55 protein-coding genes and 1 tRNA gene (2 of these 56 only partly in view) are annotated in these 56298 nt (G+C 62.5%); 31 read left to right on the top strand and 25 right to left on the bottom strand.

All coding sequences use genetic code 11. The features are described from left to right. From ACWNZ3_RS09450 to ACWNZ3_RS09530, 17 genes are all read left to right on the top strand, one after another. Positions 1–171: the end of a DinB family protein gene (locus ACWNZ3_RS09450; RefSeq protein WP_496899797.1), read on the top strand. It extends 339 nt beyond the left edge of the window; the window shows 171 of its 510 coding nt (coding positions 340–510); its start codon lies off the left edge, out of view; its stop codon occupies positions 169–171. Then, entirely contained in the window at positions 171–611 is a 441-nt protein-coding gene (locus tag ACWNZ3_RS09455; RefSeq protein ID WP_496899798.1) for a hypothetical protein, read from the top strand. Before ACWNZ3_RS09450 ends, ACWNZ3_RS09455 begins: the two co-directional genes overlap by 1 nt. Next, entirely contained in the window at positions 611–1714 is a 1104-nt protein-coding gene (locus ACWNZ3_RS09460; protein ID WP_496899799.1) for a dimethylsulfoniopropionate demethylase, read from the top strand. The genes ACWNZ3_RS09455 and ACWNZ3_RS09460 overlap by 1 nt, the downstream gene beginning before the upstream one ends. A gap of 108 nt (positions 1715–1822) precedes the next feature. Beyond that, on the top strand, positions 1823–2806 hold the full coding sequence (acuI, locus tag ACWNZ3_RS09465; RefSeq protein WP_496899800.1) for an acryloyl-CoA reductase: 984 nt from the start codon (positions 1823–1825) through the stop codon (positions 2804–2806). Further along, the gene (locus tag ACWNZ3_RS09470) at positions 2803–3291 is read left to right on the top strand and encodes a hypothetical protein (RefSeq protein WP_496899801.1); all 489 of its coding nucleotides are present in this window, start codon (positions 2803–2805) and stop codon (positions 3289–3291) included. The genes acuI and ACWNZ3_RS09470 overlap by 4 nt, the downstream gene beginning before the upstream one ends. Positions 3292–3342: 51 nt before the next feature. Next, entirely contained in the window at positions 3343–3762 is a 420-nt protein-coding gene (locus ACWNZ3_RS09475; RefSeq protein WP_496899802.1) for an HIT family protein, read from the top strand. Between the two features lie 256 nt (positions 3763–4018). Beyond that, positions 4019–5683, top strand: coding sequence for a BCCT family transporter (locus ACWNZ3_RS09480; protein WP_269366252.1), 1665 nt, complete (start codon positions 4019–4021; stop codon positions 5681–5683). Positions 5684–5805: 122 nt separating this feature from the next. Continuing rightward, a complete protein-coding gene (locus ACWNZ3_RS09485; RefSeq protein WP_496899803.1) occupies positions 5806–7452 on the top strand; it encodes a BCCT family transporter in 1647 nt (548 codons plus the stop codon). Between the two features lie 94 nt (positions 7453–7546). Then, positions 7547–8773 (top strand): aminotransferase class V-fold PLP-dependent enzyme, encoded by a 1227-nt coding sequence (locus ACWNZ3_RS09490; protein WP_496899804.1) that lies wholly within the window; start codon positions 7547–7549, stop codon positions 8771–8773. A gap of 87 nt (positions 8774–8860) precedes the next feature. Continuing rightward, positions 8861–10285 (top strand): cryptochrome/photolyase family protein, encoded by a 1425-nt coding sequence (locus tag ACWNZ3_RS09495; protein WP_496899805.1) that lies wholly within the window; start codon positions 8861–8863, stop codon positions 10283–10285. Positions 10286–10342: 57 nt separating this feature from the next. Next, positions 10343–11554 (top strand): class I SAM-dependent methyltransferase, encoded by a 1212-nt coding sequence (locus tag ACWNZ3_RS09500; protein WP_496899806.1) that lies wholly within the window; start codon positions 10343–10345, stop codon positions 11552–11554. A 15-nt stretch (positions 11555–11569) separates the two neighbouring features. Next, positions 11570–12010 carry a TrgA family protein gene (locus tag ACWNZ3_RS09505; protein ID WP_114277088.1) on the top strand — a complete coding sequence of 147 codons (441 nt, stop codon included), beginning with the start codon at positions 11570–11572 and terminating at the stop codon, positions 12008–12010. A gap of 4 nt (positions 12011–12014) precedes the next feature. After that, the gene (locus ACWNZ3_RS09510; protein WP_274576579.1) at positions 12015–13148 is read left to right on the top strand and encodes an NUDIX domain-containing protein; all 1134 of its coding nucleotides are present in this window, start codon (positions 12015–12017) and stop codon (positions 13146–13148) included. A gap of 15 nt (positions 13149–13163) precedes the next feature. Further along, positions 13164–14198, top strand: a complete 1035-nt coding sequence (locus ACWNZ3_RS09515; protein ID WP_274576580.1) for a cysteine synthase A — start codon at positions 13164–13166, stop codon at positions 14196–14198. Continuing rightward, positions 14198–16648, top strand: a complete 2451-nt coding sequence (locus tag ACWNZ3_RS09520) for a DUF3772 domain-containing protein (protein WP_496899807.1) — start codon at positions 14198–14200, stop codon at positions 16646–16648. Before ACWNZ3_RS09515 ends, ACWNZ3_RS09520 begins: the two co-directional genes overlap by 1 nt. Then, complete coding sequence (locus ACWNZ3_RS09525) at positions 16645–17364, top strand: alanyl-tRNA editing protein (RefSeq protein ID WP_496899808.1); 720 nt, start codon at positions 16645–16647, stop codon at positions 17362–17364. The genes ACWNZ3_RS09520 and ACWNZ3_RS09525 overlap by 4 nt, the downstream gene beginning before the upstream one ends. 71 nt (positions 17365–17435) lie before the next feature. Further along, positions 17436–17525: transfer RNA gene (locus ACWNZ3_RS09530), tRNA-Ser, on the top strand. Between the two features lie 462 nt (positions 17526–17987). On the opposite strand, the gene ACWNZ3_RS09535 is transcribed toward ACWNZ3_RS09530, so the two are convergent. The 6 genes from ACWNZ3_RS09535 to ACWNZ3_RS09560 form a co-directional block, all read right to left on the bottom strand. Next, a complete protein-coding gene (locus ACWNZ3_RS09535) occupies positions 17988–18857 on the bottom strand; it encodes an alpha/beta fold hydrolase (protein WP_496899809.1) in 870 nt (289 codons plus the stop codon). Next, on the bottom strand, positions 18854–19921 hold the full coding sequence (locus tag ACWNZ3_RS09540) for a branched-chain amino acid ABC transporter permease (RefSeq protein ID WP_496899810.1): 1068 nt from the start codon (positions 19919–19921) through the stop codon (positions 18854–18856). The genes ACWNZ3_RS09535 and ACWNZ3_RS09540 overlap by 4 nt, the downstream gene beginning before the upstream one ends. A 10-nt stretch (positions 19922–19931) precedes the next feature. Continuing rightward, positions 19932–20921 (bottom strand): branched-chain amino acid ABC transporter permease, encoded by a 990-nt coding sequence (locus tag ACWNZ3_RS09545; RefSeq protein ID WP_496901896.1) that lies wholly within the window; start codon positions 20919–20921, stop codon positions 19932–19934. After that, a complete protein-coding gene (locus ACWNZ3_RS09550; RefSeq protein ID WP_274576587.1) occupies positions 20921–21625 on the bottom strand; it encodes an ABC transporter ATP-binding protein in 705 nt (234 codons plus the stop codon). Before ACWNZ3_RS09550 ends, ACWNZ3_RS09545 begins: the two co-directional genes overlap by 1 nt. Then, positions 21622–22389, bottom strand: a complete 768-nt coding sequence (locus ACWNZ3_RS09555) for an ABC transporter ATP-binding protein (RefSeq protein ID WP_496899811.1) — start codon at positions 22387–22389, stop codon at positions 21622–21624. The genes ACWNZ3_RS09550 and ACWNZ3_RS09555 overlap by 4 nt, the downstream gene beginning before the upstream one ends. Before the next feature lie 69 nt (positions 22390–22458). Further along, a complete protein-coding gene (locus ACWNZ3_RS09560; RefSeq protein WP_269366233.1) occupies positions 22459–23664 on the bottom strand; it encodes a substrate-binding domain-containing protein in 1206 nt (401 codons plus the stop codon). A 98-nt stretch (positions 23665–23762) separates the two neighbouring features. On the opposite strand from ACWNZ3_RS09560, the gene ACWNZ3_RS09565 reads away from it, so the two are divergent. Next, on the top strand, positions 23763–24365 hold the full coding sequence (locus tag ACWNZ3_RS09565) for a helix-turn-helix domain-containing protein (RefSeq protein ID WP_496899812.1): 603 nt from the start codon (positions 23763–23765) through the stop codon (positions 24363–24365). A gap of 469 nt (positions 24366–24834) precedes the next feature. On the opposite strand, the gene ACWNZ3_RS09570 is transcribed toward ACWNZ3_RS09565, so the two are convergent. The 7 genes from ACWNZ3_RS09570 to mepK all read right to left on the bottom strand — a co-directional run bounded on the left by ACWNZ3_RS09570 (position 24835) and on the right by mepK (position 31075). Beyond that, positions 24835–26184 (bottom strand): sensor histidine kinase, encoded by a 1350-nt coding sequence (locus ACWNZ3_RS09570; protein ID WP_496899813.1) that lies wholly within the window; start codon positions 26182–26184, stop codon positions 24835–24837. Beyond that, positions 26175–26831 (bottom strand): response regulator transcription factor, encoded by a 657-nt coding sequence (locus ACWNZ3_RS09575; protein ID WP_269366228.1) that lies wholly within the window; start codon positions 26829–26831, stop codon positions 26175–26177. Before ACWNZ3_RS09575 ends, ACWNZ3_RS09570 begins: the two co-directional genes overlap by 10 nt. Then, the gene (locus ACWNZ3_RS09580) at positions 26812–27576 is read right to left on the bottom strand and encodes a CDP-alcohol phosphatidyltransferase family protein (protein ID WP_496899814.1); all 765 of its coding nucleotides are present in this window, start codon (positions 27574–27576) and stop codon (positions 26812–26814) included. Before ACWNZ3_RS09580 ends, ACWNZ3_RS09575 begins: the two co-directional genes overlap by 20 nt. Beyond that, a complete protein-coding gene (locus tag ACWNZ3_RS09585) occupies positions 27573–28265 on the bottom strand; it encodes a phosphatidylserine decarboxylase (RefSeq protein WP_274576595.1) in 693 nt (230 codons plus the stop codon). Before ACWNZ3_RS09585 ends, ACWNZ3_RS09580 begins: the two co-directional genes overlap by 4 nt. A gap of 10 nt (positions 28266–28275) precedes the next feature. Then, positions 28276–28680, bottom strand: coding sequence for a diacylglycerol kinase (locus ACWNZ3_RS09590; protein ID WP_269366224.1), 405 nt, complete (start codon positions 28678–28680; stop codon positions 28276–28278). Then, positions 28677–30338, bottom strand: coding sequence for a phosphoethanolamine transferase (locus ACWNZ3_RS09595; protein WP_496899815.1), 1662 nt, complete (start codon positions 30336–30338; stop codon positions 28677–28679). The genes ACWNZ3_RS09590 and ACWNZ3_RS09595 overlap by 4 nt, the downstream gene beginning before the upstream one ends. 167 nt (positions 30339–30505) lie before the next feature. Beyond that, the gene (mepK, locus tag ACWNZ3_RS09600) at positions 30506–31075 is read right to left on the bottom strand and encodes a peptidoglycan L,D-endopeptidase MepK (RefSeq protein WP_269366325.1); all 570 of its coding nucleotides are present in this window, start codon (positions 31073–31075) and stop codon (positions 30506–30508) included. 315 nt (positions 31076–31390) lie between these two features. On the opposite strand from mepK, the gene ACWNZ3_RS09605 reads away from it, so the two are divergent. From ACWNZ3_RS09605 to ACWNZ3_RS09620, 4 genes are read left to right on the top strand one after another with little or no spacing between them, the layout of a single operon-like run. Further along, on the top strand, positions 31391–33004 hold the full coding sequence (locus ACWNZ3_RS09605; protein WP_496899816.1) for a L,D-transpeptidase family protein: 1614 nt from the start codon (positions 31391–31393) through the stop codon (positions 33002–33004). Between the two features lie 32 nt (positions 33005–33036). Next, complete coding sequence (gene lpxD, locus ACWNZ3_RS09610; protein ID WP_496899817.1) at positions 33037–34128, top strand: UDP-3-O-(3-hydroxymyristoyl)glucosamine N-acyltransferase; 1092 nt, start codon at positions 33037–33039, stop codon at positions 34126–34128. A gap of 32 nt (positions 34129–34160) precedes the next feature. Next, positions 34161–34418, top strand: a complete 258-nt coding sequence (locus tag ACWNZ3_RS09615; RefSeq protein ID WP_496899818.1) for an acyl carrier protein — start codon at positions 34161–34163, stop codon at positions 34416–34418. Between the two features lie 6 nt (positions 34419–34424). Beyond that, positions 34425–35633 (top strand): beta-ketoacyl-[acyl-carrier-protein] synthase family protein, encoded by a 1209-nt coding sequence (locus ACWNZ3_RS09620; RefSeq protein ID WP_269366216.1) that lies wholly within the window; start codon positions 34425–34427, stop codon positions 35631–35633. Between the two features lie 24 nt (positions 35634–35657). Here ACWNZ3_RS09620 and ACWNZ3_RS09625 read toward each other — a convergent pair whose 3' ends face one another. Continuing rightward, entirely contained in the window at positions 35658–36116 is a 459-nt protein-coding gene (locus ACWNZ3_RS09625; RefSeq protein ID WP_496899819.1) for a GNAT family N-acetyltransferase, read from the bottom strand. A 77-nt stretch (positions 36117–36193) separates the two neighbouring features. After that, on the bottom strand, positions 36194–36832 hold the full coding sequence (locus tag ACWNZ3_RS09630) for an invasion associated locus B family protein (protein WP_269366214.1): 639 nt from the start codon (positions 36830–36832) through the stop codon (positions 36194–36196). 456 nt (positions 36833–37288) lie between these two features. Between ACWNZ3_RS09630 and ACWNZ3_RS09635 the strand changes: the two genes are divergently transcribed. Then, positions 37289–38860 carry a helicase HerA-like domain-containing protein gene (locus tag ACWNZ3_RS09635; RefSeq protein ID WP_496899820.1) on the top strand — a complete coding sequence of 524 codons (1572 nt, stop codon included), beginning with the start codon at positions 37289–37291 and terminating at the stop codon, positions 38858–38860. Positions 38861–39863: 1003 nt separating this feature from the next. Here ACWNZ3_RS09635 and ACWNZ3_RS09640 read toward each other — a convergent pair. The 8 genes from ACWNZ3_RS09640 to ACWNZ3_RS09675 all read right to left on the bottom strand — a co-directional run bounded on the left by ACWNZ3_RS09640 (position 39864) and on the right by ACWNZ3_RS09675 (position 46783). Next, the gene (locus ACWNZ3_RS09640) at positions 39864–41168 is read right to left on the bottom strand and encodes a branched-chain amino acid ABC transporter permease (RefSeq protein ID WP_496899821.1); all 1305 of its coding nucleotides are present in this window, start codon (positions 41166–41168) and stop codon (positions 39864–39866) included. After that, on the bottom strand, positions 41165–42175 hold the full coding sequence (locus ACWNZ3_RS09645) for a branched-chain amino acid ABC transporter permease (RefSeq protein WP_269366208.1): 1011 nt from the start codon (positions 42173–42175) through the stop codon (positions 41165–41167). The genes ACWNZ3_RS09640 and ACWNZ3_RS09645 overlap by 4 nt, the downstream gene beginning before the upstream one ends. Then, entirely contained in the window at positions 42175–42639 is a 465-nt protein-coding gene (locus ACWNZ3_RS09650; protein WP_496899822.1) for a GNAT family N-acetyltransferase, read from the bottom strand. Before ACWNZ3_RS09650 ends, ACWNZ3_RS09645 begins: the two co-directional genes overlap by 1 nt. Position 42640: 1 nt before the next feature. Continuing rightward, positions 42641–43459, bottom strand: coding sequence for an ABC transporter ATP-binding protein (locus ACWNZ3_RS09655; protein WP_269366203.1), 819 nt, complete (start codon positions 43457–43459; stop codon positions 42641–42643). Positions 43460–43466: 7 nt separating this feature from the next. After that, positions 43467–44042, bottom strand: a complete 576-nt coding sequence (locus ACWNZ3_RS09660) for a hypothetical protein (protein ID WP_496899823.1) — start codon at positions 44040–44042, stop codon at positions 43467–43469. Then, positions 44039–44686: a hypothetical protein gene (locus tag ACWNZ3_RS09665; protein ID WP_496899824.1), complete on the bottom strand. Its 648-nt coding sequence runs from the start codon at positions 44684–44686 to the stop codon at positions 44039–44041. The genes ACWNZ3_RS09660 and ACWNZ3_RS09665 overlap by 4 nt, the downstream gene beginning before the upstream one ends. Then, positions 44683–45465: an ABC transporter ATP-binding protein gene (locus ACWNZ3_RS09670; protein ID WP_274576614.1), complete on the bottom strand. Its 783-nt coding sequence runs from the start codon at positions 45463–45465 to the stop codon at positions 44683–44685. The genes ACWNZ3_RS09665 and ACWNZ3_RS09670 overlap by 4 nt, the downstream gene beginning before the upstream one ends. A gap of 124 nt (positions 45466–45589) precedes the next feature. Further along, positions 45590–46783, bottom strand: a complete 1194-nt coding sequence (locus ACWNZ3_RS09675; protein ID WP_269366199.1) for an ABC transporter substrate-binding protein — start codon at positions 46781–46783, stop codon at positions 45590–45592. Between the two features lie 244 nt (positions 46784–47027). On the opposite strand from ACWNZ3_RS09675, the gene ACWNZ3_RS09680 reads away from it, so the two are divergent. Both ACWNZ3_RS09680 and ACWNZ3_RS09685 read left to right on the top strand, forming a co-directional pair. Continuing rightward, a complete protein-coding gene (locus ACWNZ3_RS09680) occupies positions 47028–48065 on the top strand; it encodes a PQQ-dependent sugar dehydrogenase (protein ID WP_496901897.1) in 1038 nt (345 codons plus the stop codon). Between the two features lie 8 nt (positions 48066–48073). Next, positions 48074–48493 carry a hypothetical protein gene (locus ACWNZ3_RS09685; RefSeq protein ID WP_269366197.1) on the top strand — a complete coding sequence of 140 codons (420 nt, stop codon included), beginning with the start codon at positions 48074–48076 and terminating at the stop codon, positions 48491–48493. 126 nt (positions 48494–48619) lie between these two features. Here ACWNZ3_RS09685 and ACWNZ3_RS09690 read toward each other — a convergent pair whose 3' ends face one another. Beyond that, a complete protein-coding gene (locus ACWNZ3_RS09690; protein ID WP_114277121.1) occupies positions 48620–49624 on the bottom strand; it encodes a GlxA family transcriptional regulator in 1005 nt (334 codons plus the stop codon). A 203-nt stretch (positions 49625–49827) separates the two neighbouring features. On the opposite strand from ACWNZ3_RS09690, the gene ACWNZ3_RS09695 reads away from it, so the two are divergent. Further along, a complete protein-coding gene (locus tag ACWNZ3_RS09695; protein ID WP_496899825.1) occupies positions 49828–51198 on the top strand; it encodes a class II 3-deoxy-7-phosphoheptulonate synthase in 1371 nt (456 codons plus the stop codon). A 527-nt stretch (positions 51199–51725) separates the two neighbouring features. On the opposite strand, the gene ACWNZ3_RS09700 is transcribed toward ACWNZ3_RS09695, so the two are convergent. Then, on the bottom strand, positions 51726–52442 hold the full coding sequence (locus ACWNZ3_RS09700; protein ID WP_496899826.1) for a PAS domain-containing protein: 717 nt from the start codon (positions 52440–52442) through the stop codon (positions 51726–51728). A gap of 234 nt (positions 52443–52676) precedes the next feature. Here ACWNZ3_RS09700 and ACWNZ3_RS09705 point away from each other — a divergent pair, with 234 nt between their 5' ends. The 5 genes from ACWNZ3_RS09705 to ACWNZ3_RS09725 form a co-directional block, all read left to right on the top strand. Continuing rightward, positions 52677–53567 carry a YicC/YloC family endoribonuclease gene (locus ACWNZ3_RS09705; protein ID WP_496899827.1) on the top strand — a complete coding sequence of 297 codons (891 nt, stop codon included), beginning with the start codon at positions 52677–52679 and terminating at the stop codon, positions 53565–53567. A gap of 3 nt (positions 53568–53570) precedes the next feature. Continuing rightward, entirely contained in the window at positions 53571–54221 is a 651-nt protein-coding gene (gene gmk / locus ACWNZ3_RS09710) for a guanylate kinase (RefSeq protein ID WP_269366190.1), read from the top strand. Then, positions 54218–54739: a gamma carbonic anhydrase family protein gene (locus tag ACWNZ3_RS09715; RefSeq protein WP_496899828.1), complete on the top strand. Its 522-nt coding sequence runs from the start codon at positions 54218–54220 to the stop codon at positions 54737–54739. Before gmk ends, ACWNZ3_RS09715 begins: the two co-directional genes overlap by 4 nt. A 4-nt stretch (positions 54740–54743) precedes the next feature. Next, positions 54744–55799 carry an ATP-binding protein gene (locus ACWNZ3_RS09720; protein WP_496899829.1) on the top strand — a complete coding sequence of 352 codons (1056 nt, stop codon included), beginning with the start codon at positions 54744–54746 and terminating at the stop codon, positions 55797–55799. Positions 55800–55946: 147 nt separating this feature from the next. After that, positions 55947–56298: the start of a substrate-binding domain-containing protein gene (locus ACWNZ3_RS09725; RefSeq protein ID WP_269366187.1), read on the top strand. It continues 689 nt past the right edge of the window; only the first 352 of its 1041 coding nucleotides appear in the window; the start codon lies at positions 55947–55949; its stop codon lies off the right edge, out of view.

A 56298-nucleotide genomic window follows, 5' to 3' on the forward strand; every position in this document is an offset into this window, starting at 1 on the left:
ACCTGGTATTCGGGCTTGACCAAATCCGAGATGTCAAAGCCCAGGGCGCTTTGCGTTGCACATATCTTCAACCACCAGACCCACCACCGGGGCCAGGTCCATGCCATGCTGACGGCAGGCGGCCATGCGGCACCGGTGAGCGATCTTGCCTTCATGCCAGAGGACGCCTGATGCCATCACCCCGGACGATGGACCAGTTGAACAGCGAGCGCGCCGCCTTCTGGGCCGCGCTGGCCGAAGAAATGGTCGAGGCCGACAGCGCAGAGCGGACCGGTCAGGAACAGCACTTTGCCCTGGGCGATGATTTGCTCGACGGGCGCCTGCGCATGGTCATGTCGGTGTCACAGGACAAGACCTCGGTATATCTCGTGGCACGATCCGACGCGGCAAAACGCTGGGTCAGCGCCCATGTTGCCGCGTTGCAAACCGAATTGCGGGCCGCCGGTCCGGGCGACAAAACCAATGTCGCCGCCGGGCGCTGGTTTCGCCGGGACGACAAGAAGAACGTCGTGACCCTGCGCAGCCGCTGGCCGGAGATGCGCCGCTGGCTGCGCGCACAACATGCAACATTTCAACAGGCGGCTTGCGCCGTGCAGAAGGACACTGACTGATGGCCCTGATTTCCCCGTCACGGCGGCTGCGCCGGACCCCGTTTTCCGATGGCGTGGAGGCGGCAGGGGTCTCTGCCTATACCGTCTATAACCGGATGCTGTTGCCCACGGTCTTTCGCAGCGTCGAGGAAGATTACCATCACCTGAAATCGGCGGTGCAGGTCTGGGATGTGGCCTGCGAACGGCAGGTGGAGCTGCGCGGGCCGGATGCGGCGCGGCTGATGCAGATGCTGACCCCGCGCGACCTGCGCGGCATGTTGCCGGGGCGCTGTTTCTATGTCCCCATCGTCGATGAGACAGGCGGCATGCTGAACGACCCGGTGGCGGTGAAACTTGCCGAGGACCGCTGGTGGATCTCGATCGCCGACAGTGACCTGATGCTTTGGGTCAAGGGCATCGCCAACGGCTACCGGCTGGATGTGCTGGTGGATGAGCCCGATGTGAGCCCGCTGGCGGTCCAGGGGCCGAAAGCGGATGAGCTGATGGCGCGGGTCTTCGGCGATGCGGTGTGCGATGTGCGGTTCTTCCGCTTCGGGCATTTCGAATTCCAGGGCCGGGACTTGGTTGTCGCGCGCTCGGGCTATTCCAAGCAGGGCGGCTTTGAGATCTACGTCGAGGGCAGCGACATCGGGATGCCGCTGTGGCATGCGCTGATGGAGGCCGGGCGCGATCTGGACGTGCGTGCGGGCTGCCCCAATGGCATCGAGCGGGTGGAGGCCGGCTTGCTGAGCTATGGCAACGACATGACCGACGACAACACGCCGCATGAATGCGGGCTGGGCCGGTTCTGTGACACCCAGACGGCCATCGGCTGTATCGGGCGGGATGCGCTCTTGCGGGTGGCCAAGGAAGGGCCGGTGCAGCAGATCCGCGCCATCGAGATTGCCGGCGACCCGGTGCCGCGCTGCGACCGGGTCTGGCCCCTGATGGCCGGGGCGCGGCAGGTGGGGCAGGTCACCTCTGCCGTCTGGTCACCCGATTTCGGGGTGAATGTGGCCATCGGCATGGTGCGCATGACTCATTGGGATCCGGGCACGCCCTTGCAGTTGCGCGGGCCGGATGGAATGCAGGAGGCGATCGTGCGCGAGGGTTTCTGGCTTTAGCGCGGAGGTATCGGTGGCACCGGGGCGCTGCCCCGGACCCCGGGAATATTTGAAGGCCAAAAAGAAATGGGCCGGGAAAAAGGGCGGAGCGCCCGGAAAGGATGAGAGATGTTCAATGCGTTGATCGTGAACAAGGACGACGAGGGCAAGACATCCGCACAGGTGGCGCAGATTGGCCTGGACGATCTGCCGACGGGCGACGTGACCGTGGCGGTGGAATATTCGACCGTGAACTACAAGGACGGCTTGTGCATCGGGCCGGGCGGCGGGCTGGTGCGGAACTATCCGCATGTGCCGGGCATCGACTTTGCCGGGACGGTGGAAGCCTCGGACGACGACCGCTACAGGCCCGGCGACAAGGTGGTGCTGACCGGCTGGCGCGTGGGCGAGGCGCATTGGGGCGGCTATGCGCAAAAGGCGCGGGTCAGGGCCGATTGGCTGGTGCCGCTGCCCGGGGGGCTCGACACCCGTCAGGCGATGGCTGTGGGCACGGCCGGTTTCACCGCGATGCTGGCGGTGATGGCGCTGGAAGATCACGGCATCAAAAAAGGTCCGGTGCTGGTCACCGGTGCGGCCGGCGGCGTGGGTTCGGTCGCCACCGCGATCCTGGCCAATCTCGGACATGAGGTTGCAGGCGTCACCGGGCGGCCGGAAACGGCGGATTACCTCAAGAGCCTTGGCGCCAGCCAGATTGTCGCCCGCGTGGAGATCAACGAAACCACCAAGCGCCCCCTGGAGGGCGAGACCTGGGGCGGCTGCGTGGATGCCGTGGGCGGCGCCATGCTGGCCCGTGTGCTGGGCCAGATGGAATATGGCGCATCCGTTGCCGCCGTTGGCCTGGCGGGCGGTGCGGCCTTGCCTGCCACGGTGATCCCCTTCCTGCTGCGCGGCGTGAACCTGCTTGGCATCGACAGTGTGATGCAACCCTATGAGAACCGTCTGCGCGCCTGGGAGCGGATCGCGCGGGACCTGCCGATGGACAAGCTGGAGGCGATGGTTCAGCCCGCCAAACTGAGCGATCTGCCCAGGCTGGGGGCGGATATCCTCAAGGGGCAGGTGAAGGGCCGGGTCGTGGTTGATGTGAACGCATGACCCTGCGCGCTGTTGCGGTGCCGCAATATGCCTTTCTGTCCCGCCATGTGGGGCAGGGGGCGACCTATACCGATTGCTATGAGGTGGTGGTGCCCGGTCAGGTCGATCTGGCGCAGTTCATCTGCCGGTTCTACACCAGCTGGCTGTTCCGGCTGGAGCGGCTGGTGCTGTCCCTTGCCCTGCGCCGCCGCATCGCTGATGCCGAGGTGGCAGCGCTGGCGGCGGGGGCGGAAGCATTCGCCATCTGGCGGGTGGAGGCGCGTGGCGCGCGGCAGATCCTGCTCTCTGACCTGCGCGGCAGCACCTGTTCCTGGCTGGCCGTGGCCCCCGGCGATGGCGGCGGCACGCAGCTGCTTTTCGGCTCTGCCGTGATGGCGCGTCCGGGGCGCGAATTGCCCCGGATCCTGCGCATCCTGACACCCTTTCACAAGGTCTATGCGCGCGGGTTGCTGCGGGCGGCGGCAGCGCGGCTTGCAAAGGGGTGACGGCGGCAAAAGATCGTCTTACAACGGGCCGAACCACTTCAGGAGAACCCGATGACCGCCTATGATGACCAGAATATCTTTGCCAAGATCCTGCGCGGCGAAATCCCCAGCTTCAAGGTCTACGAAGATGACGAGACCCTGTGTTTCATGGACATCATGCCGCGCACCGACGGGCATTGCCTGGTGATCCCCAAGACGCCCTGCCGCAACATCCTGGATGCGACACCGGCGCAGCTCGCGGCCTGTATGGCGACGGTCAGCAAGGTGGCGAATGCCGCGAAAAAGGCCTTTGCCGCCGATGGCATCACCCTGCAGCAGTTCAGCGAAGCCGCAGGCGGGCAGGAGGTGTTCCACCTGCATTTTCACATCCATCCCCGGCACGAAGGCCTGCCGATGCGGCCACCGGGCAAGATGGGCGACATGGATGTGATCAAGGGCCATGCAGAGAAGATCGCAGCGGCGATTTCATAAGGGAATCAGCCGTTTTCCGGCTCGAATCGGCGGATGATACCGACCTAATTGATTTCAAATGCGTCAGGACGGGCGTCAGCGGCGGGTGCCAAGCGGTGCCGTTTGCCCGCAATTTTGCCGAAATTTCTTGCAAGCAGCTTGCCCAAATTTGAGCACATCCCGGTAAGTCATTGAGAGCAAAGGTTTCCTTTTGCTTTGTGTTCCATGGATCGGGCCATAGGCTTTGTCACATAACAATAAAACAGGGACATATGCTATGGCGCTTAGACCTCCACTGATGAAGCTGCCGATCAAGACTGCGGACAGCGGTTTTTATCGTGGCTTCAGCATCGACGTGACCATCACGGCCAAGATCATCATTGGTCTGCTGGTGATCTGGGCCGTCGCCTTTCCCGAGCAGGCAGGCCGTATCCTGTCGGAATTCAACGGGTTCATCCTGACAAATTTTGCCACCTGGTACGTCTGGGTCATGGCGCTGTTTGTCATCACCTGCCTGGTGCTGGCGATCTGGCCCGCGGCGGGACGGCTCAAGATGGGATTGCCGGACGACAAGCCTGAATTCAGCAACTTCTCCTGGTTCTCGATGATGTTCGGCGCCGGGATCGGGGTCGGGATGCTGACCTGGGCGGTGGCCGAGCCGATCTATCACTTTGGCAACAACCCGGATGTGATCCAGGGCTTTGCCGCGGGCAAGGGCGAGGACAACATCCTGAACGCCTACAAGTGGTCCTATCTGCACTGGGGGTTCACTGCCTGGGCCTCTTATGCGATTGCCGGTCTGGGACTGGGCTATTTTGCCTATCGCCGGGGGCTGCCGCTGACCATCCGGTCTTCGCTGACACCCTTGTTCGGCAAGTCGCTGTCAGGGCCTTTCGGGCATCTGATCGACATCGTGGCGGTGGTTGCGACCATCCTTGGCGTGGCGCAGACCCTGGGGTTCGGCGTGAACCAGTTTGTCGACGGGATGAGCCGGATCGGCGTGGGTGACTGGCTGACCGGCGATGATGGCCAGCCTTCGTCCATCGGGATCATCTTTTCGATCATCGTCATCATGGGGGCCTCGACCCTCTCGGCGCTGTCGGGGGTGGGCAAGGGCATCAAGTGGCTGTCGAACATCAACATGGCGCTGTCGATCTTCCTGCTGGGATTCCTGATGATCTTCGGCTCGACCTTCTTCGGGCTCTGGACCTTCTTCGTCGGGATCTGGGAGTACGTGATCGCGCTGCCCGGCATGATGTTCACCGTCTATGGCGGGGAGAATCCGGTTGATCAGGACCTGGCCGGATGGCAGGGCTCCTGGACCGTGTTCTACTGGGCATGGTGGGTTGCCTTCGCACCCTTCGTGGGCCTGTTCCTGGCGCGCATCAGCCGGGGGCGGACCATTCGCGAATTCGTGCTGGGCGCGGTCTTTGTGCCTGCGCTGATGTGCTTTGTCTGGTTCGCCTGGGCCGGTGGCACGGCGATTGACCTGGAACTGACGGGTCAGGCCGGTGGCAAGATCTTTGAGGCCACGGATGGCGGCAAGATCTTTGCCATGACCGACATCCTGCTGGGCAGCGGTACGCTGGGCTGGCTGATGGCCGTGGTCATCGTGATCCTGCTGATGACCTACCTCGTGACCTCGGCGGACTCTGCGGTGCTGATCGTGAATACCATCAATGCCGCAGGCGACGAAGGGCCCAAGGCGCGTCCGCATATCATCTTCTGGGGTGTCGCCCTGGGGGCGGTGGTGGCCGCGCTGCTGCTGATCGGCGGGATCGGCGCGATCCAGACCGCCATGGTCATCGGCGCGCTGCCGTTCTCTCTGGTGATGGTCCTGATGGCGGTTTCGCTGATCAAGGCGATCTTCAACGACGGCAAACGCGCAGCATCGGGCGTGACGACCTATTCCGAAGAAGTGGAGGCAACTCCGGCGGAATAAGTGTTTAAAATCAACCGGAGGGGCCGGTATCCTGCCGGGCCCTCTGACCTAAACCGGGTTGCGCGCAGGTCGCCACCTGTTAGTCATCCCGGTTCACACAGAACAGAAACAAGGGGACAGTGATGGTTGATGAAACCACAAATCAAGGCATACCCGAACCAGAAGGCGTGTCGGATGTCATCGACACCCAATACGAAATCGGCCAGGACAATATCGACGGGTCCATCGGTAAATTCGGGTTCGACATTCACAATCCGGTATTTGCCATATCGGCGGTCGCGATTGTCGCATTCGTGTTTTACACATTGGCACTGCCGGAACAGGCCGCGTCGGCATTCTCCTGGATGTTCGGCTTTACCACCAAGAATTTCGACTGGTTCCTGATCGGGGCCGCCGACCTGGTGGTGATCTTTGCGCTCTTGCTGATTGTGACGCCCTTCGGCTCCGTAAGGCTGGGCGGCGCGGAGGCGGCACCGGATTACACCTACATGGGGTGGTTCGCGATGCTGTTTGCCGCGGGCATGGGCATCGGGCTGATGTTCTACGGCGTTTCCGAACCGCTGACGCACTTCTCGACCTCCTTCGGAGATACGGCTGTTGCTGAAAACGGGCTGCGCACGGACTGGGCACCGCTGGGTGCTGCCACCGGGGATGAGCCGGGTTCTGTCCGTCTGGGCATGGCCGCCACGATCTATCACTGGGGGCTTCACCCCTGGGCGATCTATGCCACCGTGGCGCTGGCACTGGCGCTGTTCACCTATAACAAGGGCCTGCCGCTGACCATTCGTTCGGCTTTCTATCCCCTGCTGGGCGAGCGCATCTGGGGCTGGCCGGGGCATGTGATCGACATCATCGCGGTATTCGCAACCCTGTTCGGTCTGGCAACATCACTGGGATTTGGCGCGACACAGGCGAATGCCGGTCTGAACGAGCTGTTTGGCATTCCGATCAGCAAAACCACCGAAGTTGTGCTGATCACTGTGATCACCGGTGTTGCGCTGGTGTCGGTTGTCCGCGGCCTGGACGGCGGTGTCAAGATTCTGTCCGAGATCAACATGGGTCTTGCCGGTCTGCTGGCCTTGTTCACCCTGATCGTGGGGCCGACGGCTTTCCTGTTCGCCTTCTTCTGGGACAGCCTGGTCGCCTATGTCGAATATCTGCCGGCCCTGGCGAACCCCTTCGGGCGCGAAGACGTCAACTTTTCGCAAGGCTGGACAGCGTTCTACTGGGCCTGGTGGATCAGCTGGTCGCCTTTCGTGGGCATGTTCATCGCGCGCGTCAGCCGGGGCCGCACGGTGCGTGAATTCGTCATCTGCGTTCTGCTGATCCCTTCCATGGTCTGCGTGATCTGGATGTCGATCTTTGGCGGCACGGCGATCAACCAGGTGCTGGCGGATGCCTACACCGGCGCGCAGGACGCGGAACTGCCGTTGCAGCTGTTCAAGATGCTGGATCAGCTGCCGCTGGCCTCGATCACCTCCTTCATCGGCATCGTGCTGGTGATCGTGTTCTTCGTGACCTCGTCGGATTCGGGCAGTCTGGTGATCGACACGATCACAGCGGGCGGCAAGATCGACGCGCCAATGCCGCAGCGGGTGTTCTGGTGTCTGTTTGAAGGTGCGGTTGCCATTGCCCTGCTGCTGGGCGGCGGGCTGGCCGCGCTGCAATCCATGGTGATCTCGACCGGGCTGTTGTTCACCGTTGTGCTGCTGTTGATGTGCTACTGCATCTTCCGTGGCCTGCAAAGTGAGCGCAGCAAGGCGCGCTGACGCTCCGCCACAGCGACAAGACAGGGGCATCCCGCCGGGGTGCCCCTTTTCTTTTGGCTTGACCTTGCGCGCGGCTGAGGCGAACCCTTCGCCCATGACACAACTTGATACCGCCTGGGTGCGCGCGCAGTTTCCCGCCTTTGCCGAACCATCGTTGCAGGGGCAGGCCTTTTTCGAAAACGCAGGGGGTTCCTATACCTGCCAGCCGGTGATTGACCGGCTCACCCGCTATTATACCCAGCGCAAGGTGCAGCCCTATGCGCCCTATGCCGCCAGCCAGCTGGCCGGGGCAGAGATGGACGAGGCGCGCCAGCGGCTGGCCGCGATGCTTGGGGTTGAAACCGACGAGCTGAGCTTTGGCCCCTCGACCACGCAGAACACCTATGTCCTGGCCCAGGCCTTTGGCCAGATGCTGGAACCGGGCGAGGCGATCATCGTCACCAACCAGGATCACGAGGCGAACACCGGACCCTGGCGCAGGCTGGCGGACCGGGGGATCGAGCTGCGCGAATGGTGCATTGATCCCGAAACCGGCCGGTTGAACCCGGATGATCTGGAGAACCTGCTGGATGACAAGGTGCGGCTGGTCTGCTTTCCGCATTGCTCCAACGTGGTGGGGCAGGTCAATCCGGTGGTGGAGATCACAGCATTGGCCCATGCCGCCGGTGCCTTTGTCTGCGTCGATGGCGTGTCTTATGCGCCGCATGGCTTTGTCGATGTGGGCGCGCTGGGGCCGGACATCTATCTCTTCTCGGCCTACAAGACCTTTGGGCCGCATCAGGGGCTCATGGTGGTGCGCCGGGCCCTTGGTGCGCTGTTGCCGAACCAGGGGCATGTCTTCAACGGCGGCACGCTTTACAAACGCTTCACGCCTGCCGGACCGGACCATGCACAGATTGCCGCCTGTGCCGGGATGGCCGATTACATTGATGAGGCCTATCGCCACCACATCGGCGGCGATGCCCCTCCCGTGGCGCGGGCCGGGGCCATGCATGACCTGATGCGCGCCCATGAGACAGCGCTGTTGCAGCCCTTGCTGGACGCGGTGAAAAGCCGCAATTCGGTGCGCCTGATCGGACCCGCGACGGCCGAGAACCGCGCGCCGACCGTTGCCCTGGCCCTGAACCGCCCCGGTGAGGAGGTCGCCGCCGATCTGGCACAGCATGGCATCATGGCGGGCGGCGGCGATTTCTATGCGGGCCGCGCACTGGGCGCCATGGGGGTCGACCCGGCAAAGGGCGTCCTGCGGCTGAGCTTTACCCATTACACCTCTGCCGCGGAGATGGATCAGCTTTTGACGGCTCTGGACAAGGTTTTGTGAAACCATAGTCTTTTTGTGAAACCAAAGCCTTGCCTCATCCGTGTCTGACCTAACTCTCTGTGAAGGAGAGTGGCAAAGACAGGTGAGATGAGCGACAATAAACCGATCCTGATGTGGTTCCGCCGCGATCTGCGGCTGAGCGATCACGCGGCCCTGACGGCTGCCTGCGACAGCGGGCGGCCGGTGATCCCCGTCTTCATCCATGACGACCTGTCCGAAGGGCTGAAGGCCGCGCCAAAATGGCGGCTGGGTCTGGGCGTGGCGCATCTGGCCGAAAGGCTGGAGGAAAAGGCGAGCCGGTTGATCCTGCGCCGCGATCACGATGCCCAGGCGGCGCTGAACGCGCTAATCGAGGATACCGGGGCCGGGGCCGTCTATTGGTCACGGCTTTACGATCCCGACAGTGTTGCGCGGGACAGCAGGATCAAACAGAACCTCAGGGAGCGCGGCATCGAGGCGCGGTCATTCGGCGGGCATCTGATGTTCGAACCCTGGACGGTCGAAACCGGGCAGGGTGACTTCTACAAGGTCTTCACCCCGTTCTGGAACAATGTGAAGGGCCGGGATGTGGATGCGCCGCTGAGCACGCCCGCGCGCATCCCCGCGCCGGACCGCTGGCCCGGGGGTGACGCGCTGGCAGATTGGCGCATGGGGGCCGCAATGCAGCGCGGTGCCGATGTGCTGCGCCCCTTCGTGCGGCTGGGCGAGGATGCGGCGCAGGCCCGGTTGGGTGCCTTCATGGCCCGGATCGTGGAGGGTTACGACGACAGCCGCGACATTCCCGGTACGGATGGCACCTCGAACCTGTCGGAAAACCTATCGCTTGGGGAAATCAGCCCGCATCAATGCTGGCATGCAGGGCTGCGCGCGCGCGAGGAAGGCAAACGGGGGGCCGAAACCTTCATGAAGGAGCTGGTCTGGCGCGAGTTTGCCTATCACCTGATGCATCACACCCCGCGCATCCTGACCGACAACTGGCGCGCGGACTGGGATGCCTTTCCCTGGCAGGACGATGCGCGCGCCGCCGAAGTCTGGGCCTGGAAGAAGGGCCGCACCGGCATTCCCTTCGTCGATGCCGCGATGCGCGAGCTTTACGTGACCGGGCGGATGCACAATCGCGGCCGGATGATCGTGGCCAGCTATCTGACCAAACATCTGATGACCCATTGGCGCATCGGGATGGACTGGTTCGAGGACTGCCTGATCGACTGGGACCCGGCCAGCAATGCAATGGGCTGGCAGTGGTCGGCAGGCTCGGGCCCGGATGCCACCCCCTATTTCCGGGTCTTCAACCCCGAAACCCAGATCGACAAGTTCGACAGGGACCGCAGCTATGTCAGCCGCTGGATCGCCGAGGGGCGCGCAAATCCGCATGACGACGCGCTGAAGTTCTTTGACGCGATGCCGCGCCACTGGGGTCTGTCCCCAAACGATGACTACCCCGCGCCCATCGTCAGCGCCGCTGACGGACGGGCGCGTGCCTTGCAAGCCTATGAGTCCCGCGACTTTTAATAATTGTTAATCCCGCCACCCCGGCTAAAATCGGTCGGCGCATCAGATGGAGTGGGCATGATCCATACCAATACCGAAGGTCAGACCGGCCTGCCGCGATATTTTTCCCATGTCTTTGGCATGGCACAGCAGATGCAGAACGGTCGCTGCGATTTTCACCTGAGCGATGGCCGGGTGTTTCGCGCCGAAGGGGCCAATCCCGGCCCGGTGGCTGAACTGCACATCCACAGCGACGATCTGTTCGCGCGGCTGATCCGCGAGGGCGACCTGGGCTTTTGCGACGCCTATCTGGATGGCGACTGGTCCACGCCCGATCTGCAGGCCTTCATGGACCTTGTGCATGCCGGCAACGAGAACGTCTATGATGGCTTTCCGGGGCAGGGGCTGGTGCGGCTGTTTGAAAAATTCCGCTTCTGGCTGCAACGCAACCACAAGGGTCAGGCGCGCAAGAACATCAGCTATCACTACGATCTGGGCAATGAGTTCTATGCGCTTTGGCTGGATGACACGATGACCTATTCATCGGCCCTGTTCCAGGAGGGCGCACAGGCCTCGCTTGAGGCGGCGCAGACCGAGAAATACAAGAGCATGGTGGATCAGATGGGGGTCAAACCCGGCGACCATGTGCTGGAGATCGGCTGTGGCTGGGGTGGTTTTGCCGAATATGCCGCCAAGGAGCGGGGGTTGCGGGTCACCGGGTTGACCATCAGCGAGGAACAGTTCAAGTATGCCAGGGAACGCATTGAAAAGGCGGGGCTTTCCGATCTTGTGGACTTCAAGCTGCAGGATTACCGCGATGAGCGTGGCCATTACGACGGCATCGCCAGCATCGAGATGTTCGAAGCGGTGGGCGAGCAATACTGGCCGGTCTATTTCCAGACCCTGCGCGAGCGGCTGAAACCGGGCAAGGCCGCGACACTTCAGATCATCACCGTCGATCATCGCCGCTGGCCGGTTTACAAGCGCGGCGTGGATTTCATCCAGAAATACATCTTTCCGGGCGGCATGCTGCCCAGCCCCAAGATCCTGCGCGAGCAGGTGGAAAAGGCAGGGCTGATTGTCGACAAATCCGTGGAATTCGGCAAAAGCTACGACATCACCCTGCGGCGCTGGCACCTGGCCTTCAACGACAAATGGGATCAGATCAGGGCCATGGGCTTTGACGAGCGGTTTCGCCGGATGTGGAATTTTTACCTCACATCCTGCGCTGCGACATTTGACAGTGGCAATTGTGACGTGACGCAGATTACGATCAGGCGACCGGGTTGATCTGAAGGGACCAAAATGCCGACCGCCGCAAGACTTGTTGCTGCCGCTTCTCTGGCGGTCCTGGCCTATGTGATCTCGGGCATGGTGATGCCCCTGATGCCCGAAAGCACCGATTTCGGCTATTTCATTCCGGTGAACATCGTTCTGGGTCTGGCCTGCGGCTGGCTGGTGATGGGCCCGCGTGCGGGGCGCGGCACCACGGCGGCGATCAACAACGGGCTGACGGGTGTGTTTGTGCTGATGCTCTGGGGTGTCGGGGTGCAGGCCATCAACGAGATGGTGCGTCTGGCCATGCGCAACCGCTATGACGACGCTTTTGAAGCCATCGTGGCGGTGTTTCAGATCGGCGCGGAATATGTGGTGATCATCGCGACGGTCCAGATCGGCGTGACCTTGGTCATCGGCGCGGTCATCTGCGGTCTGTTGACGGAATATGCCAGCAGGCATTGGAAGTAACCACGTGAGAAACCTGTTCTTCTACGGAACCCTGCGCCACGAACCCCTGCTGGAGATCGTCCTGGATCGTCCGGCGGACAAGCTGGATCTGCAGCGGGCCTTCCTGCCCGGATATGCCGCCTTTGCGGTGACAGAGGGGCCGTTCCCCCTGATCAGCCCTTGCAGGGAAGGCGCCGCAGAGGGGCTGATCCTGCGGGGGCTGAGCGATGAGGACGTGGCACGGCTGGATTATTACGAGGGCAGTTTTGCCTATGATCTGGTCGAGATGGTGCTGGCCGACGGGGAGACGGCCGAAGTCTACCTGCCCGGGCCGGAGCGCTGGACGCCGTTTGGCCCGTGGTCGCTGACGGAATGGGAACGTGACTGGGCGGCGCTGAGCTGCGAAGCGGCGCGGGAGGTGATGGGATATTTCGGCAGCCGCAGCCGGGATCAGGTTGCCGCCATGTTCCCGATGATCCGCAAACGTGCCCAGTCGCGGCTGAATGCCGCCCGGTCACGCCACGGCGCGCGCACCAAATCCGGCAGGACCGTGATCGAGGACCGCAACCGCGCCTATGCGCATTTCTTTGCGCTGGATGACATGAAGGTCCGGTTCGAGCGTTTCGATGGCAGCATGTCCGGGGTGGAGGACCGCGCGGTGTTCATTGCCGCGGATGCCGCGATCCTGCTGCCCTATGATCCGCTGCGCGACCGGGTGCTGCTGGTCGAACAGATGCGCATGGGGCCGCTGGCGCGGGGCGACAGGACGGTCTGGCAGCTGGAGCCGATCGCGGGCCATATCGACCTTGGCGAAACCCCGCGTGCGGCGGCGATCCGCGAGGCGCAGGAGGAAGCGGGCCTGACCCTGAAGGCCATCGAACCGATTGCAGAGGTCTATGCAAGCCCCGGCAATTCCACCGAATTCTATTATATTTTCCTCGGGATCGCGGATCTGCCAGATGCGGCCGAAGGCGTCGGCGGCCTGCCCGAAGAGGGCGAGGACATCCGCGCGCATGTCCTGTCCTTTGACGATCTGATGGACCTGGTCGAGGGCTTTGGCGCGGCCAATGCGCCGCTTGGCCTTGCCGCCTTCTGGCTGGCGCGGCACAGGGACCGCTTGAGGTTGGCAGGCACGGCGGATACACCAGAGGCGACATAACCATTGGGGGCATTCATGCACGTTGCATCTGATCTGGCACAGGCCATCGGGAACACACCGCTTATCAAGCTGCGCAAGGCCAGTGAGCAAACCGGATGTGACATTTACGGCAAGGCCGAATTCATGAACCCCGGCCAGTCGGTCAAGGACCGGGCGGCGCTTTATATCATCCGCGATGCGATTCAGAACGGCACGCTGAAGCCCGGCGGCACCATTGTCGAGGGCACCGCCGGGAATACCGGCATCGGCCTCGCGCTGGTGGGGGCGTCGATGGGCTTCAAGACCGTCATCGTCATGCCCGAGACGCAGAGCCAGGAAAAGAAGGACATGCTGCGCCTTGCCGGGGCAGAGCTGGTGCTGGTGCCTGCCGCGCCCTACCGCAACCCCAACAACTTTGTGCGCTATTCCGAACGGCTGGCGAACGAGCTGGCGCGCAGCACCAACGAGGGCGTGATCTGGGCCAACCAGTTCGACAACGTGGCCAACCGTCAGGCGCATATCGAAACCACCGGGCCCGAGATCTGGGAACAGACCGGCGGCAAGGTCGATGGATTCTGCTGCGCGGTCGGCTCCGGCGGGACTTTGGCAGGGATCGGCATGGCGCTGCAGCCCAAGGGCGTGAAGGTTGCGCTGGCGGACCCGGACGGCGCCGCGCTGCACAGCTATTACACCACCGGTGAACTGCACGCCGAAGGCAGTTCCATCGCCGAAGGCATCGGGCAGGTGCGCATCACCAGGAACCTCGAAGGGTTCACCCCTGATTTCAGCTACAACATTCCCGATGCGGAAGCCCTGCCGGTGGTCTTTGACCTGCTCCAGCACGAGGGCCTGTGCCTGGGCGCATCATCCGGTGTGAACGTCGCCGGTGCCATCCGCCTCGCGCGGGATATGGGGCCGGGCCATACCATCGTGACGATCCTCTGCGACTTTGGCACGCGCTATCAGTCCAAGCTCTTCAACCCCGACTTCCTGCGTGAGAAGGGTCTGCCGACACCCGACTGGCTTGACCGCGCGCCGGCATCCATTCCGGGTGTGTTCGAGGAATTGTGATGGCCCGGTTTGCGCGGCTGTTCACGCGGCTGGCGATTGTCCTGTGTCTGATCGCCGGTGCGGCCTCCGCGCAGGACAGTACGTTAAGTGCGGCTGTTCCCAACTTTGACAGGTGGGAGCCACTGGCGCGGTCCGCCGAAAACGCAATCGAGCAGAAGCGCGGGACCGATGCAACGCTGGAGGCGATGCGCGGCAGGATCGCGGAGTATCGCGGTGAATTCGACAATGCGCGCAGCATCAATGCCGCCCGGATCAAGACCCTGCGCGAACAGATCGCGGCACTTGGGCCCGCCCCCGATGAGGCAACCGCGGAAGCCGAACCGCCGGACGTGGCCGCACAGCGCACGGCGCTGAACGATGAACTCAGCAGTCTTCTGGTGCCGGTCCAGCGGGCCGAGACGCAATATGTCCGCGCCAACAGCCTGGTCGGGCAGCTGGATGCGATTCTGCGCGAACGCCAGACACGGCAATTGCTGACCGTGACGCCCTCGCCGCTGAACCCGGCCTATTGGCGGCCGGCGCTTGTGGATCTGACCACGGCCCTGGAGGGGTTGCGCAACGAATCGCCAAAAGCGGCCAATGCCCGCACCTGGTCCTCCCTGCGGGAAAACCTGCCGGTGGTGGTCGTGCTGACGGTTCTGGGGTTGGTGCTGATCCTGCGGGGCCGGTACTGGGCCGACATGATCGTGCGGTCCTTGCAGAAATACGGGGCGCGCGGCTTTGGCATCTGGCGTTTCTTGGTCTCGCTGCTGCGCATCTTCCTGCCGGCCTCGGGGCTGATTGCCCTGGCGCTTGCGATCATCTCCTCTGACCTGCTGGGCCCCAAGGGCGAGAATATCGTGCTGGTCATCAGTTTTCTGGGCGGGATCATGCTGGCGGTGCGCTGGGTCTCTGAACGGGCCTTTTCGCGCGACGATGACGAGGCGCTGCTTTTGCTGTCGCAGGACAAGCGCAAGGAAGCCCGCTTTCATGTGAGCATGATCACGGTGATGATCGTCATCACCGAGCTGGTCGGGCAGATCCTGGACAACAGCAACAGCGCGGCGGTGAGCCGCTCGGTGCTGGTCTTTCCCTGGCTGGTGGTGTCCAGCCTCATGCTCTACCGCATCGGTGTCCTGCTGCGGGGATATGTGGAACCTTCCGCCGCAACGGATGATGCCCTGACAGAGGTCCGCATCAGTACATTCGGACGGGTGGTGCGGGGCCTGGGCACCGGCGCCGTGGTGATCGGGGGGCTGTCGCCCATCCTGCTGGCAGCGGGCTATTTCAAGGCCGTCGACGCGCTGATGCCGCCCTATATCATGACCTTGGTCCTGCTGGGGCTGGTGATGGTGCTGCAGCGATTCCTGGCAGAGCTTTATGGCGTGCTGACCGGGCAGGGAGAGGCCGCGCGCGACGCGCTGATGCCGGTGCTCTTCGGCATGATCCTGCTGCTGCTGGCGCTGCCGGTGCTGGCCCTTGTCTGGGGGGCAAGGGTGACCGAACTGACCGAACTCTGGCAGGCCTTCGGGCGCGGCTTTGCGGTGGGCGATACCCGTATCTCACCCACCGATTTCCTGAGCTTCGCGGTGATCTTTGTCATCGGCTATGCGTTGACGCGGCTGGTGCAATCGGCATTGCGCAGCAATGTCCTGCCGAAGACCAAGATCGACATCGGCGGGCAGAACGCCATTGTCTCGGGGCTGGGGTACTTCGGTATCTTCCTTGCCGCTCTGGCCGCGATCACCGGGGCGGGGATCGACCTCAGCTCGCTTGCCTTTGTCGCGGGGGCGCTGTCACTGGGCATCGGTTTCGGCCTGCAGAACATCGTGTCGAACTTTGTCTCCGGCATCATCCTGCTGATCGAACGCCCGATTTCCGAAGGCGACTGGATCGAGGTTGGCGGCCAGATGGGATATGTGCGCGACATTTCCGTGCGCTCCACCCGGATCGAGACCTTTGACAGAACCGATGTGATCGTCCCGAATGCCGACCTGGTGTCCGGCACCGTCACCAATTACACCCGCGGCAATACCGTGGGGCGGCTGATCGTGCCCGTCGGCGTGGCCTATGGCACCGACACCCGCAGGGTCGACAAGCTGCTGCGCGAAATCGCCGAGGCCCAGCCGATGGTGCTGGGCACGCCGCCGCCCAATGTCCTGTTCATGAACTTCGGCGCCGATGCGCTGGAGTTCGAGATCAGGTGCTTTCTGCGCGATGTCAACTGGATGATGGTGGTCAAGAACGAGATCAACCACCAGATTGCCGAACGCTTTGCCAGGGAGGGGATCGAGATTCCCTTTGCCCAGCGTGATCTCTGGCTGCGCAATCCCGAAGTCCTGTCGCCCCGCCGGGGCGCGGCAGACGAGGTGGCAGGCACCGAAACTGCCGAGAAGGACATCGACCTGCCGGAGGTGCCGGAGGAGGGCAGGATCGCCGAAGCGGACAGTCCGGATGACACCACCGCATGACGCAGCCCTTGTTTCTGGACGACCCGTATCTGCGCGATGCGCCCGCCGTGGTCAAAGCCCTCACCGAAGAGGGCGGGATCATTCTGGACCGGTCGGTGTTCTATCCCACCAGTGGCGGACAGCCCGGTGACAGCGGCTGGCTGAACTGGGACGGCCAGAGCATGCCGGTGGCCACCGCGATCAGGGGGCAGGGCGACGACATCATCCTGGTTCCCTCCGAAGCCATGGCCCTGCCGCCGCTGGGCGCCCATGTCACGCAAGTGCTGGACTGGGACCGCCGCCACCGACACATGCGCCTGCACACGGCGCTGCACCTGCTGACGGCGGTGATCCCCTATCCGGTGACGGGAGCGCAGATCTCGGTGACCCAGGGGCGCATCGACTTTGACATGCCGGACATGACCCAGGACCGCGAGGCGATCAACGCGGCGCTGAACGCCTTTGTCAGCGAGGATCTGGTGATCAGTGATGGCTGGATCACCGGGGCCGAACTGGAGGCCAACCCGCATCTGGTCAAGACCATGGCGGTGCAGCCACCGCGCGGCGCGGAGCGGATCCGTCTGGTGCGCATCGGCGCGCCCGGCGGCCCGATCGACCTGCAGCCCTGCGGCGGCACCCATGTGGCCCGCACCGGAGAGATCGGCGCGCTGCGGCTGGGCCGGATCGAAAAGCAGGGCCGCCAGAACCGCCGGATCCACCTGCATCTCGAAAGCTGAGGGAAGGCGGCGCAAAAGCGCCATTTTCCCTCTTGCACCTCATGTGCCCCCCACGTTAAACCGCCCCTCACGGAGAGGTGGCCGAGTGGTCGAAGGCGCACGCCTGGAAAGTGTGTAGGCGGGAGACCGTCTCCAGGGTTCGAATCCCTGTCTCTCCGCCATTTGCCCCCCACGTCCCATACAGGCGCATTCTGCTACATTCTGACGAATACGCTGCCCTTCGTTATTTCGGAGGCGTCTTGCTGATCCAACGCGGCCAAACAGCGCGCAATGCGGACGTTCATGTATGGCGCAGCAAATGGCGGTTTTGAGCCCGAAGTGACGCAAGGCGCAAGCCGGGCCAGCGCTTGCCCGGGGTGGGCGATACTGACCTTGGCTCATGCCACTTTATTTCTCAGCATTGATGAGCCCTATCATGGGAACACCCAGCCTCACCAAATCGCCTACCCGACCGGCGGGCAGGCGATGGCCCGGCGCCTTCGGCTTGTTCCGGGCCTGGGTGCTCATGTTTGATGGCAACTAAGTCCCGCATAGCGGCCACTCGCTCCTCCCGCGCATAAGGTCCGGTTTGCGTCGGAAGCCCCTGTCACGGGCCGCAGACCAGGTTCAGAGATGCCGCTGGTTCAAGTCGCTTTTGCTCGCGATGCGGCACCCATCCCCCCCAGCACGTCGCGAAACGCCTCGATGTCCTGCGGGCGGGACAGGGATGGCGCATGGCCGCAGTCCTGCAGCAGGGTGACCGCCGGTTTCGGGCCGCTCTGGCGCATCCGGTCGAGGATACCGGGGGTCATCAGGTCTGACCGTGCCCCGCCAAAGACATGGGTGGGGACGGTGATCCGTGCCCAGCGGTCCCAGGCGGTCATTTCCTGCGGGGAATCGGTGAACTGCCGCAGGATGGCGGGGTCATAATGCAGGGTCAGCCGCCCGTCCGACCGCCGCCGCAGGGAGGTGCGCGCCATCCGGTGCCAGAAGCTGTCATCCGCAGGGCCAAAGGGGGCATAGGCGCTGCGCAACCAGGTCTCGGCCTGCCTGTACCCGGCAAAATGCGGCGGTGCGCCGACATAGGACATGATCCGCTCCAGCGCGGTGTCTGGCACCTCGGGGCCGATATCGTTGATGATCAGCCTGCTGATCCGCCCCGCATCCTTGCCCGAGGCGAGGTAGATGCCGATCTGGCCGCCCATGGAGGTGCCGAGCCAATCGGCACTTTCCATCCCGTAGTGGTCCATCAGATCGCAGGTGATGCCCGCGAAATACTCGATCGAATATTCCGCCCCCGGCGCGGAGGCCCAGCTGGACCGGCCGCGGCCGATCATGTCGGGGCAAAGCACATGATAGTGGTCGGACATGGCGGCGGCGAGTTCGTCAAAGTCGCGGCCGGTGCGGGCCAGCCCGTGCATCATGATCAGCGCCGGGTTGCCGGGGTTCCCCCATTCGGTGACATGGACCTCGTGATCCATCACCGGGACAAAGCCGAAGCGGGGCGTGGTCATGCCCGCTGTCCCCGCGCCATCAGGGTGCCCGCAATCCCCCTGGGAAAGAAATAGACCAGCAGGATAAAGATGATCCCCAGCCAGAACAGCCAGCGGTCGGGGGCCAGAAGCTCTGGCAGCAGCGGGAAGGCGGCGGTCGCTTCCGATGCTGCCCCCATCAGGTCGCGCAGGTAATATTGCGCCATCACCATCAGTGACGCCCCGATCACCGCGCCCCACATGGTGCCCATGCCGCCGATCACCACCATCAGCAGGATGTCGATCATGATCGCAAAGGACAGGGCGGTGTCCGGGCCGGTGTATTTCAGCCAGACCGCATAGACGGACCCGGCCAGCGAGGCCACAACCGCCGACAGGCAGAAGACAAATGTACGGTAGGCGACCACGCGGTAGCCGATGGCCTCGGCCCGTGCCTCATTCTCGCGGATTGCCTTCAGCACTGTGCCCAGCGGCGAGACGGTGATGCGCAGCATCACCAGGAACAGCACCAGCGAGGTGACGAAGACAAAGTAATAGGCCGCAAGCTTGCCGTTCAGTTTCACCCCGAACCAGCGCAGCACCTTGCCGTCTTCGTCCACCGCCAGCTTGGTCGCGGTCTTGAACAACTCGGGCGTGCGGTAGGTGATGCCATCCTCGCCGCCGGTGATCTGGCTGAGCTGCGAGGCCAGCACCAGCACGACGGAAGCCGCGGCGAGGGTGATCATGGCAAAGAAGATCGCCTTGACCCGCAGGCTGATCAACCCGATGGCGGTCGCAACGATCAGTGACAGCGCGACACCCGCCAGCGTGCCCAGCGCCACCGACTCCCAGCCCGGTCCCATCTGTTTCAGCGCGATGGCTGATCCATAGGCGCCAAAGCCGAAGAACATCGTATGGGCAAAGCTGACGATCCCGGTATAGCCGATCAGCAGGTCATAGCTGGCCACCAGCACGATAAAGATGCAGATCCGCGCCGCGACTTCCAGCGCGCGGATGTCCTGGAACAGGAAGGGTGCGAAGAGCAGCAGGGCTGCGATCACCAGCATCGCGGATTTGACGGCGATGGTGCCATAGGTCGGTTTCATATCTTGTCCCTCACTTCACCGCCGGGCGCAGCCCGCTGGGCCGCCACATCAGGATCGCCATCATCAGGATCATGTTCGACGCCAGCGCCAGCTTGGGCGCGAGATAGCCGATGTAATTGGCTGTCAGCCCCACGATGATCGCGCCCAGCAAGGTGCCTTCGATGGAGCCGAGGCCGCCGATGATCACAACGATGAAGACGACGATCATCATCTCGCCCCCCAGTGCCGGGGTGATCAGTGTCTCGTATCCTGCCCACATCGCGCCGCCCAGGGCCGCCAGCGCGCTGCCCAGCATGAAGACACCGATGAACAGGCGGTTGATCTTGAACCCCAGCGCCTCGACCATTTCGCGGTTTTCCACGCCTGCGCGGATCAGCAGGCCGATGCGGGTGCGGTTCAGCAGCACCATCAGCCCGACAAAGACCGCCGCGCCAAGGCCCACGGCAAAGAGGCGGTAGATCTCCATGCTGACATCCCCGACGATCCAGGCACCCTCAAGGAACGCGGGCCGCGGCACGCTGACCGGGGTGCCGCCCCAGACCGCAAGGATGATCTGTTCGCTGACGATCAGCGCGCCCATGGTGATCAGGATCTGGCGCAGGTGGTCGCGGTAGACGGGGCGGATGATCACCGTCTCGAAGAACAGCCCGGCAGCAAGGCCAAAGGCGATGGCCGCCAGCAGCGCCAGCGCCAGCGCGGCGGAGGCGAGCACCCAGCCGCCATCAAGCCAGGTGGAGAGGGCCGCCAGCACCGTGGCCGCGACAAAGGCACCAAAGCTGATAAAGGCGGAATGCCCGAAGTTCAGCACGTCCATCAGGCCAAAGACCAGCGACAGGCCGGAGGCCATGAGAAACACCATCATGCCCATCGACAGCCCCGCCACGGTCAGCGTCACCCAGGACGAGGGCGCGCCGATCAGCACGAAGGCGACGGCAGCCAGCGCCAGCGGCAACAGGTTCACGCCGCCCAGCCGGCCCAGCGTCTCGGAAACTTTGTTCATCATGCGGAAAGCCCCAGTAGTTGACCCTGCAGGTCGGTGTCGGCGGCAAAATCTGCCATGCTGCCCCGGTGCACCACGCGGCCGTCGTCGACCACCGCCATGTCGCGCCCGAGGCTGCGGGCAAAGTTGAAATTCTGTTCGACCAGCAGGATCGTCGTATCCTGCGCAATCTCGCGAAAGGCCTCGCCCATGGCCGCAACGATGGAGGGGGCCAGCCCCTTGGTCGGCTCGTCGATCAGGATCAGGTCGCGCGGTTCGATGATCGCCCGCGCCACGGCCAGCATCTGTTTCTGCCCACCCGACAGGGACCAGGCCTGTTTGGTCCAGAATTTCTCCAGCGCGGGGAACAGCGTGTAGATGCGTTGCAGGCGGGTCTGGTCGAAACGCCCCTTCGCGGTGGCAAGCACCAGGTTCTCCTCGACGGTGAGGCCACCAAAGATACCCATGTTTTCGGGCACATAGGCGATACCAAGCCGCGCGATGTCGGCGGTGGCGAGGCGCGAGATGTCCTGCCCCTTGAACATGACGGAACCGGGCTGCGGCTGCCACAGCCCCATGATGGAACGCAGCGTGGTCGTCTTGCCCGCGCCATTGCGGCCCAGCAGGACAAAGACACCGCCCTGTGGCACGTCGAAGGTAACGTCGTGCAGCACATGATACTGCCCGATCTGGGTTTTCATGTTTTGCAGGGACAGCAGGGTCATGCGGTCTCCTCCGTTGCGGTGCCAAGATAGACGTCGCGCACGATCTGGCTTTGCATGACCTCACCGGGCGCGCCATCGGCCAGCAGCTCGCCGTTGTGCAGCACGATGATGCGGTCGGCCAGCGCGCGGACCACATCCATCTTGTGTTCCACCAGCAGCACGGTCTTGGTCGGGTCGGATTTGATTTTCGCGATCAGCTCCAGCACGGCGGGGGCCTGATCCAGCGACATGCCGGCGGTGGGTTCATCGAACATGTAGATATCGGGCTCCATCGCCATCAGCAGCGCAACCTCCAGCTTGCGCTGATCGCCATGGGGCAGGCTGGCGGCGGGCATTGCCGCGCGGTCGGTCAGCTGGGCAGCGGCCAGATAATGTTCGGCACTTTCGATCAGGTCATGGCGGGACAGGGCAGGGCGCAGCAGGCTCCAGCCCGCGCCGGCGCGGGCCTGAACCGCAAGGCGGATGTTTTCCAGCACGCTGAGCTGCGGAAAGAGGTTGGTCAGCTGGAAGGCGCGGCCGATGCCGCGCCCGGCGCGGGCGGAGGGGGAAAGGCGGGTGATATCCTCGCCCGATTTCTCGACGCTCCCGGCGCTGGCGGCCAGTTGGCCGGAGATCAGGTTGAAATAGGTCGTCTTGCCTGCGCCGTTCGGGCCCACGATCACGGTGGTCTCGCCCGGATGGAAATCGCAGGTGACGGCGTTGACCGCGACATGGCCGCCGAAACGGATCGTCAGGTCACGGGTGGACAGGGACGGGGAGGGCATTTGGGCAATCCTTGGGAAGCTCCGGCCCGCCGGAATGGCGGACCGGTTCAGCCTTGCGTTCTTGCGGGCTTACTGGCTGTTGTCGCGGCCGATGGGGATATCCATCTCGTCCGCTTCGATGATGCGGACCAGATCGGGGATCGCCCATGCCACATCGTCATCCACGCGGATCTTGAAGTGCACCATGGATTGCAGCGCCTGGTGGTCTTCGGGGCGGAAGGTCATCTCGCCCTTGGGCGTGTCCCAGGACATGCCTTCCATGGCCGTGATCAGGTCTTCGGTCTCGTAGCTTTCGGCGGTTTCCAGCGCCTTCACCACGGCCAGCGCTGCGGCCATGCCCCCGGCGGTGAAAAAGTCCGGCGGCCCGTCGAAACGCTCCTGATGGGTGTCCACCAGCCACTTGTTCACGTCGTTGTCATAGGCCTCGTAGTAGTAATAGACCGCGCCTTCCAGACCGGGGAACCGCTTGTAGGTCGGCAGCACCGGCAGGATGTGACCGCCCATGGAAATCTCGATGCCGTAACGGTCGGGGTCCAGGGCCTTGATCTTGCCCGGCGCGTCACCGCCCCCGGCGATATAGACGAGGATGACCTTGCGCCCTTCCTTGTCCTTCAGCGCATTGAACATGCGTTCCGTCGCGGCGGTGAAATCGGCGGTGCCCTGGGGCACGTATTCCTCTGTCACCACGGTTGCGCCCGAACCGTCAAGCGCTGCCTTGAACGCGGTGATCCCGTCGCGGCCAAAGGCATAATCCTCTGCCAATGTGGCGACATAGAGGTTTTCGTCGGGCTGGAGCGCCAGCGCCTGCGCCTGCATGTCCATCGACGAGTTGCGCGAGGTCTTGAACACGTAGCGGTTGCTGTCGGGCCCGGTGAGGCTGTCGGCCACGGCGGGTTCCACGATCAGGATCTTTTCGTATTCCTCGGCAATCGGCAACATCGCCTGTGTCACGCCCGAGGATGTGGCACCAACCGCTAGCAGCACCTCGTCATCGCCATAGGCTTCGGCCAGAACGGCGCGGGCCACGTCAGGCTTGAACTGGGTGTCCTTGATGATGACCTCGATCGGGCGGCCCTTGACCTCGTTGGTGCCCTTGGTGGCATATTCGAGACCCAGCTCGAACCCGGTCTGGGCCTGTTTGGAAAAGGCTTCAAAGCTGGAACCGGACAGGCCGTGGATCAGGGCGATCTTGATCGGATCTTCCTGCGCCCAGGCCGCACCCGCCAGGGTGATCGACGTGGCAATGGTGGCGGCGAACCGCGTAAATGTCTTCATGGTATCCTCCCATATCGGCGGCGGTCGCTGTTGTGCGATCCTGACCCGTCGTTTACGTATTTTACAGCATTCAGGATAACCGGAACCGGGGCAAGATCGTGGAAATACCTATTGACGACAGCTATGAGCAGGGCCGCTTTGCCGATCTTGCCTTTTGCTATGCGCCGGTGGGTCTGGTGGTGACGGAGGACCGGGTGATCCGCCAGTGCAACATCGCCTTTGGCGAGATGTTCGGCTATGCCCCCGAAGAGCTCGAAAACCAGGTTTTTGCCATTCTCTATCCGACGGATGCGGAATTCGTGAACATCCGCGACCGGGGTGTCAAACAGCTGCGCGAGACCAACCGCTACTGGGATGAACGGATCATGGCGCGCAAGGACGGGACCTTGTTCTGGTGCCGGGTCCGGGGCCATTCCTTTACCCCCGACGACCCGCTGGCCCGCGCCGTCTGGAGCTTTGCGGACCTCAGCGCGGAGCGCCCCTATTTCCCGCTCACCCGCCGCGAGCGCGAGATCCTGAGCTATCTCTCCGAGGGGCTGACCAGCAAGGAAATCGCCCTCAACCTCGAAATCTCGCACCGCACGGTTGAGGTCTACCGGGCCAAGCTCTTGCGCAAGTTCGGGGTCAACAACACCAGCGGGCTGTTCCATTCCATGGGCGGCATCGACGGGGACCATGTGGTGTCCACATCTGATCAATAGCGGGGTCCGGTGCCCTCAGGCCGGGGTTTTCCGCGGCGGGTAGGTCAGACGTCAGACGAAATTGGCCTATCCGTGATCAACTGACCCAAAATGGAAAACCGGACCTTCGTACCGAGCGCAGCAAACGTCAATTCCGAGCCCTTTCCGCTTTACCAAGCGCGGAATCAAGGCCGCAGGCCGCCGCGCATCGCCGGGCCGTCCCCTGGCACGGCGATTTGGCTGCTGTCGTGTGCTACGGATAACTTGGAAGTGCTTGGCTGCCATTAAGTGCCAGTCACGACGGTCGGATCGCCGCACCACGGCCCATCGATGCGCTGCTTGGGGTTTTGTTGCGAACGGCAAATCCGTCCCGCTCAGCGGCCATTGCACAAAGCCGTTTCGAAGGGCCGCTTTAGGTCAGAAATGCGTGACGTTTGGGAAAATATTGCGTGACGCGGCCCCTTGATAGGATTCAGCAAATTCAGCGGCATCAAGTCAAAGGGTCGCGACATTCGACAGGAAAGGTCACCGTAACCAGCACACCGGAGTCGGAGCCGGGGCGGGGCGAGCGGATATCAAAGCCGCATCCTGACTGGCTGCACAGCTCCTGAACGATGGTCAGGCCCAGCCCGAACCCTTCGGTTGTGGGCGCGCGGCGGCCAAAGCGGCGCTTGATCATCTCGACTTCCGCCGCGCTGAGCCTGTCACACTCATTGGCAATCGCGATCTGCCCCGGCGTGGCAGCATTGACCGTGACGGGGCCGGACCCGTGTTTCAGCGCATTGTCGAACAGGTTGTTCAGGATGATCCCCAGGGCATCGGGGTCAAGGCGGCAGGGCCAGGGGGCGGTGGTTGGCTGCAGGATCAGCTTGTCCGACTCTGCCACGCTTCCGCGCAATTCGCGCAGCAGCATGTCGATGACCGGCGCGATGTCTGTCACCGGGGCATTCCGGCCCAGACCCGATTGCGCCCGCGACATTTGCAGCAGCCGTTCGATCAACCGGACCAGACGTTTCAGGCCGGTCTCGATCTCGCCCGCCCGCGCGGACAGTGCCGGGTCCCGGGCCATGGCCTTCAGGCGCTGCGCCTGGGCCATCGCGATGGCGACCGGGGTGCGCAGCTCATGGGCCGCATTTGTGGCAAAGGCCCGTTCCGCCTCCAGCGCGGTGTCAAGGCGCGCCATCAGCCGGTCCAGCGTGTTGATGGCCGGTTCAATCTCCGCAAAGGCATGTTTGCGGCTGATCGGCGACAGGTCGTGTTCGCTCTTGCGGGCGATATCCGCGCTCAGCGCCGTCACCATCCCGGCCGAGCGGCGCACCGAGAGATAGGCCGCGGCATAGGACAGGCCGCCCAGCAGGAAAAAACCCAGTACCACCGCCGACATGACATCGAAAAGCGCCTCGTTGCGTTCGACCAGCGGCTCCGCCACGACGATGCGCAGCCCCGGCACCACGTCGGATGCCAGCAGGATCACCCGGAAGCCGTTCAGGCTGGTGATCCGCTTCGGTGGCAGCTCGGCCGTGGAAAAGGCAAGGGGTTCGGCCAGCGCGGACCTGTCCGTCACCGCACCATCGGCATCCAGAAACCAGAAGCGCACCCTTTCTTCCGGGGCAAGGCCGGTTTCCTCAAAGCTGGCATTGGCCTGCGTCCCCGACAGCTCCCTGATCTGCAACAACAGCTGTGCCTTGTTTGACAGCGACAGGTCCAGCAGCTCGTCGTATTCCTCTTTCACCAGGCTGTAGACGATGACGCAGCCAATCAGAACCGCAACGATGCCGGGCAGCGCAAGTGCCGTCAGAAGGCTGCGCAGCAGGCTGTGACGCGGCGGGATCAGGGGCATAGCGCATAGCCCAGGCCGCGATGGGTCACGATGACGTCTTTGCCCAGCTTGGCGCGCAACCGGCTGATATGCGCCTCCAGCGCGTTGCTCTCGACCTCTTCGCCAAAGGCATAGAGCGCGGCCTCGAGGCTTTCGCGCGGAACCACGGCAGCCCTGCGCCGCACGAGGGTTTCAAGGATCTGCCATTCCCGCGTGGTCAGCCGCAGGGGCACATCGGCACGCCTGACGCTGTGCTCGGCCAGGTTGATCGACAGATCACCAAGGACGACGACCTGTGCAAGGGTCTCCTCACCCCGGCGGCAGATGGTATGGATGCGCGCCTTGACCTCATCCAGGTCAAAGGGCTTGATCACATAATCATCGGCGCCAAGGTTCAGCCCCTTGATCCGGTCGGAAACCTTGTCGCGCGCAGACAGGATCAGCACCGGGGTGTGAACCCGCCGGTCGCGCAGGGATTTCAGAAAGCTCAGCCCGTCGCCATCCGGCAGTTGCAGGTCAAGCAGGATGACGTCAAAGGGGCTGGCACGTTCCGCGCTTTCCGCATCGACGATCGTGTCGAACCATTCCACCAGATGCCGGTCGGCGGCCAGGTGTTCCACCAGGGGGCCAGCCAGCGCCGCCTCGTCTTCAATCAGCAGAATGCGCATGTTCCGGCGACACCTTGCAATGCTTCTTATGGGCCCGGTACGAGAATGGCAGCGACAGCAGATAGACGCAATCTGCCAGGATCAGGGTGGGCCAGGGATAGACCAGCAGGCAGACCACCAGCACCACCGCCGCCACCATCACGAAGGGCAGATGGCTGCGGCGGATCGAAGCATGTTTGATGGAAAACGTCGGGATCGTGCTGATCGCCAGCAGGCCGATACAGATGATATAGCCCGACCGCAGCACCGGCAGATCGGTGTTCTGCCAGCCGTAAAGCTCCATGAAAACGGGCATCAGCGCCAGACAGGCCAGCGCCGGGGCCGGTATGCCGACGAAATAGCTCTCCGTTTTCAGCGTGACCCCGCTGGCACGCATGGACAGGTTGAACCGCGCCAGCCGAAGGGCGCAGCAGACCGCCAGCACCAGGATCGACAGCCAGCCAAGGCTGGCCAGCGGCGTGCCCAGATAGAGGGTGTGATAGATCAGCACCCCCGGCACGATGCCGAAGTTGAAAAAGTCCGCCAGCGTGTCCAGTTCCGCGCCAAAGGGGCTGGCACTGTCGAGAAAGCGCGCCAGCTTGCCATCCGCCGCATCCAGAAACACCGCCAACAGGACAAAAGCCAGACCGGTTTCAAGCCGCCCTTCAAGCGTCATGCGAATGGCGGTCATGCCCGAGCAGATCGCAAAGACGGTGACGATGCTGGGCACCACATGGCGCAGCTTGATCCGGTTGCGCTGCGTCACTCGGCGATGCCGATACGCGCAGCGGCATCGCCCTTGAGATCAGCGAGGATGGTTTCACCCGCAACGGCGGTCTGGCCCACGGCAACCAGCGGCTGCACGCCCCGCGGCAGATAGACATCCAGCCGGCTGCCAAAGCGGATCAGGCCAAAGCGGTGCCCGGTGCCAAGCCCGTCACCCTCCTTGACGAAACAGACGATCCGCCGCGCAACAAGGCCCGCAATCTGCACAACGCCGATCAGCGCGCCATCGGGCGTTTCGATGGTCAGGGAATTGCGTTCGTTGTCTTCGCTTGCCTTGTCCAGCGAGGCGTTCAGGAACTTGCCATGACGGTAGACGATATTGGTCACCTTACCGGCCACGGGCGCGCGGTTCACATGGCAGTTGAATACATTCATGAAGACCGACACCCGCGTCAGCGGTTCGGACCCCAGCGCCAGATCGGCACTGGGCACCACATCCTCGATCAGGGACACAACGCCATCGGCTGGCGATATCACCAGGCCCTCCTGCTGCGGGATCACCCGCACCGGATCACGGAAAAAGTAATAACACCAGACAGTTGCCCCGACCCCTAGCCAGAACAACGGCTGCCAGACCAGCCCCAGCACCACTGTGATCGCGGCAAATACCGCCACGAATTTCCGGCCTTCACGGTGCATCGGCACGGCCACGATCTTGAGCATGTTCATCGGCTCTCTCTCACTCTCCAACGAAAGAGCGCAGCAGCACCGCGCCCAGGAAAACGCCGTTGGCACAGAGCAGACACATCGTCGCCAGTGACCCCAGATCCTTGGCATCGCGCGCAAACGCGGCCCAGTCGGGGGCTAGATGATCGACAATGCATTCGACCGCCGTGTTAAGCGCCTCAGTGGCGATCAGGCAGAAAAACAGGATCAGCAGAATCGCGTAATCCGTCATTTCGGCCCCAGCGATGGCCAAAAGCCCGAATCCCAAAAGCAGAGCAAGCACGATATGCCGGAACGCCGTCTCTTGCCAGAGCCTGCGGAGCCCGGCGCAGGAATAGCCCGCCGCCGCCCAAAGATGCGGCAGCCCGGTGACGCGTGGTGGTTTCGGACGGGGCGAATTCGGGGGGGCGACCGTCATTTCTGCGCCACCCGTTGCGATCTGTGGCAGGGGGCGAAAATGTCCAGCGCCGGGTCACGCTCGCGCGTCGAGATGTCCAGCATCCCCAGCAGGGAGTGGAAGAGGTTGTCATGCGACAGGGCAACATCGGCGTGCTGTGACAGGCAGGCGTCATCCAGATTGAACTGCGTCTTGAACCCCTCCGACATCCACAGGACCATCGGCACCGTGGTTTGATAGGCAGGTGCCATGAAATAGGGCGACCCGTGCAGGTAAAGGCCAGATTCTCCCAGCGATTCGCCATGGTCGGAGACATAGATCAGCGCAGTGTTCAGGTTGGATTTCTGGTCCAGCAGGTCGATGGTGCGGGCCAGCACGGCGTCGGTATAGGCGATGGTATTGTCATAGGCGTTGGTGATTTCCGCCGCCGTGCATTCCTTGAACTCTGCCGTGCGGCAGGCCGGTTTGAACCGTTCGAATGCCTCCGGATATCGCAGGTAATAGGTGGGACCATGGCTGCCGATCTGGTGCAGGACCAGAACGGTATCTTCGGTGATCGTGTCGGCAAAGCCTTCGAGCGCCTGCATGAATATCCCGTCCATGCATTCGCCCGAGGCGCAGAATTCGGCATTTTCGGTGTTGGTAAAGCTGCGGCTTTTCAGACGGCGGGCCAGCCCCTTGTCGCCGGTGTTGTTGTCCCACCATTCGACATGCAGACCGGCGTGGTCCAGCACATCCAGCACGTTCTGATGCGAGACACCCTTTTCATAGGAATATTCCTGCCGCGTGAAGCGGGAGAACATGCAGGGCAGGGAGACAGCCGTTGCCGTCCCGCAGGAGGAGACATTGGCAAAGTTGATCACATCCCGCCCGCCCAGCATCGGGGTGGTATCCCTTTCATATCCGTTCAGCCCGAAATTATGCGCCCTTGCGGTCTCGCCCGCCACGACGATGGTGAGCACCGGTTTGCGGCTGCCCTCATAGGATGGTCCGCGATGGGCGTCTTCCCCGATCGGCTGCACCGTGACATCGGCGGTGGCAGAGATCATCCGCGCATAGCGGATGGCGCCAACCATCGGCGCGAAGGGCTGGAAGCTGCTCATCAGGTCTTTGCGTTCGCGAAAGACGGCGGCATAGGATTTCAGGTCAGCCATCAGGAACCCGGCACAAAGCGCCAGCGTCAGGGCAAAGCAGACAGCGGGCAATGCCACGGTGCGAAGCAGGCTCTGCCGCTTGATCCTAATGGCGAAAAGCGCCAGCGCGGGCAGGATGCCGGTCAGACCCACGTGGGTGACAAACCCCGCCGTGATCAGGTGTTTCGATTCCGTGACCGTGGTCACCATGACATTCTGGATCATGTCGCGGTCTATGATCACCCCAAGCTGGTCCATGTAATAGGAGGTCACAGCCCCCAGGATCAGGACAAATGCGAGGAATGGTTTGACCACGTAAGGAAAGGAAAACACACTTTGCACCGCCAGCGCGAGGCAGAAGACCGCCGCGATGAACCCCGCAAAGGACAGCATATGCCCGGCAAAGACATCCGATCCGATCCGCCAGAAGGTCGCGTTATGCACCGCAAAGACAAAGATCGCCGTCACAAGGCTCAGCCCCAGCGGGGTAAATTCGGGGCGCTTTGCCCATGCGCTGCGCAAAGTATCCGTTCGGGAAAGGGTCATGAAGTGTTGTCCGCATTGTTGTTCCCTGCGGTCTTGACCAGTGCAACCTTACGCGAACCTTACGAACTGCGTCCTGACGTCGGATCAAGGCAATGCGTTGCGCCAAAATACAAAAAACGCCCCAGAGGGCGCTTTGCAGATCGGACGGGAAGGGGGGCTTGTCGGGGTCAGCCGCCCCAGCTGCGGACCTGGCCGCAATCCATATGGACGAAGTTGGAGCCGGAATAACGCCCGACGCCGCCACCGTGGCAGGCCATCGCCGCCTTGGCCATCTGGTTGACCGACCGGGAGGCAAGCCGCAGATCGGCAGCCTGGCCGCGCATGTGCAGCGAATTCTTTGCCACCCCGCGCGAGCGAGAGCGCAGCATCGCGTTTGTCTGGGGGCTGCGGTAGCCGGACAGCAGCATGTAGGGTTCGTTCACGTCCAGCAGGTTGTGCGATGCCGCCATGATGTCGACGGTGCGCAGGTCGATGTTCTTGACCAGGTCATTGCGCCAGTCGCGCATGAAATAGGTGATCTCCTGCACCGCGTCCTTGATGTACTCACCTTCGATCCAGTAGATCATGTCGATGCGTTCACCGGTGCGCCCGGAATACATGCGAATGCGCCGGATATCCCCGCCACCGCGCAGGAAACCTGCCGCATTTGAATATGTTGGTGCTGATGCTACCGCAGTTGCTGCGAATGCGCCAAGGAGGGCGCGCCGGGTCATACCCGAAGAGCTGATGCCTGTCATGATCTCTGTCCCGTCGTCTCTGCCTGTGGCCATGATGTTACATGGGCCGTTCATCTCTTCCCCAGATGCAACATCGTTATTGCATAGTGAATTTTCATTACCAAGGGCTGAATCCATAAGGTTCCCGCTATCCGCAATTTTAGGCGAAATTTTGCGCATTTTTTGATTATGTGGTTCTGACGCCACGGGCCGCAGGTGCCTTTTTCGCATCATATGGGCGACAGATTCACCACCTGTTACAAATGTGAATGGACAGTTCCGCGGCAAGCCCCGAAAACTGAATCCGCTGTATGTTCATATTTTCAGGGGGTATTCATGACGCGATATTTTACGGGCAGCCGCCGCACATTGCTGATCGCGGCGCTTGCGATTGTGATCACCGGTTTCGGGCTGGTCCGGCCGGTTCAGGCGCAGGTCACCGCATTCAAGCAGGCCGTGGCAGAGGCCGCCGCCGATGATGCTGATATCGCAGAATTCTACCGAAACACATCCTATACCCCGATCTGGACCGCTGCCGACGATGCCAGCCGCGCCCGTCGCGCCGAACTGATGCGCGCGATCCAATCCGCCGCCTCTCACGGGCTGCCGGTGGCACGCTACGATCCCGCAGCGCTTCTGGCCCGGCTGAGCAGCGTGCGCTCGCCCCGCGACCGGGGCCTTGCCGAAGTCGAGATGAGCAAGGTTTTCCTGACCTATGCCCGTGACATCCAGACCGGTGTTCTGAACCCCAAGCGGATCGACAGCCGCATCGTACGCGAGATTCCCTATCGCGACCGTGGTGCCTATCTTTCGGGCATCGCCATCTCCAAACCCGCCGCCTTCTTCCGGGCGCTGCCGCCGCGCAGCATGGAATACAACGCCCTGCTCAAGGAAAAGGTGGTGATGGAAAAACTGCTGGCGCAGGGGGGCTGGGGCCCTCAGGTTGCGGCCAGCAAGCTGGAACGCGGCGCAACCGGACCTGCGGTGATTGCCCTGCGCAACCGGCTGATCGCGATGGACTATCTTGAGCGCAACAACGGGCGGACCTTTGACCAGGCCATGACCGACGCAGTCAAGCAGTTCCAGATCGACCATGGGCTGAACGACGATGGCGTCGTCGGGGGCGAAACCCTCAAGCAGATCAACGTGGATGTGGAGACACGTCTGCAATCCGTGCTGGTGGCGCTTGAGCGTGAACGCTGGTTCAACACCGAGCGCGGCAAGCGTCACATCCTGGTGAACCTGCCCGACTTCACCGCCAAGATCATCGACGACGGTGTGGTGACCTTCGAGACCCGTTCGGTTGTCGGCGCCAATCAGGGGGACCGCCCGACACCTGAATTCTCCGACATGATGGAACATATGGTGGTGAACCCCAGCTGGTATGTCCCGCGCTCCATCGTGACAAATGAATATCTGCCCGCGCTGCGCCGCAATCCGAACGCGGCAAGCCACATCATCATCACCGACAGCAGGGGCCGCAGGGTCAACCGCGGCGCGGTCAATTTCTCGCGCTACACGGCGCGGAACTTTCCCTATTCCATGCGCCAGCCGCCCAGCCGTTCCAATGCGCTTGGTCTGGTCAAGTTCATGTTCCCCAACAAGTACAACATCTACCTGCATGACACGCCGGCCAAGAGCCTCTTTGCCCGCGACGTGCGCGCCTTCAGCCACGGTTGCATCCGCCTCGCGGACCCGTTCGATTTCGCCTATGCGCTGCTGGCGCGGCAGTCGGACGATCCCGAGGGGGATTTCCAGCGTGTGCTGCGCACCGGCGCGGAAACCAAGGTCAAGCTGGAGCAGCCGGTGCCGGTGCATATCATCTACCGCACAGCCGTTACCAATGCGCGTGGCCATACCGAATACCGGGCCGACATCTATGGCCGGGACGCCAAGATCTGGAATGCGCTTGCCAATGCGGGGGTGGTCTTGGGCGGCGTTCAGGGTTAACTCTGGCCCTGCATCACGCAGGGGGTGAACGCATGGGCCATACGGTCAGGGAAATAGCCGACAGCATCGGCGCGCGGGCCGAAGGTGATCTGGATCTGGTGATCACCCGCGCGGCGGAACCTGCCAGCGCGGGGCCGGATGACCTGGCCATGGCCTCCACCCCGAAATATGCCGAAATGCTGGCGCAGGGGCAGGCGCGTGCCGCCATGCTCTGGCCCGGTGCCGACTGGCAGGCGATGGGGCTGCGCGCTGCCGTCCTGCCGGACCGACCGCGCTTTGCCATGTCCGGCCTGACCCGGATGCTGGATCAGGGGCAGGGCTTTGCCACCGGGATCCATCCAGCCGCCATCATCGACGACAGGGCCGAACTGGGCGAGGGGGTCAGCGTGGGCCCGCTGGCGGTGATCAGCGCAGGCGCGCGGATTGGCGCAGGCTCCGTGATCGGCCCGCAGTGTTTCATCGGCCGGGACGCGCACCTGGGCCCCGACTGTTTTCTGCGCGAACAGGTCAGCATTGGCGCAAGGGTGCGGATCGGCGCGCGGTTCATCGCGCAGCCGGGGGTGCGGATCGGCGGCGACGGATTTTCCTTTGTGACACCTGAGCCAAGTGCCGTGGAAAACGCCCGCAAGACGCTGGGCGACCAGGGTGATGCCAAACCGCAGGCCTGGGCGCGCATCCATTCGCTGGGGGCTGTGACCATCGGCGATGATGTGGAAATCGGCATGAACACCACCGTGGACAGCGGCACCATCCGCGACACGAGGATCGGCAATGGCACCAAGCTGGACAGCCAGATCCAGATTGGCCACAACGTGGTTGTGGGCAATGACACGCTGATCTGCGCCCAGGTTGGCGTTGCCGGGTCTTCGGTGATCGGCAACAACGTGGTTCTGGGCGGTCAATCAGGCGTCAGCGACAATATCTTTATCGGGGACCGCGTGATTCTGGGGGCCGCAACCAAGGCACTGTCGAATGTGCCCGCCGGCCGCACGATGCTGGGCTATCCCGCCACGCAGATGGAAAATCAGATGGAAATCTACAAGGCGCTGCGCCGTCTGCCCAGGTTGCTGCGCGACGTCGCCGCGCTGAGAAAGATGGTTTCCAAATCGTCTCAGGATGGCTAAAGCATCCCCGTGCATTGGATGGGAAGAACGTCATGGACATCAAGGATCAGGTCATCGCCATCATCGCGGAACAGGCCATGTTGGAACCGCAGGATGTGACGCCGGAGAGCACGCCAGAGGATCTCGGCATTGACAGCATGGGGCTGGTGGAAAGCATTTTCGCCATCGAGGAAGCCTTTGATATCTCCATTCCCTTCAACGCCAATGATCCCGACGCTTCGGATTTCGACATCTCGTCGGTGGCCACGATCATCGCAGGGATCGAACGGCTCAAGGCCGAACAGGGCTGAGATGACATGAAACGTGTCGTCATCACCGGCGCCGGCACCATCAACGCCCTTGGCCACAATGTACCCGATACTCTGGAAGCGATGCGCGAAGGCGTTTGCGGCATTGGTCCGTTGTCCTTCCGCGACGTGGAGCGCCTGCAGATCCAGATCGGCGGGCAGGTGCGCGGCTTTGACGCCGAAGGCCGGTACAACCGGCAGCAGATATCGCTTTATGACCGGTTCACCTTGTTTACCCTGGCCGCAGCCCGTGAGGCCATCGAGCAATCCGGGCTGACGTTTTCGGGTGAATTATCCGCCAAGGCAGGCGTTGTGCTGGGCACGGCCGGCGGCGGCGTGTCGACCTGGGACGACAATTACCGTGCCGTTTATGAAGAGGGCAAGAACCGGGTGCATCCCTTTGTCGTGCCCAAGCTGATGAACAATGCCGCCGCCTCCCATGTCAGCATGGAATGGAACCTCAAGGGGCCGTCCTTTACCGTTTCCACCGCCTGTGCCTCCTCCAACCACGCGATGGCGCAGGCCTTTGCCATGGTGCGCTCGGGCATGGCCCCGGCGATGATCACCGGCGGATCGGAATCGATGTTGTGCTTTGGCGGGGTCAAGGCCTGGGAAGGGCTGCGCGTCATGAGCCGCGACGCCTGCCGCCCGTTCTCGGCCAATCGCAACGGCATGGTGCAGGGCGAGGGGGCCGGCATCTTTGTCTTTGAGGAAATGGAACATGCCCGCAAACGCGGTGCCGAGATCCTTTGCGAAGTCATCGGCTTTGCCATGACCTCGGACGCGAGCGACATCGTGATGCCGTCAAAGGCCGGTGCCGCCCGTGCGATTGCGGGTGCCCTGGAGGATGGCCGGATCAACCGAGAAGAGGTCGGCTATATCAACGCGCATGGCACCGGGACGGCGGCCAATGACAAGACCGAATGCGCGGCGGTGGCCGATACTTTCGGTCCGCAGGCGGACAAGCTGATGATTTCCTCCACCAAGTCGATGCATGGTCACCTGATCGGCGGCACCGGTGCAGTGGAACTGCTGGCCTGCATCATGGCCCTGCGCGACGGGGTGATCGCCCCTACCATCGGTTATGAAGAACCCGACCCGGAATGCGCCCTGGATGTGGTGCCAAACACGGCGCGGGAGGCCAAGGTCAATGTGGCCCTGTCCAATGCCTTTGCCTTTGGCGGCATGAATGCGGTTCTGGCCCTGCGCAAGGTCTGAACCCGCAGGACCAGAAGGCCGGGCTTACAGCGAATATCGTTTGCAGATCAGCCCGTCCGGTGTGCGGTAGGTCTCGAACCCGATGGCCTGGTAATATGCCAGCCCTTCCGGGTTGTCGGCGGCGATGCTGGCGTCGATATGTTGCAGCCCCGCGGCCTTTGCGGCCTCCAGCGTGGCGCTGAACAGGGCGCGGCCCACGCCGCGACGCGCAGCCTCGGGGCGGATGTGCGTGCCGATGATGCCCCAGCCCGGGGTCACATCATAGATGTTTCCCTTGCACGCCAGTTTCAGCGACTGGAACCCCAGAACCGTCTCATCGGCATCCTCTGCCACTGAGCAGCGGATCCCGTCGGGGTCTTCAAGATAGTGCCGGCGCACGAAATCTGCATCGCTGGGGTTGCGCCGCTTGCCCAGTTCACGCAACCGGGTCAGGAAGTCGCTCATTTGCCGGACATCCCGGAGTTCCGCCTGTCTGATCTTCATGCCATGGTTCCTTCTGCAACAGAAAGGGCCGCCTCCCGGCAGCCCTTTTCCAATGTCTTTCCAATGCTGTGAGCCGCTTACTGGTCGATGACCGAAGACTTGTCAAAGCTCGCCGTGAATCCATCCAGCGACAGGGTCAGCTTGACCTGCTGATCGGGGGCCAGCGCCGGCACGATGGTGATGATCGCTTCTTTTCCGCGCTTGAAGGCGGCAACGTCATCGGCCGTCAGGCCCAGCCGCACATAGCATCCCACCGGGTTGCAGAAGGCATAAGGGTAGCGCCGCGCCTTGCCGCCATCCACCGCGACGGTCAATTGCTGGGGCAGGGCGGTTTCCAGCGGCACAACAATTGTTGCCCCGGCTACGGCCTTGCCACCATCGGGCAGGCGGAACAGCGAAAACTCGGCAACAGGTGCACCCTGGCCGTCATCCAGAAGCTGGTACATCTGGCAGGGTTCGCTGCCATCCTCACCCTTGATGCAACGCATTTCCCAGGCGCCGACGACTTCCTTGGTATAGGGTTTGCCGATCTCCGGCTCGCCATCGGCATTTTCGCCAAGGCTCAGCTGATCTTCGATCTTGGGGGCCGTGCCGGTGCCGGGTGTCGCCTCCTGCTCGGTGGCTGGGGGCGTTTCTGTCGTCTGTGCAAATAGCACTGCGGGGGCCGCGCAGGCCAAAGCCAGGGCGACGGGCAGGGCAGTCAGAAATCTACTCATGTCAAATCCACGATTGTTGCGTTACTGCGCTCTACCATGAAGCAAAAACAATGTCAGTGGGCCGGCAAGGAAAAGTGAGGCCGCGCACGCAAATTCCCGCTGATCTGCCCTGGGTGCCGCCCGGCCCGGAAACGCAAAAAGAGGACGCGTGGCGTCCTCTTTTCACCTTAGTTCTCTCCCCGTCGGACTGGGCCGACTTATTGCCGCGACGTTACGAAAGCGCCGCTCGCGGGTCAACAGGAAAAACGGCAAAGATTTGCCGGTCCATATTGACACCTGTTCGCAAGGCAAAAAGGGCCGCACCCGAAGGCGCGGCCAGTCTGACAGGGAGGATGCCCGTGACCAAAAGGACAATGATCAGGGCAAGAAGACTATGGCGCAGGGGAGTTAAGATTGTATGCTCATCGCTGAGAAATTCCGGCGGCGGCAGGGCTGCTGCGCCACAAGGGGCACCATGTGACACAAGACATCTTTATCGGCGGCGGCGGTGCGGATTACGCCACCCCGCAATTCCTGAACATCGGCTATGCCAACCGCCACGGGCTAATCGCGGGCGCCACCGGGACCGGCAAAACGGTGACACTGCAAATTCTCGCCGAAGGGTTTTCGGCGCAGGGTGTGCCGGTCTTTCTGTCGGACGTCAAAGGCGACCTGTCGGGGCTGGCGCTGTCAGGCTCTGCCGCGCACAAGCTGCACGAGGCCTTTACCAGCCGCGCCGAAAAGATCGGGTTCTCCGACTACAGCTATAGCGCCTTTCCGGTCACCTTCTGGGATCTTTACGGCGAACAAGGCCATCCGGTCCGTACCACGGTCTCGGAAATGGGGCCGCTGCTGCTGTCGCAGCTGCTTGGCCTGAGCGAGGCCCAGGAGGGTATCCTGAACATCGCCTTCCGGGTCGCGGACGAGGATGGCTTGCCGCTGCTGGACCTCAAGGACCTGCAGGCCCTTCTGGTCTGGATCGGCGAGAACGCCCATGACCTCAGCCTGCGCTACGGCAATGTCTCCACCGCTTCTGTCGGCACGATCCAGCGCCGCCTGCTGGTGCTGGAAAATCAGGGCGCGGCAGACCTCTTTGGTGAACCGGCACTGGCACTGGAGGACATGATGCGAACCGATCAGGACGGGCGCGGGATGATCAACATCCTGGCTGCCGACAAACTGATGGGCGCGCCGAAACTCTATGCCACATTCCTGCTTTGGTTGCTTTCGGAACTGTTCGAGGAACTGCCCGAGGTCGGCGACCCCGACAAGCCCAGGCTGGTCTTCTTCTTCGACGAGGCGCATCTTCTGTTCGACGATGCGCCCAAGGCATTGGTGGACAAGGTCGAACAGGTGGCGCGGCTGATCCGCTCCAAGGGGGTTGGGGTCTATTTCATCACCCAGAACCCGGCTGATGTGCCCGAAGACATCCTGGGCCAGCTTGGCAATCGCGTCCAGCACGCGTTGCGCGCCTTTACCGCGAAAGACCAGAAAGACCTGCGCCTCGCCGCCCAGACCTATCGCGACAACCCTGCCTTCAGCACCGAAGAGGCGATCCGCGAGGTTGGTGTCGGCGAGGCGGTGACCTCCATGCTGCAAAAGAAAGGGGTGCCCGGGATCGTCGAACGCACGCTGATCCGACCCCCGTCGTCACAGCTCGGGCCAATCGACCCCGCTGAACGCGCGGCCCTGATGACGTCATCCCCGATGGCCGGCAAATACGACACCAGGCTGGACCGTGAAAGCGCCTTCGAGATCCTGCGCGCCCGCGCCGACAAGGCCGCTGCCGACGCCGCCAGAGCCGAAGCGGATGCCGCAGGGGCCGAGGAACAGGCACAGGATGCCGAAACCCCCGCCTTGCGCGAATTCAACAATGCGCGGCGCTATGCGGGCAAGGGGGCCAGCCGGCCGGCCCCGCGCGGGCAGGACAAGAGCTGGTCACGCGAGATCGGCGGCGCTGTCGGCAGTGTCTTCATCAAGGAACTCAAGGGCACGACAGGCCGCCGCATCGTGCGCGGCATCCTGGGCGGTCTCTTCAAGGGGCGGTAGGCGCACCGGGCAGAGCCGTGGGCGGTGCTTTCGGTGCGCAGCAACCCGGACTTTTCAAAAAGTCCGGACCGGAGTTTTCAAAAACTCCGATACGCGAACAGCGCGGGCCTATGTCGATCATGGAACCTGAGGCCGCAACAAGCCGCCGTATTCTGGGCGGTCTCTTCAAGGGGCGGTAGGCCCGCCGGGCAGAGCCGTGGGCGGTGCTTTCGGTGCGCAGCAGCCCGGACTTTTCAAAAAGTCCGGACCGGAGTTTTCAAAAACTCCGATACGCGAACATCGCGGGCCTATGCCGATCATGGAACCCGAGGCCGCAACAAACCGCCGTATTCTGGGCGGTCTCTTCAAGGGGCGGTAGGCCCGCCGGGCAGAGCCGCGGGCGGTGCTTTCGGTGCGCAGCAGCCCGGACTTTTCAAAAAGTCCGGACCGGAGTTTTCAAAAACTCCGATACGCGAACAGCGCGGGCCTATGTCGATCAAGGAACCCGAGGCCGCAACAAGCCGCCGTATTCTGGGCGGTCTCTTCAAGGGGCGGTAGGCCCGCCGGGCAGAGCCGTGGGCGGTGCTTTCGGTGCGCAGCAGCCCGGACTTTTCAAAAAGTCCGGACCGGAGTTTTCAAAAACTCCGATACGCGAACATCGCGGGCCTATGCCGATCATGGAACCCGAGGCCGCAACAAACCGCCGTATTCTGGGCGGTCTCTTCAAGGGGCGGTAGGCCCGCCGGGCAGAGCCGCGGGCGGTGCTTTCGGTGCGCAGCAGCCCGGACTTTTCAAAAAGTCCGGACCGGAGTTTTCAAAAACTCCGATACGCGAACAGCGCGGGCCTATGTCGATCAAGGAACCCGAGGCCGCAACAAGCCGCCGTATTCTGGGCGGTCTCTTCAAGGGGCGATAGGCGCGCCGGGCAGAGCCGCGGGCGGTGCTTTCGGTGCGCAGCAACCCGGACTTTTCAAAAAGTCCGGACCGGAGTTTTCAAAAACTCCGATACGCAAGCGCCGCAGACCTATTTCTCCGGTATCAACCCGCGTGGACTGAACCGCAGCACCAGCAGCAGCACCAGACCCATCGTCAACAAGCGCATGTGCGAGGCGCTTTCCAGCAGATGTGCGCGCAGGGGGGAATGCAGATCCATGCCCGAGGTGATGAGGTTCATCAGCCAAAACCCCATCGGCTCCACCTGCACCCAGAGGAACCAGATCAGGAACCCGCCCAGCACCGCGCCGAAATTGTTGCCCGATCCGCCCACGATCACCATCACCCAGATCAGGAAGGTAAACCGCAGCGGCTGGTAGGTGCCCGGCGTCAGCTGGCTGTCCATGGTGGTCATCATCGCACCCGCGATCCCGCAAATGGCGGAGCCCAGGATGAAGACCTGCAAATGCCGCGCCGTGACGTCCTTGCCCATCGCCTCTGCCGCGACTTCATTGTCGCGGATGGCGCGCAGCATGCGGCCCCAGGGCGAATGCAGGGCGCGTTGCGACATCCACATCAGCACGACCAGAACAATTCCGAACAGCGCGATGTAAAGCACCTTGACCCAGAGGGTCGAGGCCTCCACCGCGTTGAATCCGAAGCCCGCCGCGCGTTCGACAAATGCGGGCGAGTTCTGCAGGTCGATCTCGTAGGGCACGGGGCGCGGCACGCCGATCACGTTCTTGACCCCGCGGGTCAGCCAATCCTCGTTCTTGAGCACGGCAATGATGATTTCCGCGATGCCCAGCGTGGCAATGGCCAGATAGTCCGACCGCAGGCCCAGCGCCGTCTTGCCGATGATCCAGGCGGCCCCGGCGGCAAAAAGCCCGCCAACCGGCCAGGCCAGAAGCACCGGCAGGCCGAGCCCGCCCAGATAGCCGGTTTCGGCCGGGTTGATCGCCTCGATCCGCTCCACCGAGGGGTCCAGCAACGCCCGGAACAGGAAGAATCCGGCCACGAGAATGACGATGACCACAAGGCTGCGCCGCCATCCCGCCGCCATCCGGCGCATCACCAGGATCGTGGCAAAGATTGTCAGCGCCCCCAGCACCAGCGCCCCGATCACGCCAAAGCCGCCCGCGGCAAAGGCCCCCTCGGTCGGGGGCATGCCGACCAGCACCGCCGCCAGCCCGCCCAGGGCGACAAACCCCATGATCCCGACATTGAACAGCCCCGCAAAGCCCCATTGCAGATTCACCCCCAGCGCCATGATCGAAGAGATCAGCCCCATGGCGATGATCAACAGGGCCGAGTTCCAGCTTTGCTCGAAACCCACGTAAAGGATCAACAGCGCGATAATCCCGAAAAGAGCGGTGTTTTTCAGTGTCGCATTCATACCGACTGCCCCTTGAAAAGTCCGGTGGGTTTGAACAGAAGCACAATCAGCAGGATCACGAAACTGACCGCGAATTTGTAATCCGTGCTGAGCAGTTGCACGAGGCCCGAAGGCTCAAGGCTCTCTGGCATCAGGTAGACCAGGATCTTCTTCCAGGCATAGGTGATCGTCACCTCGGAAAAGGCGATCACGAAACCACCGGCGATGGCCCCCAGGGGGTTGCCGAGACCGCCGACAATGGCGCTGGCAAAGATCGGCAGCAGAAGCTGGAAATAGGTGAAGGGTTTGAACGTCTTGTCCAGACCGTAAAGCACCCCGGCAATCGTCGCGAGCCCGGCGACAATCATCCAGGTGATCATCACCACCCGCTCGGGGTTGATGCCCGACAGCAGCGCCAGATCCTCGTTGTCGGAATAGGCGCGCATCGACTTGCCCGCGCGGGTCCGGTTGAGGAACCAGAACAGCAGGGCAACCACGATGATCGCGGTCACGATGGTGATGCCCTGGGTGGTCTTGAAGGACAGCCCCTCGTCCAGCCCGGTGGCACTCTTGAATTCGCGGGCGGAGATGATGAACCGTTCGCCATCCAGGAAATTCTGATCATCCGCCCCGATGATGAACCGGGTGATACCGTTGTAGATAAAGGTCACCCCAAGCGAGACGATGACCAGGATCACCGGCTTTGCCTTTTTCTCGCGGTAAAAGCGATAGACCACGCGGTCGGTGCCCAGAAGCAGCAGGATGGTCAGGCCAATGGCAAAGGGCAGGGCGAGCAGGGCCGTGGGCAGTGGCCCCAGCGAGATGCCCCAGCTCTGGAACAGCCATGTCAGCAGCACCGCCGACATCGCCCCCATTGCCATCGTGTCGCCATGGGCAAAGTTGGAAAACCGCAGGATACCGTAGACCAGCGTGACCCCCAGCGCGCCAAGTGCCAGCTGGCTGCCATAGGCCACACCGGGGACAAAGACGTAATTCAGGAATGCAATCAGTGCGTTGAGAAGATCCATCAGAGTGAAAGCTCCATGTAGCGGCTGTAGGGCGCGTCAGCCTTGTAAGCGCCAAAGGCGGCGCAGTCGGTGAACCCGTGCCGTTCGTACAGCCTGTGCGCGGCTTCCAGACCCGGTTGCCCGGTCTCCAGCCGCAATGTCGGTATCTTGCGGTCGCGGGCGACGGCCATCAGATGCGAAAGCAGGGCCTGGGCAACACCGCGTCCGCGCGCTTTTTCGGCGACGAACATGGATTTGACTTCGCCATACTCCCGGAAATCGGCCAGCGCCACGCACCCCAGCGCGCTTTCGCTGTCTTTCGCCAGGAAAAAGTCGATATGCGGCGCGGCCAGTTTCTCCACCGACAGGAAATGATTTGCCTCGCTGGGGAAGAGGCTTTCCATCAGGGCATGGCTCGCTTCCAGCAGTTTTCGCGCCTGCGGCATGCCCGGATCAGCGACAGTGATTGTTATTTCTTTCGACACCTCAGCCCCCCAGAAAGCTCTTGCGGACTTCCGGGTCGGCCAGAAGCTCCTTGCCGGTGCCGGTATAGGCATTCGCCCCCTGCACCAGAACATAGCCCTTGTCCGCAATCTCAAGCGCCTGGCGGGCATTCTGTTCGACCATCAGGATCGGGATGCCGGTGCGCGCCACCTCGATGATCCGGTCGAAAAGCTCGTCCATCACGATGGGGCTTACCCCTGCGGTGGGTTCGTCCAGCATCAGCACCTTGGGCTGGGTCATCAGCGCGCGGCCCACGGCGACCTGCTGGCGCTGGCCGCCGGAAAGCTCACCCGCCGCCTGACGGCGTTTTTCCTTGAGGATCGGGAACAGGTCATAGACCTGCGCCATCGTATCGCTGAAATCGTCGGTGCGGATAAAGGCACCCATCTCAAGGTTTTCCTCCACCGTCATGGAGGTGAAGATGTTCGATGTCTGCGGGACAAAGCCCATGCCCTTGGCGACCCGGTCCTGCGGCGACAGGTCGGTGATGTCCTCGCCATCCAGCCGCACATGGCCCTTGCGCATGTCCAGCATCCCGAACACCGCCTTCATGCCGGTGGATTTGCCCGCCCCGTTGGGGCCGACGATCACGGCGATTTCGCCACGATCCACCGCAATGGTGCAATCATGCAGGATGTCAGGGCCATTGCCATAGCCCGCCGTCATCCCGTCCCCGATCAGGAAAGGGCCACCGGGGGCGGGATGGGCCTGCCCCTTGTGCTTCGGGATCACGCTGCCTTGCCCCTTGGGGTTGGCAATCGACACGTCCTTGTTGCCGCGGTCACCGTATGGATCGCTCATATCAGCCTCATTCCATGCTGGCCGCCTGGGGCGGCGCGTAATCTTCGGCGCAGGACACCGCATCCGCGCAATTGTCCCGCAGCAGCGCCACGAGGTCGCGCGATGCCGCGTCGAGTTGTTCGACGGATGTTTCGTTCGGGGCCTGCAGCCACAGCATGATCCGCGCCGCGCCCACCTGCGACAGCATCACGGCCTGCAGATAGGGCTCTCCCTCCCAGACATCGCGCTGAAGGTGGCGCAGGACGGTGGCATCCGGGAGGGTCAGCTTGTCAGCGATCAGAACCTCGGACGGGACTTCCGCATCGGCGGCAACCCATTCGGCATAGGTGGTATAGACCTCTTCCAGCGTGGCCAGATTGTCGGTAATCTCGTGGCCCGGCCATTCTTGCGTGAAATCAAGCACGTAGTTATCCAGCAGCAGGGTGGCGCCATCGCCGTACTGATCCCAGACAGCGGCTTCCCATGGGGTGCCGCGGTCGCACATCCAGATGTCCTGGCTGAGCTGCGCACAGGCCGCAGCCGTCTGGGGCAGGGCCACCAGCGCTGTGCCCAATGCCCATGCGATGGTGCGCAAGCTGATCACGAGTCGCTGTCCTCGACCGTGATCCGGTTTGCGGCGATGAAACGGTCGTGCAGGGCACGATGATCATCGGTCAACTCGGATCCGATGGACCAGGTCAGGAACTGGACCGCGTGATGGTCCATCAGCACCGCGGTATTGACATAAACCACATTGAGGCCCTTGACACGCAGGCCATAGATCATGGTTTCGCCCGGCACCTCATCCACGGGTTGATCAAACACGTCGATCACCGGTACCTCGCTTGTCGGCACGCCGACCGCATCTGCGGCACTGGAGATGATCAGGGCGCGATAATCCTCGCGTTCCATCCCGTCCGCCCGTCCGATGTTCTCGTAAACGATCCCGGCGTAATTGCGGCTGTCATGCTGAAAGATGCGGGTGAATTCGGTTCCGGTTGTGCTGGCGGGTCGCCAGTCAAGAATACTGCCACAAAAGCCAAGGACCGTGTTGATGGGAAGGCATTTACTATCTGTCTCGGCTGTACTGGCAAAACGCCAGGTCCGGTCGCTCAGCAATTCCACGCGTTTGCCGCCCAGAATGGTTTTTCCGATCACATCCGCCGTACCGCCAGCCGTCTGCGCGCTGGCGGGGCACTGCAGCAAGGCCGCAGCCACAACAAACGGAAAGGCATAGGAAAACTTCACGCCCCCACCTTGTCCTTGTTCTTCAATCCAGTCCCCAGATAGGCCTCGATCACATGTTCATTGGCCTTGATCTCGTCCAGCGTGCCCTGGGCCAACACATGGCCCTCCGCCATGCAGATCACCGGATCGCAGAGGCGGCCGATGAAATCCATGTCATGTTCGATGACCACGAAAGTATAGTTGCGTTCCTTGTTCAGGCGCAGGATCGCGTCGCCGATGGTGTTGAGCAGGGTCCGGTTCACGCCGGCCCCCACTTCGTCCAGGAACACGATCTTGGCATCCACCATCATGGTGCGGCCCAGTTCCAGCAGCTTTTTCTGTCCGCCCGAGATCTGGCCCGCCTTCTGATCGGCCAGATGTTCGATGGTCAGGAATTCAAGCACCTCGTCCGCCTTGGCCTTCAGCGCGCGCTCCTCATCGGCGATGCGTCTGGTGCCGAACCAGGTGTTCCACAGGGTTTCACCGCTTTGGCCACCGGGCACCATCATCAGGTTCTCGCGGCAGGTCATGGAGTGAAATTCATGGGCAATCTGGAAGGTGCGCAGCAATCCCTTGTGAAACAAAGTATGCGGCGGCAGACCTGTGATGTCCTCGCCATCCATGTAAACGCGACCGGAGGTCGGTTTAAGAACGCCTGCGATCACGTTGAAAAGAGTGGTTTTTCCGGCACCGTTCGGGCCGATCAACCCGGTGATGGAACCTGCTTCGATGGTCAGGCTTGCCCCGTCCACGGCGTGAAATCCACCAAAGTGTTTATGTATGTCGTCAACGACGATCATAAATCCATCCCCATGTCGGCCCTGTTCCGGGCACTTATCCGGCCCTGTTTCGGGCGCTTATATTTTGGATACAGCCCGGCATATGCGCCGGGCTGCACCTGTTTCCAGTCAAACCAGTCTGGCCTTACTTGTAGCCGATGGTTTCGTTCACGCCATTCTTGACTTCGATCATGCGGTAGGTCCCGGCAGATTCACCCGGTCCGATCAGTTCGACCGCAGAGGCACCGACATAGTCGATATCTTCGCCGTTCTTGATCAGTTCCAGCGCCTTGCCCAGCTCACCGGGGAAGATTTCGATGCCGGGGGCGTTGGCGACCTCAAGGATTTTTTCCTTGTAGGCGGCCGGGTCTGTCGAATTGGCGGCCTGCATGGCCAGCAGGAACAGCGCCGCTGCATCATAGGATTCAGGGGTATAGGGCGAGGTGCCATCAAAACCGGCTTCTTCCGCCATTTTGGTGAATGTCTCGATCCCATTGCCCTGCGAACCGGCGATCTGGCCATAAGAGCCGTCCAGATCCGGACCGATGGTCTTGGGCAGGTTCTCACCGATCATGCCGCCGGGCAGACCGAATGTGTCCCATGCGCCCGCGTCCAGTGCGGATTTGATGATGCCCGCACCACCCTGATCGAGGTAGCCCGCAACCACCAGCAGGTCGCCACCGGCAGAGGCCAGCGCGCCGACTTCGGCGGAATAATCCGCTTTGCCGTCTTCATGGGCCGCCACGATGGTCACTTCGCCGCCGATCGCCTTGAAGGAGGATTCGATCGCGTCGGCCAGACCCTTGCCATAGTCGTTGTTGGTATAGGTCAGGGCGATGGATTTGACGCCACGCTCCTGCAGGATTTCCGCCATCACTTCACCTTCACGCGCATCGGAGGGCGAGGTGCGGAAGAACAACCCGTTGTCTTCCATGGTGGTCAGGCCGGGCGATGTCGCGGAGGGCGAGATCATGACCATGCCGTTGGGGATCGCGACGTTCTGTAGCACAGCGCCGGTCACACCGGAGCAGTCCGCCCCGATCAGCCCGTTGATCCCTTCGGCAATCAGACGTTCGCCGCCGGAGACGGCCAGGCCGTTGTCGATACAGCCCGAGTCCGCACGCGCGCTTGTCACGGTCGCACCATCCAGCAGCATGCCGCTGTCGGTCACTTCCTTCATCGCCAGTTCGGCACCGGCGGCCATCGGACCGGTCAGCGATTCAATCGGGCCGGTAAAGCCGAATTCAATGCCGAGTTTCACTTCCTTCGCATGCGAGTCGGCAAAGGCCGTTGTTGCCACGAGTGCCGCAGCCGTTGAGGCCAAGAGCATCTTTTTCATGAGGTTTCTCCCTATTGGAACATGATGTTCGCAAGAAACGTAGGCAAAGGCTTGCGAAAAGAAAAGGAGTTTTTCCTCAGTAGAATAGCGCCAAACAAGCGGAATTGACCGGGCCGAGGTGGAATATTTCGCCGAGAAAGATACATTTTCCGAAAATGACGGTCTGAACAGGGGATTTGCCGTGCCGATTCCGAAAAACTTTACCAATTTCCTGCATCTGGCGATTTTCGGGGCGCTCTTGCCTATGTCGGTTGCCGCACAGGAAAATTGGTCAATTCAACCTGTGGTCACTGATCTGGACACCCCCTGGGCGGTGGCGCCCATGCCGGATGGCGCGGTGCTGATCACCGAAAAGGACGGCCGCCTGCTGTTGCAGCGCGACGGCGCCCGTCACGAGGTTGCAGGCGTGCCGGCAGTGGAAACCGGCGGGCAGGGCGGGTTGCTGGACATCACCCTTGCGCGGGACTTCGACCAGTCGCGCACGATCTTTCTGACCTACGCCAGGAAGCAGGGCAGCGGCAGCGGCACAGCTTTGGCCTCCGCCCGGCTTTCGGATGACGGGCAAAGGCTGGAAGACCTGACCGAGCTTTTTGCCATGAAACCCGGCAGCAGCGGCGGCCGCCATTTCGGCAGCCGCGTCGTCGAGGCGGCGGACGGCAGGCTTTTCATGACCATCGGCGAGCGGGGCGACCGGCCGGCGGCACAGGATCTGAGCCGTCACAACGGCTCAATCATACGCATCAACCGCGATGGGTCGGTGCCGGATGACAACCCCTTTGTCGGGCAGGCGGGGGCCTTGCCCGAGATCTGGTCCTATGGTCACCGCAATCCGCAGGGGGCCGGCCTCGGCCTTGATGGCGATCTCTGGGTCTCCGAACACGGTGCCAAGGGTGGCGATGAGGTGAACCACCTGCGCAAGGGGGCGAACTATGGCTGGCCGGTCATCTCCTACGGGCGGCATTATTCCGGCGCAAAGATCGGCGAAGGCACGGCCAAGGCGGGTATGGAACAGCCTGCCTATTACTGGGACCCCTCCATCGCGCCTTCCGGTCTGATGGTCTATTCCGGCGCGCTGGACGCGGATCTGCGCGGCGACATCTTTGTCGGGTCGCTCAAGTTCGACTATATTTCCCGGCTCAGCGGCGACCCGCTGCAAGAGGTGGCGCAGATCAAGGGGCCCGAAACCGCGCGCGTGCGCGACATCGTGGAGGGGCCTGATGGCGCAATCTGGTTTATTTCGGTGGGCAAGGGTACGGTTTACCGGATGACACCTGAAAAGTGAGAGCGACAATGCGTCTGTTTGCCATTTTGCTGAGCCTGATTTCCTGTCTGTCCACCGCTGCCCATGCGCAGGAAAGCGACAGCCTGTTCGCGGATTACGAGGCCTATGCCGCCTTTGTCGACCGCCATGTGATGCGCCGCGATTTCATTCCGCTGATCCAGCGGCTGGGCGGGCGGGACGAGTTCACGCCCGAACAACTGGCCGCCAACCAAAGGCAGCTGGAAGGCGCCTGGCCACGCGATTTTGTCAAGGTTTCGGTGTTCAAGGAAATCGACCTGGGGGGCGGGATCCGGCAGGAAGGCCGGATCTATTGGACCGGCACCAGCTATGCGTTCTTCTACGCCATGCTGCACCAGCGCGAGGATGATCTGGCGGTCATCACCTTCCTGCTGAATTCCAGCAGCAAACCGATCATGGACCGGTTCTGACAAAGCGGGGCAAGGCGGCGGCGCGCCGCGTTGAACGCCGCCCGCAGCGCATTTGGCACGCTGTGGGGTTATGTACTTCATGCACAAAAAAGCGAAGAAACGTGCTCTTTCACCCGCCTCGCGCGGTCAGATCGACAGGCGCGCGGCGTGGCTGCCCCTTTCGCGATAGGGGGTCGTGTCGTAATGCGCCCGGTAGCATTTGGAAAAATGCGACGGCGAGGCAAAGCCGCAGGCCAGTGCCACGTTGATCACGCTCATGTCGGTCTGCATCAACAGGTTGCGCGCCTTTTGCAGGCGCAACTCCATGTAGTACCGTTTCGGACTGCGGTTCAGGTAACGCCGGAACAGCCGCTCCAGCTGCCTTGTGGACATGCCGACATCACGGGCAAGAACCGACGGGCTGATCGGCTCTTCGATGTTGGTCTCCATCATCTGGATGACCTGGCTGAGCTTGGGATGGCGCACCCCGATGCGGGTCGGCACGCTGAGCCGCTGGGTGTCCTGGTCGGTGCGGATCGAGGAATAGATCAGCTGGTCGGCCACCGCATTGGCCAGGTCTTCGCCCTGGTCGTCGGCAATCAGTTTCAGCATCAGGTCGATGGAGGAGGTGCCGCCCGCTGTCGTCAGCCGGTTGCCGTCAACCACAAAGACGGATTTGGTCAGCTGGACCTCTTCGAACTCCTCGGCAAAGCTGTCCTGGTTCTCCCAGTGAATCGTTGCGCGCTTGCCGTCCAGCAGCCCGGCCTTTGCCAGGGTGAAGGCCCCGGTACAGAGCCCGCCCACGGTCAGCCCCTTGCGGGCCTCGCGGCGCAGCCAGCTCAGCACCTTCTTGGTGGTCGCATCCTGCACGTCGATCCCGCTGCACACGAGAATGGTGTCGTCCCGCGCCATCTCATCGAGGTCGGCATCAAGCTGGAACACCGTCCCGGCAGAGCAACAGGCGCTGACGCCGCCTTCACCGATGGTGATCCATGAATACAACTGCCGCTCGCCCATGCGGTTTGCAATGCGCAGGCATTCGATGGCCGTGGAGAAACACAGCAGGCTGAACTGATCCAGCAGCACGAATACGAAACGCCGTGGCTTTCCGGTCTCTGGCGGTATGCGGGTGGCCGGGCGCTGTGGAGACATCGCGGGCGTCCTTTTTCTTGTTGGTGGGCGCGGCTCTTGTGCCGTCACGTTACAATACCGACACAATCTGCCGCAATCTTAGGTCACGGGATTCGATCTGGGTCAAGAGGTCGAAATTGGGTTCTGGCCACCGCGCGCGTCCTTTTGTATAGAAAAGGTCTTTGATAGCGCTGACAAACAGCGCGCGGGACCGGAGAGATGACATGACCCAATGGAGCAAATCAAGCTGGCGCAGCAAACCGCGAGTCCAGATGCCCGATTATCCCGATCAGACCGCATTGAACGCGGTCGAGGCTCAGCTTGCGCGGTATCCATTGTTGGTCTTTGGCGGTGAGGCCAGGCGGCTCAAGAAACTTCTTGGCGCGGCAAGCCGGGGCGAGGCCTTTCTCCTGCAGGGGGGCGATTGCGCCGAAAGCTTCGAGCAATTCAGTTCGGACGCCATTCGCGACACCTTCAAGGTGATGCTGCAGATGGCCGTTGTGCTGACCTATGGTGCCAAGGTGCCGGTGGTGAAGGTGGGCCGCATGGCAGGGCAATTCGCCAAGCCGCGCTCGGCCCCCACCGAGGTTGTGGGCGGCGTGGAACTGCCCAGCTACCGGGGCGATATCATCAACGAGCTGGAATTCACGCCCGAGGCGCGGATCCCCAACCCCGAGAAGATGCTGCGCGCCTACACCCAGGCGGCAGCGACGCTGAACCTGATCCGGGCTTTTTCGACCGGGGGTTATGCGGATGTCCACCAGGTTCACGGCTGGACACTGGGCTTTACCGACGGGGAGAAGGCGGCGAAATACCGCGAGATCGCGAACCGCATTTCCGACACGCTTGATTTCATGTCGGCGGCGGGCGTCACGGCGGATACCGCTCATACCCTGCAAACGGTTGAATATTATACAAGCCACGAATCCCTGCTGCTGGAATATGAAGAGGCGCTGTGCCGTCAGGACAGCCTGACCGGCAAGTGGCTGGCAGGATCGGGTCATATGATCTGGATCGGCGACCGCACCCGTCAACCTGACGGCGCCCATGTGGAATTTGCACGGGGCGTGCAGAACCCGATTGGCCTGAAGTGCGGGCCAAGCATGACCACGGATGACCTGAAAAAGCTGATGGCCACACTGAACCCCGAAAACGAGGCAGGGCGCCTGACCCTGATCGCGCGTTTCGGGGCAGGGTCGGTGGGCGACCACCTGCCAAAGCTGATCCGCGCGGTGGAACAGGAAGGGGCAAATGTGCTTTGGACCTGCGACCCGATGCACGGCAACACCATCAAGTCCTCGACCGGCTACAAGACGCGGCCCTTCGACTCGGTGCTGCGCGAGGTGCGCGAGTTCTTTGACGTGCATGAGGCAGAAGGCACCGTTCCCGGTGGCGTGCATTTCGAGATGACCGGACAGGATGTCACGGAATGCACCGGCGGCGTGCGTGCGGTCAGCGACGAGGATCTGAGCGACCGCTACCACACCGCCTGCGATCCGCGCCTGAACGCCAGCCAGTCGCTGGAACTGGCCTTCCTGGTGGCAGAGGAACTAACGGCGCGCCGCGTTGCCCAGTCCGAAGCCGCCGCCATCTGATCGCGGCAGCGGCCCCCGGGCCATGCTTTCAATGTGAACGCCGTCGGCCAATGGTCGGCGGCGTTTGCCGTCCGGGGTGTCAGATGACAGGCAATGCGGGCTTTTGGCTACATTGCTGCTTCAACAGGGCAGGAATCAGACCCTGATTGTGAGAACTGCAGTGAAGGTCGGGTCCTCTTGAACCTCGGAGGCGAAGCGCAAGCCGGGCCAGCGCCTGCCCGGGGTGGGCGATGCTGACCTAGGCTCATGCCACTTTATTTCTCAACCTTGATGAATCTCATCGGGGACACAGAATGCCTCACCAAATCGCCTACCCGAGGGGCGGGCAGGCGATGGCCCGGCGCCTTCGGCTTGTTCCGGGCCCGGGTGCCAGTGATCGACGGCTGCAATGTCCACGCAGCAACCATTCGTCAGCCTGTCGATGAAGGTTTTCTCCATGACTATGCCGGTTGTAGGTGTCGATCCTGGCGGACCGGCTATGTTGAAAGTCCCGGATCATGGCTGTCGGTTTGCGCCGGGCCGGGCCGTCAGTCTTCGGATTTGACCAGCCGCAGGTAGGGGGGGCGCCTGTCCGTCGGCCTGACCTGCGTCGCAGATGGTGCCTCATAGGTGGCAACCGGTGCCGCAAAGCCCGGAACCGGCTCCGACGGGGTTGGCCTCTGCCGATCCGGCTCAGGCGCGGGCCCGGCGTCCGAACCGGGCAACAGCAGGGCGAATTCCCTGTCCAGCACGTCAAAGCGCCGGGGGGGCAACCCGATCTTGCCCTTGAACACCAGACACCCCAACAGGCGGCTGACATCGCCCAGATCGCTTTTCAACGGCAGCAGGAGCATCCGTGCCTCCCCCTCCGGCCGGCCTTCCGAACCCGCCGAAGTCAGGCGAAACCGGCTCGTGCCCGGTGCCTGAAACACCTCTTCAAGAGTTTCCGAGATCAATTGCCGCGCGCCGGGGTTGAACAGGGCTGTCAGCGGCATGCCACGCACTTCCATGCCCATCAGGTCATTCAGATGGCTGCCCGCAATGCGCAACCGCGCGATGCCCGGCGCAACCCGTTCCACGATAAACGCGTTTTCAAGCGCGCCCTCGATCCCGCGCGGGTCGATTTCAGAGCGTTTCGGTACGATGCGCGTTCCGCGCAAGGCTTCCCAATAGGCTTCGACCTGCGCGATGGCGGCATAACCGGTTTCTGGATGATGGTCTGACATTTCAATGACATTCTGCGATTTATGGTCTGACTTGTCCATGCAACACCACCTTTACTCATTCGGCCGGGATCACAAAGGAATTCAGGGCCAGGCGCACCCTGTTCACGTGACGGCGTCACGAGGCATGCGTTCAACTCTATTCTAATTAGCGCGAACAGCCGGACAGCGGGGGAAATTCTTAAGCATTGGTTAACACCGCGCCGGATGGGCTTGCCCCGCCGGGCCGTTTCGACCTATCCCGGTGCGGAACTCAAACTGCAAGGGCCGTCTTTCATGATCCATTCGATGACCGGTTTTGCCGCGCGTGCAGGCGCTGACGCGCCTTATTCCTGGGGCTGGGAGATTCGCGCAGTGAACGGCAAGGGGCTGGACCTGCGCCTGCGCGTGCCGGACTGGATCGAGGGGCTGGAGGCCGAACTGCGCAAGAAACTGGCTGCGGTGGCGGCGCGGGGCAATGTCACCTGTAACCTGCGCGTCACCCGGGAAGAGACCGCAGGCCGGCTGGAAGTCAACGAGGCCCAGCTTGAAACCGTGCTGGAAGCGCTGCACCGGATCGAAGCGCGGGCGATGGATGCGGGGATATCGCTGGCCCCGTCCAAGGCCACCGATATCGTGACCATGCGCGGTGTGCTTGAACAGGCCACGACGCAGGACGATACCGCACAGCTTTGCGCGGCATTGCTGAAAGATGTGGACAAGGTGCTGGCCGATTTTGCCGCCATGCGCGCCAGCGAGGGCGCCGCCCTGGCCAGGGTGCTGGAAAACCAGCTGACCGAGGTCGAAAACCTGACTGCTGCCGCGGCAAAGCTGGCCGAGGGGCGCAAGGACGAGATGGCGCAGAACCTGCGGCAGAACCTGGCCCGCATTCTGGACAATGCCGATGGGGTGGATGAAAGCCGCCTGGCCCAGGAACTGGCGCTGATTGCGGTCAAATCCGACATCACCGAAGAAATCGACCGGCTGGGCGCGCATATCGCGGCGGCACGCGCGCTGCTGGCCGAGGGTGGCCCGGTGGGGCGCAAGCTGGATTTCCTGATGCAGGAGTTCAACCGCGAAACCAATACCCTCTGCGCCAAGGCGCAGCATACGGAGCTGACCCGCGTCGGCCTGTCGCTGAAGGCCGTGATCGACCAGATGCGCGAACAAGTACAGAATGTGGAGTAGACCATGACCCAGCAGCCAGAAAGGCGCGGACTTCTTGTTATTCTCAGCTCACCGTCCGGGGCAGGTAAATCCACGCTGGCCCGGCGGTTGATGGCCTGGGATGCCTCGCTGAAGTTCTCTGTCTCCGCAACCACGCGGGTCCCGCGCAAGGGCGAGGTCGAGGGCAAGGATTATTTCTTTGTCTCGGAGGAGAACTTTCGAAAGTGGGTCAAGGAGGGCGAGTTGCTGGAACATGCCCATGTCTTCGGAAACAACTACGGCTCTCCCCGGGGGCCAGTTCAGGAAGCCATCGAAGCGGGCCGGGACGTGCTTTTTGACATCGACTGGCAAGGCGCCCAGCAAATTCAGAAATCGGCACTTGGCTCGCACACGCTTTCCATTTTCATCCTGCCACCCTCCATTCTGGAGCTGCGCCGCAGGCTGATCAGCCGGGGGCAGGACACCGAAGAAACCATTGCCAAGCGGATGCGGAAAAGCTGGGATGAGATCAGCCATTGGGACGGCTATGATTATGTGATCGTGAACGACGACCTCACGGAAACCGAAGAAAAGCTGAAAACCATCATCCGTGCCGAACGCATGCGGGTGGCGCAGCAGCCCCGGTTGCTGGATCATGTGCGCAAACTGCAAACCGAATTCGAGGATCTGACATGACGCTCTATGCACTTGGCGACAAGACCCCCAAAGTCCACGGCAATGCCTGGGTGGCACCGGATGCGAATGTGATCGGCAATGTGGTGCTGGAAGACGAAAGCTCGGTCTGGTTTGGTTCCACTTTGCGCGGTGACAATGAGGTGATCCATGTGGGCCGGGGATCAAACGTGCAGGAAAACTGCGTGTTCCACACCGACATGGGCTATCCGCTGACCATTGGCGAAAATTGCACCATTGGTCACAAGGTCATGCTGCATGGCTGCACCATCGGGGACAATACGCTGATCGGCATGGGGGCCACGATCCTCAATGGCGCAAGGATCGGGCGCAACTGCCTGATCGGTGCGGGCGCGCTGATCACCGAAGGCAAGGAGATCCCTGACGGTTCGCTGGTCATGGGCGCGCCGGGCAAGGTGGTGCGCCAGCTGGATGACGAGGCGATCGCGAAACTGACCGCCAGCGCAAGGCATTATGCCGAAAACGCCGCCCGGTTTGCCAAAGACCTCACAGCGCTCTGATGCGATGACCGAAGCACCGCTGCTGCCTGACCTGATCGCCGCCCTGCCATTGCCGACCCTGGTCATTGACCGGGCAGAGCGGATCGCGGCGGTGAACCCGGCAGCCAAGGCGCTGGTCGGGGCGCATACCGTGGGCCGCCACTTTGTGACCGTGCTGCGCCAGCCCTCGCTGGTGGATGCGGTGGAGCGTTGCATCGAGGACGGGAAGGGGCGGCACGCGCAATTCCTGGTCGACGAGGCGGGCAAGGATGTGACCTATGAAGTCACGCTCAACCCGGTCCAGGGTGCCGGGCTGCTGATGGTCAGCTTTCAGGACATCACCCCGCAGGCGCAGGCCGGGCAGATGCGGCGCGACTTCGTGGCCAATGTCAGCCACGAGCTGCGCACGCCGCTGACCTCGCTGATGGGGTTCATCGAGACACTCAGCGGCCCGGCGCGCGACGATGCGGCCGCGCGGGACCGGTTTCTGGCGATCATGCAGACCGAAGCGGGGCGCATGAACCGTCTGGTGGGCGATCTGTTGTCCCTGAGCCGGGTGGAAGCCGAGGAACGGGTGCGCCCGACCAGGCAGATCAACCTGGCCGAAGTACTGCAAACCGCCATGCGCAACCTCAATCCGCTGGCGGTCGAAGCGGGGGTGACCCTGCGCCCCGACTTCGGGGCGGAGGCGATCCCGATTCTGGGCGACGCGGACCAGATGTTGCAGGTCTTTACCAACCTGATCGAAAACGCGATCAAATACGGGGGCGACGACCGACCGGTCGAGATCACCGCAGAAACCAGCCTGCGCGACCCGGCCTTGCGCGGGCCATCGGTGCGCATCACGGTCAGCGACCATGGGCCCGGCATCCCGTCGCATCACATTCCGCGCCTGACCGAACGATTCTACCGCGCCGACAACCACCGCAGCCGTGCCCTGGGCGGCACCGGGCTGGGCCTCGCAATTGTGAAACATATTCTCAACCGGCACCGGGGGCGGCTGAAAATCACCTCCGAAGAGGGGCAGGGCGCGTCATTCTGCGTTATCCTGCCCCGAGATGTAGTGGTGAGCGACGGCTGAACGCCAATATACCACTTCTTTTTCCAAATTCTTTCCGTGTCATAAAACCGTAACAAAACCTTCACAAAAGGTATAAGCGCGCCACCTAAACGGGCCGGGAGACCACCCATGGGGGAGGTCGTAGAATGTATGAAAACAGGAGACATCATGTCACTGACAAAACTCACCACATCCGCACTGGCCATCGCCGCGCTTTCCGCTTCGGCTGCCGCTGCGCGTGACAACGTCCAGGTTGCGGGTTCGTCCACCGTGCTGCCCTATGCTTCGATCGTGGCAGAAGCCTTTGGCGAGAACACCGACTTCCCGACACCGGTCATCGAATCGGGCGGCTCCTCTGCCGGTCTGAAGCGGTTCTGCGAAGGTGTGGGCGAAAACACCATCGACGTGGCAAACGCTTCCCGCGCGATCCGCGAAAAGGAAATCAAGGCCTGCGCCGAGAATGGTGTCACCGACATCATGGAAGTGCGCATCGGCTATGACGGCATCGTGTTTGCCTCGC

This window comes from Sulfitobacter sp. IGS-18, assembly GCF_059628195.1.

What these genes read in the sequence shown, in the direction of transcription:
- ACWNZ3_RS09470 (WP_496899801.1), top strand. Translation starts at nt 2,803, where the DNA reads ATGACCCTGCGCGCTGTTGCGGTGCCGCAATATGCCTTTCTGTCCCGC.
- ACWNZ3_RS09525 (WP_496899808.1), top strand. Translation starts at nt 16,645, where the DNA reads ATGACGCAGCCCTTGTTTCTGGACGACCCGTATCTGCGCGATGCGCCC.
- ACWNZ3_RS09685 (WP_269366197.1), top strand. Translation starts at nt 48,074, where the DNA reads ATGCGTCTGTTTGCCATTTTGCTGAGCCTGATTTCCTGTCTGTCCACC.
- ACWNZ3_RS09625 (WP_496899819.1), bottom strand. Translation starts at nt 36,116, where the DNA reads ATGAAGATCAGACAGGCGGAACTCCGGGATGTCCGGCAAATGAGCGAC.
- ACWNZ3_RS09605 (WP_496899816.1), top strand. Translation starts at nt 31,391, where the DNA reads ATGACGCGATATTTTACGGGCAGCCGCCGCACATTGCTGATCGCGGCG.
- lpxD (WP_496899817.1), top strand. Translation starts at nt 33,037, where the DNA reads ATGGGCCATACGGTCAGGGAAATAGCCGACAGCATCGGCGCGCGGGCC.
- ACWNZ3_RS09690 (WP_114277121.1), bottom strand. Translation starts at nt 49,624, where the DNA reads ATGTCTCCACAGCGCCCGGCCACCCGCATACCGCCAGAGACCGGAAAG.
- ACWNZ3_RS09720 (WP_496899829.1), top strand. Translation starts at nt 54,744, where the DNA reads ATGACCGAAGCACCGCTGCTGCCTGACCTGATCGCCGCCCTGCCATTG.
- ACWNZ3_RS09520 (WP_496899807.1), top strand. Translation starts at nt 14,198, where the DNA reads ATGGCCCGGTTTGCGCGGCTGTTCACGCGGCTGGCGATTGTCCTGTGT.
- acuI (WP_496899800.1), top strand. Translation starts at nt 1,823, where the DNA reads ATGTTCAATGCGTTGATCGTGAACAAGGACGACGAGGGCAAGACATCC.
- ACWNZ3_RS09715 (WP_496899828.1), top strand. Translation starts at nt 54,218, where the DNA reads ATGACGCTCTATGCACTTGGCGACAAGACCCCCAAAGTCCACGGCAAT.
- ACWNZ3_RS09500 (WP_496899806.1), top strand. Translation starts at nt 10,343, where the DNA reads ATGATCCATACCAATACCGAAGGTCAGACCGGCCTGCCGCGATATTTT.
- ACWNZ3_RS09655 (WP_269366203.1), bottom strand. Translation starts at nt 43,459, where the DNA reads ATGAGCGATCCATACGGTGACCGCGGCAACAAGGACGTGTCGATTGCC.
- ACWNZ3_RS09545 (WP_496901896.1), bottom strand. Translation starts at nt 20,921, where the DNA reads ATGAACAAAGTTTCCGAGACGCTGGGCCGGCTGGGCGGCGTGAACCTG.
- ACWNZ3_RS09615 (WP_496899818.1), top strand. Translation starts at nt 34,161, where the DNA reads ATGGACATCAAGGATCAGGTCATCGCCATCATCGCGGAACAGGCCATG.
- ACWNZ3_RS09670 (WP_274576614.1), bottom strand. Translation starts at nt 45,465, where the DNA reads ATGATCGTCGTTGACGACATACATAAACACTTTGGTGGATTTCACGCC.
- ACWNZ3_RS09515 (WP_274576580.1), top strand. Translation starts at nt 13,164, where the DNA reads ATGCACGTTGCATCTGATCTGGCACAGGCCATCGGGAACACACCGCTT.
- ACWNZ3_RS09475 (WP_496899802.1), top strand. Translation starts at nt 3,343, where the DNA reads ATGACCGCCTATGATGACCAGAATATCTTTGCCAAGATCCTGCGCGGC.
- ACWNZ3_RS09705 (WP_496899827.1), top strand. Translation starts at nt 52,677, where the DNA reads ATGATCCATTCGATGACCGGTTTTGCCGCGCGTGCAGGCGCTGACGCG.
- mepK (WP_269366325.1), bottom strand. Translation starts at nt 31,075, where the DNA reads ATGACAGGCATCAGCTCTTCGGGTATGACCCGGCGCGCCCTCCTTGGC.
- ACWNZ3_RS09575 (WP_269366228.1), bottom strand. Translation starts at nt 26,831, where the DNA reads ATGCGCATTCTGCTGATTGAAGACGAGGCGGCGCTGGCTGGCCCCCTG.
- ACWNZ3_RS09455 (WP_496899798.1), top strand. Translation starts at nt 171, where the DNA reads ATGCCATCACCCCGGACGATGGACCAGTTGAACAGCGAGCGCGCCGCC.
- ACWNZ3_RS09495 (WP_496899805.1), top strand. Translation starts at nt 8,861, where the DNA reads ATGAGCGACAATAAACCGATCCTGATGTGGTTCCGCCGCGATCTGCGG.
- ACWNZ3_RS09460 (WP_496899799.1), top strand. Translation starts at nt 611, where the DNA reads ATGGCCCTGATTTCCCCGTCACGGCGGCTGCGCCGGACCCCGTTTTCC.
- ACWNZ3_RS09535 (WP_496899809.1), bottom strand. Translation starts at nt 18,857, where the DNA reads ATGACCACGCCCCGCTTCGGCTTTGTCCCGGTGATGGATCACGAGGTC.
- ACWNZ3_RS09540 (WP_496899810.1), bottom strand. Translation starts at nt 19,921, where the DNA reads ATGAAACCGACCTATGGCACCATCGCCGTCAAATCCGCGATGCTGGTG.
- ACWNZ3_RS09490 (WP_496899804.1), top strand. Translation starts at nt 7,547, where the DNA reads ATGACACAACTTGATACCGCCTGGGTGCGCGCGCAGTTTCCCGCCTTT.
- ACWNZ3_RS09480 (WP_269366252.1), top strand. Translation starts at nt 4,019, where the DNA reads ATGGCGCTTAGACCTCCACTGATGAAGCTGCCGATCAAGACTGCGGAC.
- ACWNZ3_RS09505 (WP_114277088.1), top strand. Translation starts at nt 11,570, where the DNA reads ATGCCGACCGCCGCAAGACTTGTTGCTGCCGCTTCTCTGGCGGTCCTG.
- ACWNZ3_RS09595 (WP_496899815.1), bottom strand. Translation starts at nt 30,338, where the DNA reads ATGACCCTTTCCCGAACGGATACTTTGCGCAGCGCATGGGCAAAGCGC.
- ACWNZ3_RS09555 (WP_496899811.1), bottom strand. Translation starts at nt 22,389, where the DNA reads ATGCCCTCCCCGTCCCTGTCCACCCGTGACCTGACGATCCGTTTCGGC.
- ACWNZ3_RS09590 (WP_269366224.1), bottom strand. Translation starts at nt 28,680, where the DNA reads ATGACGGTCGCCCCCCCGAATTCGCCCCGTCCGAAACCACCACGCGTC.
- ACWNZ3_RS09640 (WP_496899821.1), bottom strand. Translation starts at nt 41,168, where the DNA reads ATGAATGCGACACTGAAAAACACCGCTCTTTTCGGGATTATCGCGCTG.
- ACWNZ3_RS09570 (WP_496899813.1), bottom strand. Translation starts at nt 26,184, where the DNA reads ATGCCCCTGATCCCGCCGCGTCACAGCCTGCTGCGCAGCCTTCTGACG.
- ACWNZ3_RS09645 (WP_269366208.1), bottom strand. Translation starts at nt 42,175, where the DNA reads ATGGATCTTCTCAACGCACTGATTGCATTCCTGAATTACGTCTTTGTC.
- ACWNZ3_RS09630 (WP_269366214.1), bottom strand. Translation starts at nt 36,832, where the DNA reads ATGAGTAGATTTCTGACTGCCCTGCCCGTCGCCCTGGCTTTGGCCTGC.
- ACWNZ3_RS09675 (WP_269366199.1), bottom strand. Translation starts at nt 46,783, where the DNA reads ATGAAAAAGATGCTCTTGGCCTCAACGGCTGCGGCACTCGTGGCAACA.
- gmk (WP_269366190.1), top strand. Translation starts at nt 53,571, where the DNA reads ATGACCCAGCAGCCAGAAAGGCGCGGACTTCTTGTTATTCTCAGCTCA.
- ACWNZ3_RS09680 (WP_496901897.1), top strand. Translation starts at nt 47,028, where the DNA reads ATGTCGGTTGCCGCACAGGAAAATTGGTCAATTCAACCTGTGGTCACT.
- ACWNZ3_RS09700 (WP_496899826.1), bottom strand. Translation starts at nt 52,442, where the DNA reads ATGGACAAGTCAGACCATAAATCGCAGAATGTCATTGAAATGTCAGAC.
- ACWNZ3_RS09485 (WP_496899803.1), top strand. Translation starts at nt 5,806, where the DNA reads ATGGTTGATGAAACCACAAATCAAGGCATACCCGAACCAGAAGGCGTG.
- ACWNZ3_RS09695 (WP_496899825.1), top strand. Translation starts at nt 49,828, where the DNA reads ATGACCCAATGGAGCAAATCAAGCTGGCGCAGCAAACCGCGAGTCCAG.
- ACWNZ3_RS09585 (WP_274576595.1), bottom strand. Translation starts at nt 28,265, where the DNA reads ATGAACATGCTCAAGATCGTGGCCGTGCCGATGCACCGTGAAGGCCGG.
- ACWNZ3_RS09620 (WP_269366216.1), top strand. Translation starts at nt 34,425, where the DNA reads ATGAAACGTGTCGTCATCACCGGCGCCGGCACCATCAACGCCCTTGGC.
- ACWNZ3_RS09550 (WP_274576587.1), bottom strand. Translation starts at nt 21,625, where the DNA reads ATGACCCTGCTGTCCCTGCAAAACATGAAAACCCAGATCGGGCAGTAT.
- ACWNZ3_RS09560 (WP_269366233.1), bottom strand. Translation starts at nt 23,664, where the DNA reads ATGAAGACATTTACGCGGTTCGCCGCCACCATTGCCACGTCGATCACC.